General features: G+C 49.6%; 42 protein-coding genes and 1 other annotated feature (1 of these 43 running past the window's edge). Of the genes, 15 read left to right on the forward strand and 27 right to left on the reverse strand.

Going from position 1 to position 57,671, the window contains the following annotated elements; genetic code table 11:
- Positions 1 to 153: 153 nt before the first annotated feature.
- From RN22_RS08300 to rppH, 5 genes are all read right to left on the reverse strand, one after another.
- On the reverse strand, positions 154 to 993 hold the full coding sequence (locus tag RN22_RS08300) for a thymidylate synthase (RefSeq protein WP_046303889.1): 840 nt from the start codon (positions 991 to 993) through the stop codon (positions 154 to 156).
- Positions 994 to 1,085: 92 nt separating this feature from the next.
- Positions 1,086 to 1,886, reverse strand: a complete 801-nt coding sequence (lgt, locus tag RN22_RS08305) for a prolipoprotein diacylglyceryl transferase (RefSeq protein WP_046303890.1) — start codon at positions 1,884 to 1,886, stop codon at positions 1,086 to 1,088.
- 13 nt (positions 1,887 to 1,899) lie between these two features.
- The gene (locus RN22_RS08310) at positions 1,900 to 2,706 is read right to left on the reverse strand and encodes a sulfite exporter TauE/SafE family protein (protein WP_046303891.1); all 807 of its coding nucleotides are present in this window, start codon (positions 2,704 to 2,706) and stop codon (positions 1,900 to 1,902) included.
- 87 nt (positions 2,707 to 2,793) lie between these two features.
- Positions 2,794 to 5,052: a phosphoenolpyruvate--protein phosphotransferase gene (ptsP, locus tag RN22_RS08315; protein ID WP_046303892.1), complete on the reverse strand. Its 2,259-nt coding sequence runs from the start codon at positions 5,050 to 5,052 to the stop codon at positions 2,794 to 2,796.
- Between the two features lie 21 nt (positions 5,053 to 5,073).
- A complete protein-coding gene (gene rppH, locus RN22_RS08320; RefSeq protein ID WP_002540369.1) occupies positions 5,074 to 5,598 on the reverse strand; it encodes an RNA pyrophosphohydrolase in 525 nt (174 codons plus the stop codon).
- 601 nt (positions 5,599 to 6,199) lie between these two features.
- On the opposite strand from rppH, the gene mutH reads away from it, so the two are divergent.
- A complete protein-coding gene (gene mutH, locus RN22_RS08325) occupies positions 6,200 to 6,883 on the forward strand; it encodes a DNA mismatch repair endonuclease MutH (protein ID WP_046303893.1) in 684 nt (227 codons plus the stop codon).
- 18 nt (positions 6,884 to 6,901) lie between these two features.
- Here mutH and RN22_RS08330 read toward each other — a convergent pair whose 3' ends face one another.
- Positions 6,902 to 7,201 (reverse strand): DUF6482 family protein, encoded by a 300-nt coding sequence (locus tag RN22_RS08330; RefSeq protein WP_002540372.1) that lies wholly within the window; start codon positions 7,199 to 7,201, stop codon positions 6,902 to 6,904.
- Positions 7,202 to 7,457: 256 nt separating this feature from the next.
- Here RN22_RS08330 and RN22_RS08335 point away from each other — a divergent pair, with 256 nt between their 5' ends.
- The gene (locus RN22_RS08335) at positions 7,458 to 8,492 is read left to right on the forward strand and encodes an NADP(H)-dependent aldo-keto reductase (RefSeq protein ID WP_046303894.1); all 1,035 of its coding nucleotides are present in this window, start codon (positions 7,458 to 7,460) and stop codon (positions 8,490 to 8,492) included.
- Between the two features lie 107 nt (positions 8,493 to 8,599).
- On the opposite strand, the gene RN22_RS08340 is transcribed toward RN22_RS08335, so the two are convergent.
- Positions 8,600 to 8,851, reverse strand: a complete 252-nt coding sequence (locus RN22_RS08340) for a hypothetical protein (protein ID WP_002540375.1) — start codon at positions 8,849 to 8,851, stop codon at positions 8,600 to 8,602.
- Between the two features lie 574 nt (positions 8,852 to 9,425).
- Between RN22_RS08340 and RN22_RS08345 the strand changes: the two genes are divergently transcribed.
- Positions 9,426 to 9,854, forward strand: coding sequence for a PACE efflux transporter (locus RN22_RS08345; RefSeq protein ID WP_002540377.1), 429 nt, complete (start codon positions 9,426 to 9,428; stop codon positions 9,852 to 9,854).
- 56 nt (positions 9,855 to 9,910) lie between these two features.
- On the opposite strand, the gene RN22_RS08350 is transcribed toward RN22_RS08345, so the two are convergent.
- From RN22_RS08350 to xerD, 7 genes are all read right to left on the reverse strand, one after another.
- Positions 9,911 to 11,245 carry a sigma-54 dependent transcriptional regulator gene (locus RN22_RS08350; RefSeq protein ID WP_002540379.1) on the reverse strand — a complete coding sequence of 445 codons (1,335 nt, stop codon included), beginning with the start codon at positions 11,243 to 11,245 and terminating at the stop codon, positions 9,911 to 9,913.
- A gap of 414 nt (positions 11,246 to 11,659) precedes the next feature.
- Complete coding sequence (locus RN22_RS08355; protein ID WP_046303895.1) at positions 11,660 to 13,066, reverse strand: amidohydrolase; 1,407 nt, start codon at positions 13,064 to 13,066, stop codon at positions 11,660 to 11,662.
- Between the two features lie 199 nt (positions 13,067 to 13,265).
- Positions 13,266 to 14,780 carry a lysine--tRNA ligase gene (gene lysS, locus RN22_RS08360; RefSeq protein ID WP_002540382.1) on the reverse strand — a complete coding sequence of 505 codons (1,515 nt, stop codon included), beginning with the start codon at positions 14,778 to 14,780 and terminating at the stop codon, positions 13,266 to 13,268.
- A gap of 27 nt (positions 14,781 to 14,807) precedes the next feature.
- Positions 14,808 to 15,906 (reverse strand): peptide chain release factor 2 gene (gene prfB, locus RN22_RS08365; RefSeq protein WP_152442392.1). Its coding sequence is split into 2 segments (ribosomal slippage): positions 14,808 to 15,830 and positions 15,832 to 15,906, totalling 1,098 coding nucleotides; the frame shifts between segments, so codons are not numbered across the junction.
- Positions 15,907 to 16,132: 226 nt separating this feature from the next.
- The gene (recJ, locus tag RN22_RS08370) at positions 16,133 to 17,860 is read right to left on the reverse strand and encodes a single-stranded-DNA-specific exonuclease RecJ (RefSeq protein ID WP_046303896.1); all 1,728 of its coding nucleotides are present in this window, start codon (positions 17,858 to 17,860) and stop codon (positions 16,133 to 16,135) included.
- A gap of 165 nt (positions 17,861 to 18,025) precedes the next feature.
- Positions 18,026 to 18,763 (reverse strand): bifunctional protein-disulfide isomerase/oxidoreductase DsbC, encoded by a 738-nt coding sequence (dsbC, locus tag RN22_RS08375; protein WP_046303897.1) that lies wholly within the window; start codon positions 18,761 to 18,763, stop codon positions 18,026 to 18,028.
- Between the two features lie 107 nt (positions 18,764 to 18,870).
- Positions 18,871 to 19,767 (reverse strand): site-specific tyrosine recombinase XerD, encoded by an 897-nt coding sequence (xerD, locus tag RN22_RS08380; RefSeq protein WP_046303898.1) that lies wholly within the window; start codon positions 19,765 to 19,767, stop codon positions 18,871 to 18,873.
- 183 nt (positions 19,768 to 19,950) lie between these two features.
- Here xerD and fldB point away from each other — a divergent pair, with 183 nt between their 5' ends.
- The gene (gene fldB / locus RN22_RS08385) at positions 19,951 to 20,469 is read left to right on the forward strand and encodes a flavodoxin FldB (RefSeq protein WP_046303899.1); all 519 of its coding nucleotides are present in this window, start codon (positions 19,951 to 19,953) and stop codon (positions 20,467 to 20,469) included.
- Positions 20,470 to 20,548: 79 nt separating this feature from the next.
- Here the strand turns inward: fldB and brnQ are convergent, their stop codons facing one another.
- A complete protein-coding gene (gene brnQ / locus RN22_RS08390) occupies positions 20,549 to 21,853 on the reverse strand; it encodes a branched-chain amino acid transport system II carrier protein (RefSeq protein ID WP_082111385.1) in 1,305 nt (434 codons plus the stop codon).
- A 279-nt stretch (positions 21,854 to 22,132) separates the two neighbouring features.
- Between brnQ and RN22_RS08395 the strand changes: the two genes are divergently transcribed.
- The 3 genes from RN22_RS08395 (at position 22,133) to RN22_RS08405 (ending at position 25,958) form a co-directional block, all read left to right on the forward strand.
- On the forward strand, positions 22,133 to 22,867 hold the full coding sequence (locus tag RN22_RS08395) for a tRNA1(Val) (adenine(37)-N6)-methyltransferase (protein ID WP_197076271.1): 735 nt from the start codon (positions 22,133 to 22,135) through the stop codon (positions 22,865 to 22,867).
- 60 nt (positions 22,868 to 22,927) lie between these two features.
- Positions 22,928 to 24,169, forward strand: coding sequence for an ATP-dependent RNA helicase SrmB (srmB, locus tag RN22_RS08400; RefSeq protein WP_046303902.1), 1,242 nt, complete (start codon positions 22,928 to 22,930; stop codon positions 24,167 to 24,169).
- A gap of 247 nt (positions 24,170 to 24,416) precedes the next feature.
- Entirely contained in the window at positions 24,417 to 25,958 is a 1,542-nt protein-coding gene (locus tag RN22_RS08405; RefSeq protein WP_046303903.1) for a sodium:alanine symporter family protein, read from the forward strand.
- Positions 25,959 to 26,028: 70 nt separating this feature from the next.
- Here the strand turns inward: RN22_RS08405 and yaaA are convergent, their stop codons facing one another.
- Positions 26,029 to 26,802: a peroxide stress protein YaaA gene (gene yaaA / locus RN22_RS08410; protein WP_046303904.1), complete on the reverse strand. Its 774-nt coding sequence runs from the start codon at positions 26,800 to 26,802 to the stop codon at positions 26,029 to 26,031.
- Positions 26,803 to 26,915: 113 nt separating this feature from the next.
- Entirely contained in the window at positions 26,916 to 28,373 is a 1,458-nt protein-coding gene (locus RN22_RS08415) for a sodium:alanine symporter family protein (protein WP_046303905.1), read from the reverse strand.
- A gap of 613 nt (positions 28,374 to 28,986) precedes the next feature.
- Here RN22_RS08415 and RN22_RS08420 point away from each other — a divergent pair.
- Entirely contained in the window at positions 28,987 to 29,169 is a 183-nt protein-coding gene (locus tag RN22_RS08420) for a DUF3545 family protein (RefSeq protein ID WP_002540400.1), read from the forward strand.
- Between the two features lie 100 nt (positions 29,170 to 29,269).
- Here RN22_RS08420 and RN22_RS08425 read toward each other — a convergent pair whose 3' ends face one another.
- From RN22_RS08425 to nfo, 3 genes are all read right to left on the reverse strand, one after another.
- Positions 29,270 to 29,806: a hemerythrin domain-containing protein gene (locus RN22_RS08425; RefSeq protein WP_046303906.1), complete on the reverse strand. Its 537-nt coding sequence runs from the start codon at positions 29,804 to 29,806 to the stop codon at positions 29,270 to 29,272.
- A 161-nt stretch (positions 29,807 to 29,967) separates the two neighbouring features.
- Positions 29,968 to 30,648, reverse strand: a complete 681-nt coding sequence (ung, locus tag RN22_RS08430; protein ID WP_046303907.1) for a uracil-DNA glycosylase — start codon at positions 30,646 to 30,648, stop codon at positions 29,968 to 29,970.
- A gap of 39 nt (positions 30,649 to 30,687) precedes the next feature.
- Positions 30,688 to 31,554, reverse strand: coding sequence for a deoxyribonuclease IV (gene nfo, locus RN22_RS08435; protein WP_046303908.1), 867 nt, complete (start codon positions 31,552 to 31,554; stop codon positions 30,688 to 30,690).
- A 404-nt stretch (positions 31,555 to 31,958) separates the two neighbouring features.
- Between nfo and grcA the strand changes: the two genes are divergently transcribed.
- The gene (grcA, locus tag RN22_RS08440) at positions 31,959 to 32,336 is read left to right on the forward strand and encodes an autonomous glycyl radical cofactor GrcA (RefSeq protein WP_002540405.1); all 378 of its coding nucleotides are present in this window, start codon (positions 31,959 to 31,961) and stop codon (positions 32,334 to 32,336) included.
- 72 nt (positions 32,337 to 32,408) lie between these two features.
- Here the strand turns inward: grcA and thrC are convergent, their stop codons facing one another.
- Genes thrC through thrA form a run of 3 tightly spaced genes read right to left on the reverse strand, consistent with a single transcriptional unit; the run spans position 32,409 to position 37,109 of the window.
- The gene (thrC, locus tag RN22_RS08445; RefSeq protein ID WP_046303909.1) at positions 32,409 to 33,692 is read right to left on the reverse strand and encodes a threonine synthase; all 1,284 of its coding nucleotides are present in this window, start codon (positions 33,690 to 33,692) and stop codon (positions 32,409 to 32,411) included.
- A complete protein-coding gene (gene thrB / locus RN22_RS08450) occupies positions 33,689 to 34,648 on the reverse strand; it encodes a homoserine kinase (protein WP_002540407.1) in 960 nt (319 codons plus the stop codon). The genes thrC and thrB overlap by 4 nt, the downstream gene beginning before the upstream one ends.
- 1 nt (position 34,649) lies before the next feature.
- Positions 34,650 to 37,109, reverse strand: coding sequence for a bifunctional aspartate kinase/homoserine dehydrogenase I (gene thrA, locus RN22_RS08455; RefSeq protein ID WP_046303910.1), 2,460 nt, complete (start codon positions 37,107 to 37,109; stop codon positions 34,650 to 34,652).
- Positions 37,110 to 37,158: 49 nt separating this feature from the next.
- Positions 37,159 to 37,276, reverse strand: a sequence feature (Thr leader region).
- 242 nt (positions 37,277 to 37,518) lie between these two features.
- Between thrA and aceK the strand changes: the two genes are divergently transcribed.
- Positions 37,519 to 39,234, forward strand: a complete 1,716-nt coding sequence (aceK, locus tag RN22_RS08460) for a bifunctional isocitrate dehydrogenase kinase/phosphatase (RefSeq protein ID WP_046303911.1) — start codon at positions 37,519 to 37,521, stop codon at positions 39,232 to 39,234.
- Between the two features lie 248 nt (positions 39,235 to 39,482).
- Complete coding sequence (locus RN22_RS08465; protein WP_046303912.1) at positions 39,483 to 39,956, forward strand: hypothetical protein; 474 nt, start codon at positions 39,483 to 39,485, stop codon at positions 39,954 to 39,956.
- A gap of 66 nt (positions 39,957 to 40,022) precedes the next feature.
- On the opposite strand, the gene RN22_RS08470 is transcribed toward RN22_RS08465, so the two are convergent.
- Positions 40,023 to 40,517 (reverse strand): putative 4-hydroxy-4-methyl-2-oxoglutarate aldolase, encoded by a 495-nt coding sequence (locus RN22_RS08470; protein WP_046303913.1) that lies wholly within the window; start codon positions 40,515 to 40,517, stop codon positions 40,023 to 40,025.
- Between the two features lie 745 nt (positions 40,518 to 41,262).
- On the opposite strand from RN22_RS08470, the gene arcA reads away from it, so the two are divergent.
- Complete coding sequence (gene arcA / locus RN22_RS08480) at positions 41,263 to 41,982, forward strand: two-component system response regulator ArcA (RefSeq protein ID WP_002540413.1); 720 nt, start codon at positions 41,263 to 41,265, stop codon at positions 41,980 to 41,982.
- Positions 41,983 to 42,100: 118 nt separating this feature from the next.
- Here the strand turns inward: arcA and arcB are convergent, their stop codons facing one another.
- The 3 genes from arcB to RN22_RS08495 all read right to left on the reverse strand — a co-directional run bounded on the left by arcB (position 42,101) and on the right by RN22_RS08495 (position 47,410).
- A complete protein-coding gene (gene arcB, locus RN22_RS08485) occupies positions 42,101 to 44,452 on the reverse strand; it encodes an aerobic respiration two-component sensor histidine kinase ArcB (RefSeq protein ID WP_046303914.1) in 2,352 nt (783 codons plus the stop codon).
- Positions 44,453 to 44,591: 139 nt separating this feature from the next.
- Complete coding sequence (locus tag RN22_RS08490; RefSeq protein WP_046303915.1) at positions 44,592 to 46,352, reverse strand: GGDEF domain-containing protein; 1,761 nt, start codon at positions 46,350 to 46,352, stop codon at positions 44,592 to 44,594.
- A gap of 131 nt (positions 46,353 to 46,483) precedes the next feature.
- On the reverse strand, positions 46,484 to 47,410 hold the full coding sequence (locus tag RN22_RS08495) for a TIGR01212 family radical SAM protein (RefSeq protein ID WP_046303916.1): 927 nt from the start codon (positions 47,408 to 47,410) through the stop codon (positions 46,484 to 46,486).
- A gap of 573 nt (positions 47,411 to 47,983) precedes the next feature.
- On the opposite strand from RN22_RS08495, the gene gltB (RN22_RS08505) reads away from it, so the two are divergent.
- From gltB (RN22_RS08505) to gltB (RN22_RS08515), 3 genes are all read left to right on the forward strand, one after another.
- Entirely contained in the window at positions 47,984 to 52,531 is a 4,548-nt protein-coding gene (gene gltB, locus RN22_RS08505; protein ID WP_046303918.1) for a glutamate synthase large subunit, read from the forward strand.
- Positions 52,524 to 53,993 (forward strand): glutamate synthase subunit beta, encoded by a 1,470-nt coding sequence (locus RN22_RS08510; protein ID WP_002540420.1) that lies wholly within the window; start codon positions 52,524 to 52,526, stop codon positions 53,991 to 53,993. The genes gltB (RN22_RS08505) and RN22_RS08510 overlap by 8 nt, the downstream gene beginning before the upstream one ends.
- Before the next feature lie 448 nt (positions 53,994 to 54,441).
- Positions 54,442 to 57,671: the 5' portion of a glutamate synthase large subunit gene (gltB, locus tag RN22_RS08515; protein ID WP_046303919.1), read on the forward strand. It continues 1,237 nt past the right edge of the window; only the first 3,230 of its 4,467 coding nucleotides appear in the window; its start codon is at positions 54,442 to 54,444; the stop codon falls past the right edge of the window.

Here is a 57,671-nt window from a genome sequence, read left to right on the forward strand (position 1 = left end):
GTCCTGGGTCCTGGGTCCTGCAGGAATTATTCAAGATCATCGAGACATTAAAAAAGCGGCACTGGTGATCAGTTGCCGCTTTTTCTATTCCTAGGAGCTGATCTTGCTCTTCCTAGGACCTAGGATCTTCTTTTCCTAGAACCCTTAATCCTCTTAAACCGCAATCGGCGCTTTAATCGATGGCTGGGCTTCGTAACCTTCAATCTCAAAGTCTTCTAGTTTGTAGTCGAAGATAGAGTCAGGCTTACGTTTGATTGTCAGGGTTGGTCGATTACCCGGCTCACGCTTTAGCTGCTCGTAAACGATATCATCGGTCAGGTGATTGTGATAAAGGTGAACATCACCGAAGGTATGAACGAAATCACCAACTTCCAAATCGCACTGCTGCGCAATCATATGGGTGAACAGCGCGTAACTCGCAATGTTGAACGGCACACCAAGGAAGTAATCGGCGCTACGCTGATAAAGCTGACAAGATAGCTTGCCATCAGCTACGTAGAACTGAAACAAACAGTGACAAGGAGCCAGTGCCATTTTGCCTTGCTCTGCATTTGCTTGCGGGCTGATAGTCTCGTCAGGCAGGTCAGCAGGGTTCCAAGCCGTAATGATATGGCGGCGTGAATTTGGTTTAGTTTTGATCTGCTCAATCAGCTCGGCAATCTGGTCAACTGTAGAACCATCCGGACATGCCCATGAACGCCACTGAGCACCATAAACCGGGCCTAAATCGCCCTCGCCTGTTGCCCACTCGTCCCAGATTGTCACGTTATTGTCTTGTAGATACTTAATGTTGGTATCGCCATTGAGGAACCACAGCAGCTCATGAATGATGGCACGTGTGTAAAGCTTCTTAGTGGTCAGCAGCGGAAAGCCTTCACTGAGATCGAAACGCATCTGACGTCCAAAAACAGAGCGTGTACCCACTCCAGTACGGTCACCGCGGTCTGTGCCGTTATCAATGATATCCTGCATCAAATCAAGATATTGCTTCATGGTTCTTCCTTTCGTTTACTACCCGCTACAGCGGGGTGACAAATCACAAATATAAAGAAAGCCGCAGGGATCTGCGGCTTAAACTGAAACTGTTACGCTGAGCGCGCTGCGTTTGGGTCTCTGCGATACGCCCAAATCACCATCAACACACCCACAATAATCATCGGAGTGGACAAGATCTGTCCCATGCTGATCCAGTCGCCAAACAAACCTAAGTGCGCGTCCGGCTCACGATAGAATTCAACGATAAACCGGAATGCCCCGTAGCCAATCAGGAACAAACCGGATACTGCACCTGCAGGACGCGGCTTCTTAATAAACCAGTTCAGGATTAAGAACAGCACGAAGCCTTCCAGCAAAAACTCATAAAGCTGCGAAGGGTGACGAGCAATCGGTCCTCCCGTTGGGAAAATCATGCCCCATGGCATGTCTGTCGCACGTCCCCAAAGCTCGCCATTGATAAAGTTGCCCAGACGGCCTGCGCCCAGACCAAATGGCACCAGTGGCGCTATAAAATCAGATACTGCAAAGAACGTTCGCTTGGTCTTGCGGGCATACCAAGCCATGGCTGCAATCACACCCAGCAATCCACCATGGAAAGACATGCCGCCCGTCCAGACTTTGAACAGGAAGAGCGGGTCTGCAAGAAATGCGTCGAATTGATAAAAGAGCACATAGCCAATGCGGCCGCCCAACACCACCCCCAGAAAACCTGCAAAGAGTAGATCACTGACTTCATCCCGCGTCCATCCGCTTCCCGGCTTATCTGCACGGCGGTTTGCCAGCCAAAGTGCAAAGGCAAAACCGGCGAGGTACATCAAGCCATACCAGCGCACTGCCAGCGGCCCGATTTCAATCAAGACAGGATCTATTTGGGGAAATGTCAGTGACATGAATTCGTCTTCCTTAGCTAAAAAACATACTTGCGCCCACCAGGAGCAAGAATACCGCGAATACGCGTTTTATAATGGGTGTCGGTAAACGGGTCGCAAGTCTCGCCCCGTAACGTGTTGTCATTACGGAAGTGACTACAATACCAATCAATGCTGGCAAGTAAACATACCCCACACTATAAGGTGGCAATGTCTCGGGTTGCGTCAGCCCGAAAAAGATAAAGCCTATGACACCGGAAAGCGCCAAAAAGACACCGCACAATGATGCACTGCCAATGGCTTTGCGCATTTCGACGCCATGATAGTTAAGATATGGCACGGTCAATGAGCCGCCACCAATTCCCGCAAGGCTCGCTATCATACCAATCGCAGTCCCACTGGTCATGCTGCCAAGCGAAGAAGGTAGCGGTCTGGCTGATTTTATCCGAAGTGACAGTGCCATTTGCAGAGCAAGCAACAGTACGATAATCCCGAAGACTTTCGGCAAATATTCCGTTGGCATTTTGTCGGCAATCGCACTGCCAAGCAGTCCGCCCAGCAAAATACCCGGTAACAAGGTTTTAATGATGGAAGGCTGAACATTGCCCAGGCGATAGTGTGTATAAGCAGAAGAGGATGACGTGATCACAATGCTTGCTAGCGATGTAGCAAGTGCCATGGGCATCACGAGATTGGCAGAGATCCCCGCCCAGGGCAGAAGCACGCTAAGCGCTGGCACAACAATCAGGCCACCACCGATCCCTAAAAGCCCGGCTAACAGACCAACAACGCCCCCAACGGCAAGACAAACGCCAAACAACCACAATGTGGCTTCTAACATGGAATATTCCTATCGGTGCTGCGCTTTTTAAATAGCCAGATCACCTTATTTATTTGCCCTGAGCTTTACGTCCGAGTATCGCTGTGGCTACTTACCTACCCGGATCAAACCGCCGAGATTGTACTGTTCTAAAAAGGCTTCTGAAGCGTTTCTTATATCACGCGCTAATGACAGTTGTTGGACAGTCGCCGCGTGCGACTCAAGCTGCTTACTTGGAATATGGCGCAAAACGTATTTGATTTTCGCGACACTCCGCGTATTCATACTGAGCTGCCTGTACCCCATTCCCACCAGCAGTGATGCACCAATAGGATCACCGGCAAACTCACCACAAACACTCACCGGCAATTTAAGCCGTTTGCTGTTGTCTAGAATTTGCCTAAGCACCGCCAACACTGAAGGGTGGAATGTATCATAGACGTCTGCCACGCGGGCGTTGTTTCTGTCCACCGCCAGCAAATACTGTGTGAGGTCATTGGTGCCGACAGAGAGAAAGTCGATGTGAGGAGCAATGGCGTCCAATTGGTAGAGCACGGAAGGAACTTCTACCATGATCCCAAGTTTTGGCAGCTTCAAGGTCTCGCCTTGCACACTAGCTATTTCCGTGACTTCCGCAAAGGCTCTCTCTACCAGTGCTTTGGCTTCTAACAGCTCAGACAAACCAGAAATCATCGGCAGCAGGATGGAGAGATTATCGCGCCCGATGCTGGCACGCAGCATCGCTCGAACCTGAATCAGGAAGATATCTGGATGGTCTAGGGTAAAACGGATTCCGCGCCAACCAAGGAAAGGATTATCCTCTTCGATTTTGAGATAAGGCAATGGTTTGTCACCGCCAATATCCAGTGTACGCATGACCACTGGCTGCTTGGGATAGCAATCCAGAATCGCACGGTATTGATTCACCTGATCGTCTTCCGACGGGAAGCTTCGTTGCATCAAAAACGGCACTTCGGTGCGGTAGAGACCAACGCCATCTACCCCACGGTTGATAGCAATGCTGGTATCAGCACTGAGTCCCGCATTCAAATGGACTTCTACCCGCACACCATCAGACGTTTCTGTCTTCTTCGTGAAGGTACTTTCGACTTCCTGTTGAAGCTCCAACTCTTCGTCACGAAGACGCTCATACTCTTCAAGAACCTGAGGTGCTGGCTCAACCAGCAAACGCCCCTTGAAACCATCCAGCACGATTTGCTTGCGGTGAACCAATTGCGGGCTGAATTCCACGCCCATGACAGCAGGAATGCCCAAGGCTCTTGCCAAAATGGCAGCGTGCGCATTCACTGCCCCTTCTTCTGCGACGACACCAGCTAAGCGATCACGAGGGATCGCAGCCAGCATGGCTGCCGTCAATTCGCGGGCAAACAGCACGATAGGTTCGTCAAAGTTCCACTGCTTGATTTCCTGATTCTCAAGAAAGTAAAGCAAGCGTTGACCCAGTTCCTTCACGTCATTGGCTCGTTCGCGAAGATAAGGATCTGACATATTCTGGAAACGCTCAGAAAACGCGTCAATGGTTTGCTTTACCGCCCACTCTGCCAAATCTCCATTCTGAATGCGCTCATTCATCGCCTTTCGCAGCATGGGATCATTCAGAAGGTGGATAAAAAGATCGAAGATCGCCAGCGTGTCCTGATTCAGTTCACTGTCAAAACGCTTTCGCAAACGGCGGAATTCGGTAATGGCTGCGCTGATAGCGCCATCCAATCTGTCGCGTTCTTTTTGTGTATCAAGGCAAGATGCCGGAAAGACCAAATCCAACCGTGGCTGGGATACATCACACCAGGCTTTGGCTATAGCAACCCCAGGTGATGCTGCAGCACCTTCTAAAAGTAAGACGCCCTTTGCGTTGTTGGGCCAAAAGCCTTGCGCTTTGGCGTGAGCAAAAACTACCGCAAGTTGGGCCGCCAACGTGACCAGAAAAGACTCTTCACTTTCATCAAACTGGCGAGAATCGCGCTGCTGGACAACCAAAATTCCCAGCACTTTTCGGCGATAAATAATGGGTGTGCCAAGAAAGGCTTGGAAAATATCTTCGCCGATATCAGGAAAGTGTTTGAAGTCGCTATGCGAACTGGCGAGTGCAAGGTTGATGGGTTCGGCACGACGGCCAACTAACCCCACCAAGCCTTCATCAAAAGAGAGAGAAACACGGCGAGCACGGGCATTAAGTCCCTGGGTCGCCATAAGATCATATTGTTCACGGTCATGATCCGCGATATAAACCGAGCAACACTCGGTTTGCATCGCAGAACAGGTCTCGCGCACTAAGACATTGAGCGCCTGTTTGACGTCGGTGGACGACGCTACATTGTTAACGATATCCCTCAGTTTCGTCAGCATCGGCGCCCTCGACGTTCATCCTTAGTTCTTTGCTGTGCCCCGCTTACCTTTTCGTTTGGTCTTTCTTTCGCGAAAAGGCATCGCCATTGGCGCAAACTCTTTCATCGCGCGTCGGTAAACTTCGCGTTTAAACGACACCACTTGCCTCACAGGATACCAATAACTGACCCAACGCCAGCCATCAAATTCCGGTGTCCCCCCGCGCTGCATGTTCACCTTTGACTCGTCACATTCCAGCTTCAGCAAAAACCACTTTTGCTTCTGACCGATACACACTGGCTTGGAATCCCAGCGAACCAGACGTTTAGGTAATTTATAGCGTAACCAATGACGACTGGTAGCCAGAATTCTTACGTCTTTCTTCGTGAGCCCTACTTCCTCGTATAACTCACGGTACATGGCCTGTTCAGGTGTTTCACCGTCATCAATACCACCTTGTGGAAATTGCCAGGAGTGTTGTCCGTATCGACGAGCCCAGAGAACTTGACCGTGGCTGTTACAAATAACTATCCCCACATTGGGACGGTAGCCATCGCCATCTATCACTGGACGACCTCAAATATAAATCTCTATTACCAGTGATTTTTTCACACTATGTGCACAGTGGTAAACAAACATTGTGTATGAGACGCATTTTTTGGGGGCTTCAACCGCCTTTATGGATAAATCCCCGGTCACCACTAAGTTATAAACAATCCGGTGAGACTAAGCGCACATTTATTCACGCTTTCTGTGGATACATTTGTGCAGAACAGACTTTAAACGGGACAAAAGTGTCTCTTTGAACGACATGAAAAGTGTCCACACAAGCGGAGTTTTTAAATTATATCTTTATATAACATATAGATAATTAAATTCAGCCTCATATTTCTAAGCAAAATCGGAGGACAAAAACAGAACGATCTTAAAGTGGTCAAAGATCCATCAAAGTAAGACTTACCCACACCACTCGCTCACTTTCTCATCAGAATGATCCAAAAGCCGCCTATTTATGTGACCAAAACCACTGTATAAGCATCCATGATCCATTTTTACACCTCCGACACTTAGATCGTTGTGGATAACTCCGTAAGGGTGCAAAAATGAGTGGATCCATTATGGTGAGGCTGATAGCGTTCACTGCAGACAACTAAGACACCGAGGCATGATGATCCCCGCACCCAATTCAGAAGCTGAACTCCTTGAACGCGCCTTTGCTTTGGCGGGCTTTACGCTCGGTGAACTGGCCGAACAACATGGACTGGAATGCCCCGTAGATCTGCGCCGAGAAAAGGGCTGGGTAGGCATGTTGCTTGAGACCTGTCTGGGTGCGACTGCAGGCAGCAAGCCCGAGCAGGATTTTCAGGAATTAGGGATCGAGCTGAAATCCATCCCTATCAGCCATACAGGAAAACCATTGGAAACCACTTTTGTCTGTGTCGCGCCACTGACTGGTGTTCAGGGGTTGACCTGGGAAAACAGTCATATCCGCAACAAGCTATCAAAAGTGCTTTGGATCCCGGTTGAAGGTGAAAGGGAAATTCCGGTTTGCGAGCGTCATGTAGGTATGCCGTTATTATGGAAGCCTTCAGAAGATGAAGAGTCGCAGCTAAAAGCGGATTGGGAAGAATTGATGGAGTTTATCGTGCTGGGAAAAGTGCATGAAATCAGTGCCAGACACGGTGAGTTCTTACAGCTTCGCCCTAAAGCGGCAAACAGCAAAGTCAAAACTGAAGCCTATGGCGCTAAAGGTCAACCCATCAAAACCTTGCCCCGTGGCTTTTATCTTCGCACTCAGTTCACGCGCAAGATACTCGCCCGCCACTTTATGCTGCCGGAAAGCGAAAGTTAGCTCTATGGTCTGTCGACCTTAAAGCGTAATTTCCATGTCCTCATTGCAGGAAGTATCCGCGGGCCCAAACTCATCATAAGGATCCAGCAGACGTAACGTTGCTTTTTTCACTCCCACTTTGCGAAGCTTCTCTGACACCTGTTCCATGTTGTCAAAATGCATCACTTCATCCGTATTGTCGTCTTTCAGTGGCTCCAGCTTGTGCCTGACTTCCACTTCCACCACATACTGTGCACCACCTGCATGTGCAATCACATAGCAATGGGGAACGTTGTCCGGGTGAGCCTGTATCCAGCTCTTCAATTGCTTTAATTTCATTTCGTTACCCGCATTGTTAATCGAATGTTAATTCTAGTATAAGGACTCAGGATAGTGTGTGTGGTTTAAAACTGATAATTCTGATCGCTCCCACGGAATCCATTTGCGACATCTCAAAACCTTCATCCGGATCTACACCCAGTCCCCCACTTTTTCGCTTGTACCGACAAGAAAACTTTTTAAGATGGAAGGTAAACCCCGCACATCTCGAAAACGTGTTTCTCGTCGTCCATGAGATGCAGCCCAAGGAGAAAGGATGCAATACCACACACTTCCCCATACCAATCTAGAAGTCAGTAAGATTTGTCTTGGCACTATGACCTTTGGTCAACAGAACACAGAAGTAGATGCTCATCAGCAGCTGGACTTCGCACTCGACCATGGCGTGAACTTTATTGATACCGCGGAAATGTATGCGGTGCCACCGACCCCAGAAACGCAGGGGCTAACTGAGCAATATATTGGTAACTGGCTGCAAAAATCGGGTAAACGCGACAAGGTGATTATCGCCACCAAAGTCGCAGGTCCTCGCGGCGTGCCTTACATTCGTGAAAACATGTCACTTGATCGCCGTAATGTCCGTCAAGCGGTCAATGACAGTCTCGCGCGTCTGCAGACAGACTACATCGACCTTTATCAGGTGCACTGGCCGCAGCGCCATGTGAACAGTTTTGGACAATTGAACTACGACCATCAAGACGAAAACTCAGGCGTCACCCTGCTGGATACTCTGGATGCGCTCGCCGAACTGGTGCGCGAAGGCAAAATCCGTCACATTGGTGTATCTAACGAAACACCGTGGGGTGTGATGAGCTATCTTCGTTTGGCAGAAAAACACAGCCTGCCGCGTATTGTGTCAATCCAGAACCCGTATAATCTGCTCAACCGCAGCTTCGAAGTGGGTCTGTCAGAGATCAGTCATCAGGAAGGCGTCGAGCTGCTAGCTTACTCACCGCTCGCGTTTGGTGTGTTGAGCGGAAAATACCTCAATGGCGCTAAACCAGAAGGAGCACGCTGCACCCGCTGGGAGCGTTTCGCCCGATACTTCACCGAGCAAGGGCAGGCAGCAACGCAGGCTTATGTTGATCTTGCTAAAGAATTCGCCATTGACCCAACACAGATGGCACTGGCTTACGTCAATACCCGCTCCTTTGTCGCCAGTAATATCATCGGCGCTACCACGCTTGAGCAACTCAAAACCAACATCGATTCCATAGACGTTGAATTGCCGGAAGAATTGCTGAAGCGCATTGAAGAGATTGGCCAGCAGTACTCCAATCCTTGTCCATAGCGCTTATTGACCTTGGGTTTTCAAATAGAAAAAGCGCCGTAAGGCGCTTTTTTATTATGTGATTATAGGGAATTCGGGAGTCACCTAGGATAGTGACTCCCTTCTGATTACGTTGTCAGGTTCAACCTTAACTTTCTGCGCATTCGTGCCACTTCGCGTTGGGCTTTAAATTTAGGTGCAACGGTGTGACCGATAGATAAGCCATCTTTCTCGAAACCAATATCTCGCATTAGATGCTCTGACAAAGGCTCGCCAACATAGCGAATTCGGCGATGGGCTTTTCTCCAGGCTGACTCTTCACGTTTAATATCCATACGGACGAAAAACACGGCCAGGCGCAGGTACATAGATTGGTTCATGACGGACTCCTTGTTGAGTATCAGGAGGCCTTGGATAGATTGCGGGAGAGGGATCTTAACTAGGAAGTGTCGCTCAGAGCCGCAGTCATATCCGCGGCCCATTTGCTAAAATGGTGCGGATTAGTGTACAGGTTTTCGCATATCTGCGCACAGATGGGTGGCGCAAGTCATGACGGATGTAAACAGTTGATTTGTCATCTTATTGCCTCCTTTCTGCGTAAACCTGCGGAGTATTCCGCACTTGTAAATTCACTGTTAATACTAATGATTTAGATCAATATATCAATGCGTTATTTGATATAACAATGAATTCAGTGGCATGTGCTTTATTAAACAATTTGAGTAAAGTTTCACCATATCCTGTTCGAGGTTTTGCCTATTTAAAAGGACATATTGCTTTTCACTAGCCAATTTTAAAATCAATCGCTCCGATAATCGTACTCCCGCAAATCATCAAACTGTTACAAACCCGAATAAAGAACATCCAAAATCCATCCCTTTTACGGATAGTAATTAACTATGTTCAATCTTATTAGTGGATATCATGCTGGCATTGATTGAGAGGTAACACACCATGAGAACTGCAGCAGACCGTATTCGACACGCCATCGCCTTCGAGGTGATAGGCCTTATCCTCATTGTAAGCATTCTGTCCCTGTTTGGTTTTGATGCCGCACACACAGGTGTGTTGGGTGTGGCTTTTTCCATTCTGGCGACAGGTTGGAACTACATTTATAACCTGTGGTTTGACAAAGCTATGGTGAAAATGACCGGCAGGACCGAGAAGAAACAAAAGCATCGTATCCTTCATGCGGTACTGTTTGAGTTGGGACTGCTTTGGGTGACGCTGCCTGCTATTGCATGGTGGCTTAACATCAGCCTGTGGCAAGCTTTCCTGATGGACATTGGTCTTGTGGCCTTCTATCTGGTTTACGCATACGTCTACAATCTGGCGTACGATAAAGTGTTTCCTATTAATGAAGGGAAGCTAGTCACCCAGTAATCTAATAGACGAAAAAAACCGCCTAATAAGGCGGTTTTTTTATTTCAGCTAATTACTTAGCGAAAGCTACGCGGTGCAGGAATCAAGCTGTGCTTGTTCAGCAAACGGTACATAGTTGCACGTGACACACCCAGCTCTTTCGCTGCAGCAGACACCTGACCATTGTTGCTTTCCAGCACAGCGAGCAGTGCATCACGCTCAGACTCTTCACGAATCTTACGCAGGCTTTGTTTGTAATCGCCCTGACGTGGCAGATCCAGATGCTCAGCTTCAATCACCAGATTATCCGCCAGCAGTACTGCACGTTTCACCTGGTTGATCAGCTCACGTACGTTACCTGGCCAGCTATAGTTGGTCAGGATCTTGTTCGCTTCTTCAGAGAAGGTGCGCGCCTGCGTGTTGTACTGACGTGCAAACTTCAACAGGAAGTGCTCAGCCAGCTCAGGAATGTCTGCACTTCGCTCTTTCAGTGAAGGCACAGAAATACGCAAAACATTGAGGCGGTAGAACAGATCTTCACGGAACTGACCTTCAGCAACCGCTTTTTCCAAATCCATGTGCGTCGCCGCAATCACACGAACGTCGATCTCTTTCGAGTATTTGTCGTCGTGCGTTTCTACCGTACCGTCCTGCAAAAGATGCAGAAGGTTTGCCTGAAGATTCAGAGGCAAATCACCAATTTCATCCAGGAACAGAGTGCCTTGGTGCGCTTGCTGCACTTTGCCTTCTGTCGTGCCATCACCAAACAGCTCGTTTTGAATAAGCTTCTCTGGTAGCGCGCTACATTTCACAGAAACGAACGGACCTTTCGCGCGGGTTGAAGCATTATGAATTGCCATACCCACCAGCTCTTTGCCGGTACCGCTTTCACCGTTGATCAGAACTGATACGTCAGTCGGTGCGACACGACGAACCTGATCACGCAGTTTCTTCATCACAGAGGTTTTACCCAGCAGTCCCATGTCACTGTGGTCGCCCAGTTGAGGCCATACGTGACGCTCAAGCTTCAGCATGCCCAGTTGGTGACCGATGGTGCTCATCAGTTGGCTATCTGGAATTGGAGAAGTGAAGTAGTCGATGCAGAAGCTCACAATGAACTGACAAATTGCATCATTGTTGAGTTGATCTTCGCGGATCAGCGCCAGCCAGCGAACCTGCTTGTTGCGGTTTACCAGTGATGCGACACCGTTGAGACTGAAATCATCGTGGCTGATATCCACAATACCAATGCAAGGACCAATGTCCTGAAGGAGAGATTGTGCTGCTCTGAGGTCATAACAGCGGTGACAACGCCAACCTGCTTGTTCCAGTGTTGCCAGCCAAGGTTCGTAAGTTCCGCCTACTACGACGAGTGAACTTGGAACCGCCTCAGATCTGAATTGCATACCCATAACGCCTGCCTTTAGTCATCCATTAACGACACGTGTTCAAAATGTTGTGAGTATCATTATATTTTGTAAGACAAGCAGGTCTGTCTCAATGTAGATACAAGGTAGCTCTCAAATCAGCACAGTTCCCAGATAAGACACTTTTGCTGTTCGATTTGCTGACAACATAGGCATCTAGTAGCTGACATATTTATCAGTATTATTAATAGGATAGACTATTCCATGATGCCCAAAAAAGCCATCAAAATGGCCAACATTTCAAACACTTCTCAATTTTGAGAAATTTAAAATTCTCTTTAAAATTTCTTAGATCATAGACTATGACCCGATTTATTGAGGCTATCTATTGATAGAGAAAGCAAAAAAACCGCGTCCAAGTGAGACGCGGTCTTTCATTTAAGGCAGGGCTTCGAGAAACTATCTCACTTCTTCGCCACTGGCGATGACGGTTTCTCTGACTTTGTCTGCAAACTGCAACGCTTCCTGGCGCACTTTGTCTTCATCCACCGTCAGTATGTCTCTCTCCTGCATCAGGAGCTGGCCATCAACGATGGCATGTTTCACGTTCGATGCATACGCGGAGTAAACCAAGGCTGAATAAGGATTGTACATTGGCACCATATTTGGCGCTTTCGTATCAATTACGATGATGTCTGCCAGCTTACCCGTTTCCAGAGAACCTATTTTGTCTTCCATGTGGAGAGCGCGTGCCGCCCCCATGGTTGCCATTTCGATAACCTTGATCGGAGGCATTGCTGCGCGATCTTTGTTCACCAGCTTGTGCACTTTAGCAACTTGGTTGAATTCATCCACTGTACTGAGTGTGTTACCTGACATTGGCCCGTCAGTGCCGAGACCAATTCGAAGACCATCATCAAACATCTTCAATGCCGGTGACACACCTTTGGCAGACTTGATGTTGGCACTCATGTTATGCGCGATGCCCACATCGTGCTTTTTCAGCAGCGCAATATCATGGTCATCGACATTAATCACGTGCGCGCCAACTAAGTTCGGTGTCAGCGCACCAATATCCGCCATGTATTCCACGGGAGACTTACCACCACTGCGCTCAGCAATCACTTCATTTTCACGTTCTGACTCTGCAAGATGGATCATCACCGGCACATCGTGCTCCAGCGAAAGCTTGGTGATTTTCTGCAGCACTTCGGTGGTATTGGTATAAGGTGCGTGTGGCGCGAAAGCTGGGGTAATACGAGGATGGTATTTATATTCCTGAATAAAGTTCAAGGCGTATTGGATGCCTTCTTCCGCATTTGCGGCATCAGCAACTGGAAACTTAATGACGGTTTCACCCAGAATCGCGCGCATACCAATCTTGTCGACGGTTTTCGCCACTTCATCTTCGAAATAGTACATATCGGCATAAGTGGTCACGCCGCCTTTCAGCATTTCCACATTACCCAGTTGCGCGCCGATACGTACCATATCTCTGCTCACCAACTGACTTTCTAATGGGAAGATATAGCGGTGCAGGCGATCTGGCACATCATCACCCAGTGAACGGAACACTGTCATTGAGGCATGAGTGTGGGTGTTGATCAATCCTGGCATCACAATGTCGCCATCCACATCCAAGACGGTTTTGGCCTGATAGGCTTCCGACAGACTCTCATCACCGACAGCCACAATTTTGTTGCCATCAACAGCCACCACACCATTATCGTAAACCGCTTTATCAGCGTTCATGGTCAATACGGTCGCGTCTTTAATTAACAGGTCGATATGTTCAACAGCAAACGCTGCCGATGAAGCCAACGTTGCCAGGGCAACACTGGCAGAAAGGAAGGATTTTTTTAGCATGGTTATCTTCAATAAAAGCAGCAAGGAATTGCGCGGGCATCATCCCTGCAGATGAATCAAACCGGAACTAAAACGTTAATTACATCGCAATATTTGTGACATTGAGCAAACGTTTGCACACTAACATACGCACATAAAAAAACACTGGCATAAGCCAGTGTTTTTGGTGTCTCAGAGACGTCTCAGAAGTCAGTCAGATTTAGTCTTTCTTCTGGTTCTGTGGACGCATCGCCGGGAACAGAATCACGTCACGGATAGTGTGCGTGTTGGTAAACAGCATTGCCAGACGATCGATACCGATACCCTGACCCGCTGTTGGTGGCAGACCATGTTCCAGTGCAGTGATGTAGTCTGCATCGTAGAACATTGCTTCGTCGTCACCTGCGTCTTTCGCATCAACCTGCGCTTTAAAACGAGCGTCCTGATCTTCTGCGTCGTTCAGCTCCGAGAAGCCGTTCGCCACTTCACGGCCACCGATGAAGAACTCAAAGCGGTCTGTAAAGAACGGATTGTCATCGCTACGGCGCGCCAGCGGAGAGATATCTGCCGGGTAGCCAGTGATGAAGGTTGGCTGGATCAGTTTAGGTTCTGCGGTTTCACCGAAGATTTCTTCCAGAAGCTGACCACAAGTCCAGAATTTCTCAACGTAGATCTCCAGAGACTTCGCGATAGCCACCAGCTTCTCACGATCCTGAACATCTTCCACTGTCAGCGCTTGGATATCAGCATGCTCTGGGTTGTAGTGCTTGATCGCTTCCAGCATGGTCATACGTGCGTATTTACCACCGAATTCCACGGTGTAATCGCCGTAAGGCATAGAGGTTTCACCCAGAACTTCAACGGCCACGGTACGCAGCATGTCTTCAGTCAGGTCGATCAAGTCGTTGTAATCTGCGTACGCCATGTAGAACTCAATCATGGTGAATTCTGGGTTGTGGCGTGGAGACAGACCTTCGTTACGGAAGTTACGGTTGATTTCGAATACGCGCTCGAAACCACCCACAACCAGACGCTTCAGGTACAGCTCAGGCGCGATGCGCAGGAACATTTCCTGATCCAGTGCGTTGTGGTGAGTGATAAACGGACGTGCAGAAGCACCACCCGGGATCACTTGCATCATTGGCGTTTCCACTTCCATGAAGTCTTTTGACTCCATGTAACGGCGGATCGCAGAAATCAGCTTAGAGCGTACCTTGAATGCGTTGCGCGAATCTTCGTTCACGATCAGGTCAACGTAACGCTGACGGTAACGCATTTCCTGATCAGTCAGACCGTGGAATTTTTCTGGCAGAGGACGCAGTGCTTTAGTCAGCAGTTGGTACTCTTCCATGTTCACGTACAGGTCGCCTTTACCAGACTTGTGCAGTGCACCTTTCACACCGATGATGTCACCGATATCCAGACCTTGATATTGCTCTTTCAGCACGTTCTGAACGTCTTTCGCTGCGTACGCCTGAATGCGACCGCTCACGTCCTGAAGTGCCAGGAAAGGACCACGCTTTGCCATCACACGGCCAGCAACGCTGACTTTATGATCCAATGCTTCCAGCTCTTCCTTGCTCTTTTCGCCAAACTCAGCCTGAAGATCAGCCGCTTTGTGCTCACGGCGGAATTCATTTGGGTGGCCGTTTGCATTGCAGCTTTGACGAATGTGGTTCAGTTTTGCACGACGCTCCGCGATCAGCTTGTTTTCGTCTTGTAACTGGTCAGTCATAGTGAACCTTTGAATTAACTTAAAAAATTACAAACCAGATTTCAGGCTGGCTTCAATAAACTTGTCGAGATCACCGTCAAGCACCGCTTGGGTGTTACGGTTTTCGATACCGGTACGCAGGTCTTTAATGCGTGAGTCATCCAGAACGTAAGAACGGATCTGGCTACCCCAACCGATGTCAGACTTCGCTGCTTCATTCGCCTGTTTCTCTGCGTTCTGCTTTTGCAGTTCCAGTTCAAACAGTTTTGCGCGAAGCTGCTTCATCGCCTGATCTTTGTTCTTGTGCTGGCTTCGGTCATTCTGGCACTGCACCACAGTGTTGGTTGGTACGTGTGTAATACGTACCGCTGATTCGGTGGTGTTAACATGCTGACCGCCCGCGCCTGACGCACGGTAAACGTCGATACGCAGATCAGACGGGTTGATATCGATGTCGATATTTTCGTCCACTTCCGGGTAAATAAACGCAGAAGAGAACGACGTGTGACGACGACCGCCTGAATCGAACGGGGACTTACGAACCAGACGGTGAACACCGGTTTCGGTGCGCAGCCAGCCGTAAGCGTATTCGCCGCTGATACGAACGGTTGCTGATTTCAATCCAGCCACATCACCTTCAGACACTTCAATCACTTCGGTCTTGAAGCCTTTTGCGTCAGCCCAGCGCAGGTACATGCGCAGCATCATGGATGTCCAGTCTTGCGCTTCAGTACCGCCTGAACCTGCTTGCAGGTCGATATAACAATCAGAACCGTCGTGATCGCCAGAGAACATGCGGCGGAATTCCAGCTTCGACAGCTTCTCTTCCAAATCGCTCAGCTCCGGCTCGATTTCATCGAACGTATCCTGATCGTTTTCTTCTACTGCCAGTTCGAGCAGTTCGGTGATGTACTCGCCACCCTGATCCAGCTGATCGATAGTTTCTACTACCGCTTCCAGCGACGCGCGTTCACGACCTAACGCTTGAGCGCGCTCAGGTTCGTTCCACACATCAGGTTGTTCGAGTTCGGCATTAACTTCTTCTAGACGCTCTTTCTTGGCGTCATAGTCAAAGATACCCCCTAAGGACATTTGCACGCTCGGCAATGTCCGCTAGGCGGTTTTTGATTGGATTGATTTCAAACATGGTCACTTTTCTATGTTCGGAATGAGTTTTAACCGCCGAATTCTACAGAATTGCGGACGGAATATACAGAGTGTGATGGGGATCAAAGGAGAAATTTTCGGAGAAAAATGAGAGAAAAGCTAAAGGTCCTGGGTCCTACAGTATTTGAACTGTTTAGCAGAGCCTCTGGCTCTTGCTCCTCCTAGGACCTTCTTTTCCTAGGACCCCAGGACCTGCTCTTCCTTACCTAAACCGCCGCCATATGCTCGACCATCAACTGCACTGTGCGATTACCACGGAACTCATTCACATCGAGGCGATAAGCGACCTCGACCATTTGCACAGAGGGATCTGGCCAGCGACGCAAGTCAATGTTGAAGGCGATGGCGTCCACCATTTGTCCGCCCATGACAGGTTCCAGCATCATTTTCAGATGTTTTCCGCCCACCAGTTTTTGATGCAGCAGCTTGAACTTGCCATCAAACAAAGGTTCAGGGAAGCCTTGCCCCCACGGACCACCAGAGCGCAGTGTTTCAGCCACATCCAGACTGATCTCATTGGAAAGGAGTTCACCGTCTGAAAGCAGTACACCTTTCAGCTCTTCTTCGCTGATGGTGTTTTTTACGGCTTCGTCGAACAGTTTCGAGAAACGTTCAAAGTCCGCTTCGGCGATCGTCAGACCCGCCGCCATGGCGTGACCGCCGAATTTCTTAATCAGACCTGGGTTTTGCGTATCAATCACATCCAGGGTGTCACGCATATGCAGCCCCTGAATCGAACGTGCTGAGCCTTTGATAGTGCCTTCACCGCCATCCGCGAAGGCAATCACAGGGCGGTGGAATTTGTCTTTAATGCGTGATGCGAGGATACCAATCACACCCTGATGCCATTCGCGCTGGAACAGTGCAAGGCCGCAAGGCAGACTGCTGCCTTCACCAAATTGAAGACGCTCACAAATCGCCATCGCTTCTTCTTTCATGCCCTGCTCGATTTCCTTACGGCTTTGGTTCAGGGCATCCAGCTCACTTGCCATCTGGCGCGCGGCTTGAAGGTTTTGACACAGTAAAAGCTCAATACCAAATGACATATCATCCAAGCGGCCTGCAGCATTAATGCGTGGCCCCAAGGCAAAGCCGAAATCACTCGCCACCAGCGTCGTCATATTGCGGTTCGCTACTTCAATCAAAGCCTGAATACCCGGACGACATTTCCCCGCGCGGATTCGCATCAAACCCTGATGCACCAAAATGCGGTTGTTGGTGTCCAGCGATACCACATCGGCCACTGTACCCAATGCGACCAAGTCCAACAGTTCCGCCAAGTTCGGTTCAGCGATACCACGCTGGGCAAACCAGCCGTTATCACGAAGATGAGCACGCAGTGCCAACATCAGATAAAACGCCACACCAACACCTGCGAGCGATTTGGACGGAAAGCCACATTCGTTGAGATTCGGGTTCACCATAGCATCAGCATCCGGCAGCACTTCGCCCGGTAAGTGGTGGTCGGTCACGACGACCTGAATATCGCGGGCTTTGGCTGCCGCAACCCCTTCAATCGAGGACACGCCGTTATCCACGGTCATGATAAGTTCCGCGCCTTTGGCCGCAGCTTGCTCTACCACGTCTGGGCTCAAGCCATAACCATCGTCAAAACGGTTTGGCACCAAGTAATCGACGTTAGTGCAGCCCATCATGCGAAATGCCGTCACAGAAAGGGCCGAGCTTGTTGCGCCATCGGCATCGAAGTCGCCCACCACGATAATGCGTCGCCCTTCTGCCATTGCAGCTGCCAGCAGTTCTACGGCGCGTTCAATGCCATGTAGTTCGTTGTAATTCAGCAGCCCGCGAGCGCTTCGCTCCAGTTCACCTTCAGAGGTGATACCTCGGTTAGCGTAAATACGCTGGAGTAATGGCGGAATTGAAGCGGGAAAAGCAGCATCCTGTGCCGCGTGACGACGTTTTATTTCAATCATGGAATGAACCTGTGCCTGGCGGCGTTACCACCAAGTTGATGAATGCGGATTGAAGGGACATTGTAACGGGTGACGGAGAAAGAAAAAGCCCGAGCTCTGTTTTCGGTGAGCCACAAACGCAAAAGGCGCCGACTTTCGTCAGCGCCTTGAGTATCCAAGCAGGGATTAGCTTTCTTTTTGCTTCAGCACTTGCAGCAACTGAGGCGCAGGCAGATAACCGGAAAGCATGGTACCGTCTTCCAGCATGATGGCTGGCGTGCCAGTCACACCCATCGCGCTACCAAGAGACATGTGGCGGCGGATAAGATCCGTACATTCTTTAGTCTCTTCGTCGAAGTTTCGCGCTTTCGCCAGATTCATAGCATTGGCTTTGTCATCTGCACACCAAATAGCACTCATTTGGCCGATGTTTGGTGAGCGCTCACCCGAGCGAGGGAAAGCCAGGTAACGAACGGTAATCCCCAGATCGTTGTATTCCTGCATTTCACGGTGCAGCTTCATGCAGTACCCACAGGTGGTATCCGTGTACACATTCACTACGTATTTCTCGTCTTTCGCCGGATAGACGATCAACTCTTTCTCTACACCTGCCTCATCAAACAACTTCTTGTTGCGTTTGGCCTGAGTGATTTCAGTCAGGTTGATAGATTCCGTCGGTGTCGTGTGGAAAAGCTGGCCATAGATAAAGTAAGAACCGTCTTTATTGGCATAAACCACGCCGCCATTGGTCACGACTTCGTACAGACCTTCAACCGGTGCTTTTTCAATGCTTTCAACATTCAGGCGGTATTTTGTCAGTACATCAGCAATCGCCGCTTTATCTGCGCCTTCCGCAGCTTGTACGCCGAATGACAACATGGCAGAAGCAATCAGAGCGCGCGCCATCAGTTGTTTTAAATTCATAGTGTTCAGATCCTGAAAATGGGTTTGCGGGCAAACTGTCACTCACTCAGACCGGACAGAAACGAAAAAAATCCCAAGTGAGGTAAAAAAACACCCGTTCGGCTGCATTATGCCCGAGGATGGTGCTCCTGATGCAACTGTTTTAGTCGCTCAGTCGCGACGTGAGTATAAATTTGCGTGGTCGACAGGTCACTGTGCCCTAAAAGCATTTGCACCACTCGTAAATCTGCACCGTGGTTCAGCAAGTGCGTTGCAAAAGCATGGCGCAAAACGTGTGGCGAAAGCATGTCACCATCAATGCCTGCGAGCGCCGCATAAAACTTGATACGGTGCCAGAAAGTCTGACGGGTCATCATACGGGCACGTCGGCTAGGGAAAAACACATCCGAACTTTGCTCACCGAGCAATGCCGGGCGGCTGTGCGCCATATATCGCTCCAGCCAGTCGATTGCTGCCTCTCCCATCGGCACCAGACGCTCTTTGCCCCCTTTACCAATAACACGCACCACGCCCTGACGCAGACTGACATTTTCAGTGGTCAGACTGATAAGTTCAGTCACACGAAGACCTGTCGCATACAGCAGCTCCATCATGGCTTTATCGCGAAGCTCGAGAGTGTCTTCTACATCGGGTGCATCAAGCAGCGCTTCCACCTGCTCTTCTGACAAATCTTTTGGCAGGCGCTTTGGCAATTTGGGGCTGATCAATGTGGCCGTTGGGTCGTCTTCACGCTGCTTTTCGCGGTAAAGGTATTGGAAAAGACGACGCATTGCAGAGAGCATACGGGCACGGCTACTTTGCTTGTAATCCTGATCGAATAACCAATGTTGGTAATCCTGCAGTTTGGATGATGTCACTTGCACCAGAGCCACGCTGTCATTATCCAGCCACTGGCAAAGTTTGGTCAGATCGTTTCGGTAAGAGGCCAGAGTATTCTCAGATAACCCCCGCTCCATCCACATAGCATCCAAAAACTGCTCTACCAATGCCGCGTTTTGTTCCACGATTCACTCACTTAAGTTCGATTGTTGCTTCTCTCAAACTACCTCACCCCCGCATGAATGCAAGGTTTACCCTGATTAAGCAAAACGATTGCAGCAAAATGCGCCAAATCCTCGTGGTTTACAGGGTGGAGATACAAGGCCACGAGGAGTAGAATCCCCTCGACGCAACAGCAGGAAAAGCACATGAAAATAGGTTTGTTTTACGGCTCCACCACTTGTTACACCGAAATGGCGGCAGAGAAAATCCGCGATATCCTGGGTGACGACTTGGTGGATATTCACAACATCAAAGAAACGCCGGTTGACCAAATGAATCAGTACGATTTGCTGTTGCTGGGCATTTCCACCTGGGACTTTGGTGAGTTACAGGAAGATTGGGAAGCGGTATGGTCACAACTTAATGGCCTGAACCTACAAGGTAAAGTCGCCGCCCTTTTCGGTCTTGGCGATCAGGAAGGGTATGCCGAATGGTACCTTGATGCCATGGGCATGCTGCATGATGAGCTGTTGCCAACCGGCCTGAAATTTATCGGCTACTGGCCAAATGAAGGTTATACCTTTGAAGCCTCAAAAGCGCTGACCGCAGACGGCAAACAGTTTGTCGGTCTGGCATTGGATGAAGACAGCCAATACGAACTGAGTGATGAGCGCATCGCGACCTGGTGTGAGCAGGTGTTGGTTGAGTTTCAGGAAACGCTATAGCCCCTGAACCTGCAAGCCACCTTTCAGACATAAAAAACCACCGCATCCGGTGGTTTTTTTGTATGCCAATAACTTTGCTTTACGCGTGTGACGTCTCGTCTTTACGCTTACCCACAAAGCTCACTGCAACCAGCGCTATTGCCGTTGGCAGCAGCCACGCCATGCCATAGTTAAACAGTGGCAGCACTTTTAACGCAGACACATCAACGCCCGCGACTTTCGCTGCATCCAAAAGTGCAAACACCAAAGACACACCCAGTACCACGCGATATGCCAGTTGTGGGTTAGGCATAAAGCGGCGCAGGAACGTCAGAGCAATCAGCGCAATCGCAACTGGGTAGAGTGCAAACAGGACAGGAACAGAAATCGCGATCAACTGGTTCAGGCCTACGTTCGCTACCACTGCACAAGCAATAGACAGGATAACAACCCATTGACGGTAAGTGATTTTGGTCAGAGTGCTGAAATAGTCAGAACACGCTGAAACCAGACCGATAACCGTCGTCAGACACGCCAGTACAATGATGGTCGACAGGATGATTTGACCAGCAGGGCCAAACAGCGCCAGCACGTAAGCTGACAGAATCGCACCACCGTTTGCTGCGCCCGGAGCCACACCCGTCGCTGTCGCGCCCAGATAGAACAGAGAAACGTAAACAAATGCCAGACCCGCAGCCGCAATCACACCTGCATAAATCAGGTACTGACAGGTTTTCACCTGATCGGTGACGCCTTTCTTGCGGATAACATCAACAATCAGCATACCGAACATCAGAGCGGCGAAGGTATCCATGGTGTTGTAACCTTCAAGGAAACCTGTCGTGAACGCCTGATCCACATACGCCCCCTGCGCTGCCACGATATCGCCTTGTGGGTTCACCACAACTGCAATCGCCAGCACTGCCAGTGCCGCAAACAAGGCAGGCGTCAGCAGCTTACCAATAGTGTCGATAAGCTTGCCTTGAGACAGGGAGAAGAACATTGCGATGGCAAAGAACACCACCGAGAAAAGCGACAACTCGAACTGACCCGGTGCATTCAGGAAAGGCTTAAAGCCCATCTCATAGGCCACCAAACCAGCACGTGGCGCTGCAAAAGCAGGACCAATAATGATGAAAATCAGCACTGCCATCAGTGTAGCGACTGACGCTGGCAGATCGCGGGTCAGGCCTTTCCAGCCGCCACCCGCCACGGCAACCGCGACGATACCAATAAGAGGAAGGCCTACAGCAGTGGTCAAAAAGCCCAGCATTGCAGAAAAGGTGTGTTCACCTGCCAGAAAGCCCGCCAGAGGAGGAAAGATGATATTTCCGGCCCCGAGGAAAAATGCAAAGGTCATAAACCCTAGCGCGAGTATATCGCTAACCTTTAAACTCTCTTTCACTTCGTAATACCTATGTGTGTTTGCTTAATAATTGTGTAATCAACCGGTTAGCCTTTTGGTTATTTTTACTGCGCAATACCGATTACGCAGAATAATGACGAAGTTTCACCACACAGACAATAGAACATTAAAAAATAGATTATAAATCCATTTTTTAATCATTAATTGGCGTTTATAACCAACCATTAATCTTTAAGCGATAGAAGTTAAAGATCCTGACTGCAATAATCCATAACATAGCAGCAACATAATTATCTATTTTTTAAGCAATTGTCGACAATGGCAACAAGTAGAGTTCAAGAGGGTACCGTGAGTAAAGGCTTCAGATTCAAGCAATTTACTGTCGAAGATAAGGGCTGTGGCATGCCAGTCAGCACGGATGGCGTGCTGCTTGGCGCCTGGGCTGAAGCGGGAGAGTCTGATGAAGTGCTCGACATTGGCACGGGCTCTGGCTTACTGGCACTGATGATGGCGCAGCGGTTTCCCGCAATAAAAATCACCGCGCTGGATATCGATGAGCAGGCCGCCAACACCGCGCAATTCAATTCAGAACAATCTGCTTGGGCAGATCGGATAACTGTGCTGCATCAGGATATTGACGAGTGGGAAAACCCGTTGCAGTTCAATACTATTATCTGCAATCCCCCTTACTTTAACTCTGGCGAGCAAGCGGGCGATTCTCGGCGCGCCACTGCGCGCCACACCGACACCCTTTCTCACGACACCTTATTAAAAGTGATAAAGACTCGACTTTTACCCAACGGACAGGCTCATTTGATCTTACCTTCAGTGGAGGCTGATGCCTTGCTGGCGAAAGCCAAAGAGTATGGACTTTATTGCCAACGGCTGTTGAACGTACAACCAACCGCCAACAAACCAGTGAGTCGAAAGTTGATGTCGCTATCGAATCAGGAAGAACATGGTTTAGATGCCAAAACCTTGGTGATCCAGGCGGCGGGAAGCTATACAAACGACTTTATTTCGCTCACAAGAGATTTTTACCTCAAGATGTGATGATCGTACTTGAATTAGTCTCTATAATTCGCCCCCTAACTTTGAGTGGAGAAACAACGCGTGCGAACTTTTGCTGAACTAGAACTGGATCCTCAACTGCTACAAGCGCTGGATGACATGAGCTTCGAGCGACCAACAGCGATCCAGGCTGGCGTGATCCCTCATGGTATGGATGGCCGTGATATTCTGGCGTCTGCGCCAACGGGAACAGGAAAAACGGCGGCTTTTGTATTGCCATTGCTGCAACACCTTATCGACTTCCCTCGTCAGAAGCCGGGTCCTGCACGCGCCCTGATCCTGACTCCAACCCGTGAACTGGCCATTCAGGTTGCTGATCAAGCCCGCGCGTTGGCGAAATATACCGATTTAAAGATCATCACCATCACAGGTGGTATCTCTTACCAAGAACATGCTGAGATTCTGGGTAAGACACAAGACATTGTGGTTGCAACTCCTGGCCGTCTGATGGAATACATCGAAGCAGAACGCTTTGACTGCCGTGCGATTGAAAGCCTGGTTTTGGACGAAGCAGACCGCATGCTCGACATGGGCTTTGGTCCTGCCGTTGATAAACTCTCTACCGAATGTCGCTGGCGTAAACAAAGTATGCTGTTCTCCGCGACGCTGGAAGGTAAAGGCATTGAAGGCTTCAAAAACACCCTGCTGACCGATCCGGTAGAAGTAGAAGCTGAACCGCCACGTCGCGAGCGCAAAAAGATCACCCAGTGGTACTACCGCTGTGACGACATGGCGCATAAAAACGCCCTATTGAAATCTATCCTGACTGAACAGGCTGAGCGCGCGATCATCTTTGTGAAAACCCGTGAGCGTCTGGCTGCACTGCGTGAATTCCTGACCAAAGAGAAAGTGAATTGTGCATGGCTGCAAGGTGAAATGGCTCAGGCAAAGCGTACTTACGCTATCGAGCGCTTCACAACAGGAGAGATTAATGTTCTGTTAGCGACCGATGTTGCAGCACGTGGTATCGACGTGCCGGATATCGACCACGTCATCAACTTCGACCTGCCACGCAAAGCCGACGTGTACCTGCACCGTATCGGCCGTACCGCCCGTGCGGGTAAGAAAGGTAACGCCATTTCTCTGGTGGAAGCACACGACCAACCCATGATGGATCGTATCTGCCGCTACATGAAAGAAGACGTGAAAGAACGCTATGTTAATGGCATGAAGCCAAAACATAAGAAGCCGGAATTTAAGAAGAAAAAGAAAAAGCTTTCTAACAAAGAAGTAAAAGGAAAAGCCAAGAAAGCGGCGAAAAAAGCAGCGAAAAAATCCGCATAATCAAGCTTTTACTGGATTTTCAATTTAATTAGCGTTAAAAGAGGAGGCGAAAAGCCTCCTTTTTTATTTGTTTGCGATCGGTCGCAGATAAAAATTCTAGTTTGCTAATGGAATGCAGACTAAAGATCGGGCTCACAATCCGTCACATTGACAACACAAAATGTTAACAATTCAAGTAATTTTCGGATTATCCTGCCATTGGATAAAAAATCATCTATCCAATATTTTTTATTAGAGGGATCTTGTAATGCAATCTGTTGTTGATTTTTTAAACAGCATTATCTGGAGTCCAGTGCTTATTTACACCTGTTTGGGTGCTGGCCTGTTCTACTCCATCGTAACGCGCTTTGTTCAGGTTCGTCAGTTCAAAGAAATGACTCGCCTGCTGTTCTCTGGCAAAAGTTCTGAGAAAGGTATTTCATCTTTCCAGGCACTGGCCGTTTCACTTTCTGGCCGTGTTGGTACCGGTAATATCGCAGGTGTCGCCGCCGCGATCGGTTTCGGTGGTCCAGGTGCCGTTTTCTGGATGTGGGTTGTTGCCTTCCTTGGCGCTGCAACGGCTTACACTGAATCTACCCTTGCACAAATCTACAAAGAAGAAGACAAGGGTGAATTCCGTGGTGGTCCGGCTTACTACATTGAGAAAGCGATGGGTCAGAAGTGGTACGCATGGATTTTTGCCATCGCGACTATTTTTGCCTGTGGTGTTCTGCTGCCGGGCGTACAATCAAACAGTATCGGTAACGCCGTTGAAGCCGCATTCGGCTCTGGTGAAATGATTGAAACCGCGATTGGCACCTACAGCCTGGCGAAAATCATCACCGGCACCCTCATCTCCATTTTGCTTGGTTTCATCATTTTTGGTGGCGTGAAGCGAATCGCGAGCTTTACTCAGGTCGTCGTGCCTTTCATGGCGCTGGCTTACATCATCATCGCATTCGTTATCATTGCGCTGAACATTACTGAAATCCCAGGTATCGTTGCGATGATCATTGGCGACGCATTCACACCTATGGCAGGTGTTGGTGCGGCTATCGGCTGGGGTGTTAAGCGTGGTGTTTACTCTAACGAAGCGGGTCAGGGTACAGGCCCACACGCTGCGGCAGCCGCGAACGTTCAGCACCCTGCGCAACAAGGTCTGGTTCAATCCTTCTCTATCTACATTGATACCCTGCTGGTATGTTCTGCCACCGCGTTTATGATCCTTATCACTGGCGCATACAACGTTCACGGTGCGGGCGAAGCCTTCATTATCCAAAACGTTGCTGCAGACATTGCCGCGAATGGTCCAGTCTTCACCCAGATGGCAATTGAAAGCACCATGCCGGGCTGGGGCAAACCGTTCATTGCGATTGCACTGTTCTTCTTCGCGTTCACCACGATTCTGGCTTACTACTACATCGCAGAAACCAATGTGGCCTACCTGCGCCGTACCATCAAACTACCAGGCATGATGTTTGTGCTGAAAGTGATTCTGATGGCAGCGGTATTCTACGGTACCGTGAAAACCGCCAACCTCGCGTGGGCGATGGGTGACGTGGGTGTGGGTCTGATGGCTTGGCTGAATATTGTAGGCCTTGTGATCATCTTCTTCCTGAGCAAGCCTGCCCTTAAAGCGCTGCACGATTACGAGCGTCAGCAGAAAGAAGGGGTGGAAGAATATACCTTCGATCCTGTGAAGCTTGGTATCAAGAACGCTGACTACTGGGAGCGTCGCCTGGCACGTCGTACCCAAGACAGCGAAGCTTCGGATGAAGTCTCCGGTAAGCCGGTCAATCCGACTGCTTAATCGAGATTATTGAGATACAGAAAAGGTTAGCCTCGGCTAACCTTTTCTTTTTTCTGATTTTAAATGGCGATTACTGCTCTTCGCGCTTAAACACCAGTTCCTTGTCGCTCGACTCTTCAGCACAGAACCAGTATCCCGCCGTATCAAACTGCTTCAACGCGTCAACCGAATCAATGCGGTTGTCGATGATGTAACGCGCCATCATGCCGCGTGCTTTCTTGGCGAAGAAGCTGATGACTTTATACTGGCCGTTTTTCTGGTCTTTGAACACTGGCGTGATGATCTGCCCGTCCAATTGCTTCGGTTTGACTGATTTGAAGTACTCGTTCGAGGCGAGGTTCACCAGTACCTTGTCGCCCTGTGCGGCCAGTGCCTGATTTAGCTCATCCGTGATGATGTCACCCCAGAACTGATAAAGGTTAGTGCCGCGTGGGTTCGCCAGTTTAGTGCCCATTTCCAAGCGGTAAGGCTGCATCAAATCCAGAGGACGCAACAGACCGTATAGACCTGACAACATACGCAAGTGATTCTGCGCCCAATCAAAGTCCTCTTCACTGAAAGTTTCTGCTTCAAGGCCGGTGTACACGTCGCCTTTGAATGCCAAAACCGCAGGGCGGGCATTGTCGGTCGTGAACTCCGGCGACCACTCAGCAAAGCGTGCCGCGTTCAAACCTGCAATCTTGTCACTCACCTTCATCAGGCTCGAGATATCCGCCGGTGTCAGTTTACGGCACACATCAATCAAAGCTTCAGAGTGCTCGGTTAGCGTCGGTTGCGTATAACGCTCCGTCGCAAGCGGTGATTGGTAATCCAAGGTTTTTGCCGGAGAAACCACAATCAACATAGTGTCATTCCTTTCAATCTCTTATTAGCGCAAAGAGTAACACTGACCATCAAAAAAGCCACGCGATCAAGCGTGGCTTTTTCCGATAACTGCCATAGATGAAACCGAATGAATCACCGCGTAGGCGAGCGATTTTCCGATTCTGTGACTTGCGGTTTACCCCAAACGCCTGGCTCAATCTGGTTGAGCATATCAGGGTGATTGCGGCTGTTGAACGAAGGCACTTTGCCCTGTTTCACCTGCTGGTTGTAGTCTTTCGCCAGTGTCACCACGGTGCCGGATAGCAGCAGGATTGCAATCATATTGACGATCGCCATCAAGCCCATTGAAGTATCCGCCATGATCCACACCACTGGCAGTTCAGCCATCGCACCAAACATCACCATGCCAAGCACCACGCAACGGAACAGGTTCAAGCCGGCCTTGTGGTTATGCTCGAGGAATATCAGGTTAGTTTCCGCATACGAGTAGTTCGCAATGATCGAGGTAAACGCGAAGAAGAAAATCGCGACTGCCACGAAAATGCCCCCCCAGTCACCCACTTCGTTAGAAAGCGCACGCTGGGTCAGTTCAATGCCAGTGATTTCACTGCCCGGCATGTATTCGCCGGACATCAGGATAATTGCCACGGTAGCAGAACAGATAACGATGGTGTCCACAAACACGCCCAGCATCTGCACATATCCCTGAGACGCAGGGTGTGGCGGGTACGGCGTTGCGCTAGCTGCCGCATTCGGCGCCGATCCCATGCCCGCCTCGTTGGAAAACAGGCCACGCTTAATGCCTTGCACCATGCCCTGTGCCACTGTGTAACCCAACGCGCCCGAAGCCGCCTCTTCCAGACCGAAAGCACTGCGGAAAATCAGCGACAGCACATCAGGCACTTTTTCCAGATTGGTCAGCATGATGTACATGGCAAGCGCCAGATAAAGCAGCGCCATCACCGGCACAATCAACTCAGCCGTGCGGGCAATTTTTCGAATGCCACCAAAAATAACAAAGGCGGCAAGTACCACTAGCACAGCTCCAACATAGAGTGGATCAAAGCCAAAAGCGACGTAAGCTGCCTGAGTAATGGAATTAGCCTGTACCGAGTTGAACACTAAGCCAAAAGCGATAATAAGCAGCACGGAGAAGACCACGCCCATCCAGCGCATGCCGAGGCCTTTTTCCATGTAATACGCTGGGCCACCACGGAAGTTGCCATCGTCATCACGGGTTTTGTAAAGCTGCGCCAGCGTGCTCTCGGCAAAAGCCGTAGCCATTCCCAGCACGGCTATCAACCACATCCAGAAAATCGCACCTGGACCACCAAGAGTTAACGCAACAGCAATGCCCGCCATATTGCCCGTGCCCACGCGCGCCGCCAAGCTGGTACACAATGCCTGAAACGAGGAGATACCCTCTTTGTCTGATTTACGGCTGTTTTTCATCACCTTGAACATGTGCCCAAAGTGACGAATTTGAATAAACCCAAGACGCAGCGTAAAGAAAATGCCCCCACCGATCAGAAGATAGATGAGCACCGATCCCCAGATCAGGTCGTTTAAAAAGTTGATGAGACTTACCACGCCTACCTCTCTGTACGCATAAACTGATTCGCAGTGTCGTTGTTCTCCGATGCGGAGAAAATGCGATTTGATGCGACTGACGCAAGCCTAGCGTCTGCCGATAATGATGCGGGTCTCGTCGGCAAGAAAGCGTCACAAGAACCCCAAAACGTGTCGGTTTTGCGGCAGATCCCGCAAATTGCCGCGAGATGATGCTATCAGCCACGATAAAAATCAATATGAATTAAATTTCATACTTGATGAGCAAAAAATACCCACACATCAAGACCAAGCGTTTGCGTTACTGCTTTTCCATAACAGGAATAGAACATCGTGTTCACCTTGTCTGGCACCCTTTATGCATTTTATTCAATGTGTGACCAAATTCGATATTTCCCCGGTCTTTTGCTGTGACAGGGGCTTGGGGGACACCTCCCCAGATAAATTTGATGTTGTAGCTGTGAGACAACTTAAGGCACTGCAACTGCACACATTTTGCCCAGCGACGGAATAAAGGTGATTGCGTTCTCATAAAAACTTCACTGAGGTGCAACAAATGAGAAACACTTCAATTTTATTTTGTCGGAGGTTTGATACTTAATTAGCGACCGCAACGGTAAAACGAGGTGAATTTATGGATAGCTTTGCCTTTGATGATGTATTCGATCAAGAGCGACCACAACGCGGTGGACGAACCAAACAAGCAAAACGTAAGTGGAGAGAAATTGAGGCGTTAAAAGACAGACAGCGCCTGCGCAAAGAGCTGCAAGATATCGATATGCTCGGTGACTTCAACGACAGCGATTTCGATTTTTAAGTAGCGTACTCACTGGTTTAAATCGTCAATTTACTGACAACATAACATTGGAATTTTAAAGAAAAGGCACCCGACAAGGGGTGCCTTTTTTTGTCTGTCACTATGGGCCTTTGAGAGCAGCAGAAAGCTCTTTGAACCTGTCTGCCACCTGCTCACCAAACAGCGGATCAATATCCTCTTCCTCCCATTGTGTCTGCAGGTACTTCCAATCTTCAGTCGTCAGGGTTTGCTCCAACACAGGCAGGATGGTTTTCTCTTCCAAGTCCAGATGTTCTTTCTGACAGCCTACAAACCGGTTGAGTTTATTGGCAAAGAGATCGAGCGGAATGACAGCGTCCATCAATATCATGTCGACGGTATCCGCAAACTCAGCGGTTAAACCTGCCAGTGCTTCGTGCTCATCATCCAATCTGGCCACCCCCTCTGAATCAGGGTAATGCTGTAAGTAATAGTGGTAGATAAGGTCTTCTTTTGGATGGTGATACTTTTCAGCGTACTCTTGCAGGTAACTAACCGTGTCCTTAATCAGGCTGTAGTTAACGGGCCTTTCCTGCTGAATGGCCGTCAGCTTTTTCGACAACAGTTTAAGCAGCCGGCTGATGTTCCGGTGATCTCTATGAATGCTGGTTACTAACATAGCTCCTCCCTTTCTTCATTCACACCACGAGATCAGTCTATCGAACCGGACTGTTCACAAATTGCGCAAGGTCATTTTTTGTTCAGTTTCACCTTTGCAGTACATACAAACAAAAAGCCCGCGATGAAAATCACGGGCTTTCTAAAATCAATGAAACGAATCTATCCGTCGAGTTCTGGCTGCCAGTTAATCGGCGCTTTACCAGACTGGGTAAGCAGTGTGTTTGTGGTAGAAAAATGTTTGCAGCCCAAAAATCCACGATGCGCGGAAAGTGGAGATGGGTGTGGCGCTTCCAACACATGGTGACGGTTACGATCAATCACACGGCCTTTCTTGCGGGCGTGGGAGCCCCAAAGCAGGAACACGACACCTTCACAATGTTGGTTTACGGCTTCTATTACGCGATCTGTAAAGGTTTCCCATCCTAAGTGGGCATGAGAGTGTGCGTTACCCTGCTCGACCGTCAGAACGGTATTAAGGAGCAACACGCCCTGATCCGCCCAGCTTTTGAGGTATCCATGCTGTGGAATGATGAAACCTGGAATATCCTGAGCCAGCTCTTTATACATGTTCACCAGCGAGGGTGGCGTTTTGATACCGGGCAGGACTGAAAAACAAAGACCATGCGCCTGATTAGGACCGTGGTAAGGGTCCTGCCCCAGAATCACCACTTTCACATCTTCCAGCTCTGTAAAGCGGAAAGCATTAAATACGTCTTCCTTAGGCGGGTAAATCACTGTGCCTTTCTCACGGGCTTCCGCCACATAAGCCATAGTGTGTTTGAAATAGTCCTGTTCCTTTTCCTGGCCAATCACATCGTGCCAAGTCATCGCCTGTGTCATGCTTTCCCCAATCCTCTCTATTCTTCAGCGTCCGCTATTCTACGCAGAAACACGCTCAGATGCTGTGACTTCAAACTGACGTAACAAACGGATTTCATCCGCCCACGCTTCCGGTTTAATGGTCTCCAGAATCAATGGAATGCCATTGAAACGATTGTCTTGCATGATGACCTCAAAACACGGCAAACCAATCTCGCCCTCCCCCAACGCCTGATGACGATCAACCCGGCTACCAAAAGGCGTTTTAGAATCGTTGAGGTGCATACCACGCAGATACTGAAAACCGACTGTGTTATCAAACTCCGTAAAAGTCGCTTCTGCCGCGCTGTGAGTGCTAAGATCATACCCTGCCGCAAAGGCGTGGCAGGTATCAATACAGACACCAACACGGGATTTATCTTCCACTTGCGAGATAATCGCCGCCAGTTGCTCAAACGACCATCCAAGATTGGTCCCCTGACCCGCCGTGTTTTCAATCACGGCAACGACCTCTGGTACGGCTTGATGTGCCTGATTGATAGACTCAGCAATCAGGGAAAGGCAGGCTTCCTCGCTGATTTTCTTCAAATGGCTACCGGGGTGGAAGTTCAGCAAGGGTAATCCAAGGATTCGACAGCGCTCCATCTCATCAATAAATGCCGCGCGGGACTTTTCCAGCTTTTCTTCTTCAGGTGCACCCAAATTGATGAGGTAAGAATCATGTGGCAACACTGCCTCAGGAACAAAGCCATGCTTTTGGCAATTTGCTTTGAATGCCGAGACATTTTTCGCTTCCAGTGGCTTTGCCTGCCACTGTCTTTGGTTCTTGGTAAACAGTGCAAACGCATTGGCACCAATTGCCGCGGCGTTAACCGGGGCATTTTCTACCCCACCGGAAGCGGATACATGTGCTCCGATAAACTTCATCTTCTCTCTCCAGGTCGAAACCGTAACCGACAACATTTTAAGTTACTCATACCGTAAAAGTCCGTTTTGATTTGCATATCGCTCTAGCACCACCAGACTGTGCCATCACATGGACTTGGGGCGATATCCGCATGTATCCCAATGCAATTCACACGCCATAAATGTAGTAATTAAATTACATTTGTAATTTTTAACAGAATATCGTCTTGTTAAAAATTTGTTTTAAACCATATATTTGATCTTTTATTGATTCAAAACAAAAAATCCAAGGCGTAAATTTCGCATATTTTGATTGTATTTTGACTAAAATCAAAATACCCTTACAAAAAATAAGGTATACAAGTACCCAGCTCATCAATTGATGGAAAATTAAAACCACCAAGCCTATCAAAAGGGGAAGGATTATGATCACTGGTATTCAAATCACTAAAGCGGCAAACGACGACCTGCTGAACTCTATCTGGCTGCTGGACAGCGAAACCAACGAAGCACGTTGCGTTGCAGCAAAAGCGGGTTTCGAAGCGGATCAGGTTATCCCTGCAGCAGATCTGGGCGAGTACGAAAGCCGTGAAATCGCTATCGAAGTACCTGCAAAAATCGAAGGTGGTCAGCACCTGAATGTTAACGTTCTGAAGCGTGAAACACTGGAAGACGCTGCTAAGCACCCAGAAAAATACCCACAGCTGACTATCCGCGTATCTGGCTACGCTGTGCGTTTCAACTCTCTGACTGTTGAACAGCAGCGCGACGTTATCGCACGTACTTTCACTAACACTCTGTAATATTCACAGCGTTAGCAGAAGTATAAAAAAACCGGCCAATTGGCCGGTTTTTTTGTTTTCTGTCGCGTGAAATTAGCCAGCGACCTTCATCAGGTATTCACGCAGCTGAGCGAAATCCGCATCCTGCTCAACAGACAGCAGTTCCATCGCCGCGTGTTTTGCCAGAGGGCCTGGCAGCGGAATATCCTGACCCAGGATCTCGTCTACAGACTCTTTGAATTTCGCCGGGTGCGCAGTGCACAGGAACAAGCCGTATTCGCCATCCTGCAGTTGCTCGTCCAGCACACGGTAAGCAATGGCACCGTGTGGCTCACACAGGTAACCGCCATCAAACATCGCTTTCAGCGTTTCTGCCGTTTGCTCGTCAGTGACTGCACCTGCGCCCAGCTCGTTCAAACCCCAGCCTTGACGCTGACAAAGCTCTTCAATGCGCGGCCAGTTGTTTGGCTGGCTCACATCCATCGCATTTGAGAGCGTTGGAATGGTTGGCTCTGGCGTCCACTCACCGGTTTGCAGGTAACGTGGCACGGTATCATTCACGTTGGTTGCAGCGATAAAACGTTTGATTGGCAGGCCAATCGCTTTCGCCAACAAGCCCGCAGTCAGGTTACCGAAGTTACCACTTGGCACTGCAACCACCAGATTTTCGCGTTGTGCTTTGGTCAGTTGCGACGCAGCTTCAAAGTAGTAACAGATTTGCGCCATGAGGCGGCTAATGTTGATCGAGTTTGCTGAATTCAGGCCAATCGCTGCGCGAAGCTCTGCATCATCAAAGGCATTTTTCACCATCGCCTGACAGTCATCGAAAGTACCGTTGATGGCCACGGTGTGGATGTTGCCACCCAGCGTACAGAAGAGTTTTTCCTGCAGTGGGCTGATCTTACCTTTCGGATACAGGATAACCACGTTGATGTTTTCCATGCCGTAGAACGCATGGGCAACAGCGGCACCGGTATCACCAGAAGTAGCAGTCAGGATGGTTACTTTGCCGCTATCAGACACTGCTGCCAGCGATTGCGCCATAAAACGGCCACCAAAGTCTTTAAACGCCAGTGTCGGGCCGTGGAACAGCTCAAGTGCGCTGATTTGGTCTGTCACTTCCTCGACAGGCGCCGGGAATTGGAAGGCATTTTCCACCATGCTGCGCACGGTTTCTGGTGACAGTTCGTCACCGATGAATGCAGAGAGAATGTCGCTGCTGCGGCTGACAAAATCTTTGTCCAGCAGCGCATCAACGTCTTCAAATTTTGGCAGTTCGCTTGGGAAGAACAGACCCTGATTACGGCCAAGACCCTGTTTTACCGCTTGACCGAACGAAACCTGCTCGTCGTTTTCTTTGATGTTGTAAAGCTTCATAGTTCACTTCCTGTCACTGTCGATCCTTTCACATCCAATCGACAGATGTGGACAAATCCTTCTTCGTTCTGAACGTAATTTTCCTCTAGCCACTTCGCTACGCGCTCTGCCACGGCTTTGTCATCCGTGATGCTAAACAGCGTCGGGCCTGAACCTGAGATACCGGTCGCCAGTGCGCCTGCATCCTCTGCGTAATGTCTTGCTTCGGCGAAGCCCGGCAACAATTTCTCGCGGTAAGGTTCAGCGACCACGTCTTTGATCATGCTCGCAGCAAGCTGTGGTTGGCCAGAATAACAGCCATGGATGAAGCCTGCCAGATGGCGACCGTGATTAATCACATCCTGACGACGATATTGTGCAGGCAAAATCGCGCGAGCCTCTGCCGTCGGTACTTTGATACCCGGGTACGCCATCACCCAGTACCACTCGTCAAAACAAGGCACTTCCTGGCTGATGATTCCCATTTGTTCAACCATCAACTGCAGGCCACCAAGATAACATGGCGCCACATTGTCATAGTGGAGGCTGCCGGAAATCGCCGCTTCCATCTCGCCCATCAACGCCAGCAAAGTGGTTTCGTCCAACGCTTCATCATGGTACTTGTTCAGGGCATCAAGTGCGGCAACGATAGAACAGGCACTGGAACCCAAGCCTGAACCGATAGGCATGTTCTTTTCGAGCGTCATGGTGACGTGACGAACAGGCTGTCCCAGCTTTTCCATTTCACGGGAGAAGACCACGAAGCTCTGATAAACGATGTTTTCTTCCTGATCTTTCGGCAACTTATCAACAAAGCTACCAACGCAGTTCAGGGTAAAGGGTACATCGCCGCCATCTTCCACTTTCACGCGATCGCCAAGCAAAGTGCCATCGATGGGCGACACAGCGGCGCCCAATACATCAAAGCCTACACTGACGTTACCGATTGAAGCCGGTGCGTAAACAACAACGCTCATCTTATACCCCCAGTTTCCAGCCAAGTGTACGCATCAAGTCTGCAAACACACCTGCCGCTGTGACGGCAGTACCTGCACCGTAGCCTCGCAGTACCAATGGGATTGGCTGGTAGTAACGGCTGTAGAAAGCCAGCGCGTTCTCACCTTCCTTGATTTTGAACATAGGGTCGTCAGCATCCACCGCCTGGATTTTCACTGAGCACTTGCCGTTCTCGATGCTACCCACATAACGCAGCACTTTACCTTCGGCACGCGCATCGCTCGCCAACTTCTCGAAGTAAGCGTCAGCTTCCGGCAGTTTTGCCATAAAGGCTTCTACATCGCCTGAGGCATCAAAGCCCGGTGGCAATGCTGGTTCAACTTCAACATCTTCCAGCTCAAGGTGCATACCCGCTTCACGGGCAAGGATGAGAAGCTTACGTGCCACATCCATACCAGAGAGGTCATCACGTGGATCCGGTTCAGTGAACCCGCTCTCACGCGCTGCTGTCGTTGCTTCACAGAAGCTCTGACCTTCGTCGAGCTTACCGAAGATGTGAGACAGAGAGCCCGACAGGATGCCGGTGAACTTCTCGAGCTCGTCACCTGCAGCAATCAGGTTTTGGAGGTTTTCGATGACTGGCAGACCAGCGCCCACCGTGGTGTCGTACATGAACTTACGACGGGTCGCACGTGCAGACTTACGTAGCTGCTGGTAGTACGCCATGCCCGCCGTGTTAGCTTTCTTGTTCGGAGTAATAACGTGGAAGCCCGCAGACAGGAAATCTGCGTATTGATCGGCAATCGCCTGATCTGAAGTACAATCGATAAACACAGGGTTGATGATGTGGTTTTGCTGAACCAGACGTACCATGCGAGGCAGGCTGAAAGGCTCATCGGCTTTCGCCAGCTCATCACGCCAACTGTTCAAATCAATCCCTTTGCTGTTCAGCACCATGCCACGGCTGTTTGCCATACCACACACGCGGATAACAATGCCCTGATCAGCCAATTTCGCCTGCTGGCGTTTCACCTGCTCAATCAGTTCACCGCCTACACCACCCACACCCACAATGAAGACATCCAGGTAGTGGTTAGAGTTAAAGAGGTTCTCGTGACACGCTTTTACCGCTTCAGACACGCTGTCATCCGGGATTACCGCAGAGATTGAACGTTCAGACGAGCCTTGGGCAATTGCTACAATATTCACGTTCACTTCTGCCAGTGACGTAAAGAACTGGGATGCTACGCCTTTCGAGGTGCGCATCGCATCACCCACCAGAGACACAATCGCCACGTTATCTACAAATTCAACCGGCTCAAGCAAGCCGTCTTTCAGTTCCAGTTCAAAAGTTTCCTGCAGCACACGCTGTGCCATTGGCTTGTCTTCCGCTTCGATACAGAAGCTGATGCTGTATTCAGAAGAAGATTGGGTGATCAGGACAACGGAAACACCTGCTGCAGACATGGCACCAAAAACGCGGGCAGCCATGCCGACCATGCCTTTCATGCCAGGACCTGACACATTCACCATGCTCAGTTTGCTCAGGGTAGTGATCCCTTTCACTGCCAGGTTGTCTTCACCGCTGTCATTACCGATCAAAGTACCTGCACCCTGTGGGTTGGCGGTATTTTTGATCAGACAAGGAATATGGAAACGTGCGATTGGAAGAATGGTTTTCGGGTGAAGAACTTTTGCACCGAAGTAAGAAAGCTCCATGGCTTCCTGATAGCTCAGAGATTTAAGCAGTGTCGCGTCTGGTACCAAGCGTGGGTCACAGCTGTAAACGCCGTCCACATCCGTCCAGATCTCACAGCATTCAGCGCGAACACACGCCGCCAACACGGCTGCAGAGTAATCAGAACCATTACGGCCAAGGGTAACCAGCTCACCTTTTTCGTTGGATGCAGTAAAGCCAGGCATTAAACCGATATGTCCGGCAGGAATTGGCTCTTTTTTGAAGCGCTCAGAAGACACTTCAATATCAACAATACCTTCTACATAGTCGCCTTTAGACAGCAGGTATTTAACTGGATCGATAACGAAAGTGTTGTAGCCACGGGCTTCAAGCAACGCAGACATGGTTGCAATAGAAAGGCGTTCACCTTTACTGATGATGCGAGAGTATATGTTGTCAGGACAGAGCCCCAACAGTGCAATACCATGGATGTATTGCTTTAACTGGTTCACAGAGCGCTCTAGCTTGTCATAGAGCGAAGCTTTATCGATGCTTGGCTCCATTTCTTCCAGTCCGTCAAACAAAGCAGAAAAGATCTTCCTGATCTCAGCCACCTGGATCTCGGCTTCGCCATGTTTGACTGTGTTATCAATCACATCAACCAACAGGTTAGTGATCTTAGCAGGGGCGGACAGTACCGCCGATACCTCACTTTGGCAGGTATTGCTGGTGATGATCTCTGCTGCGCGGCTGAATCTCTCAGCATTTGCCAGCGAAGTACCACCAAACTTTAATACTCGCATCCTTTCCTCCAATTCCTTCCAGAACTCGCAAATTCAATAATAAAGGGGTTAAAAAAAAGCCCGTACCTTGTTGGGTACGGGCTTCTTTTTAAAATTCTGTGCATGTCAGCCCGCACCCGCACCAATGGTGTTGGTAATAATGGTGATAATGGTTGTAGTGCCGACTGTTTTAAGCATGGCTTTTTAACCTTCCGTGCTGCGTTTTTATAACCTTTACCGAACAAGGGTATCAAGGTCAACAAAAATTTAAGTTATCTCTCAAAAAAACGCTTCATTTCGCAAGTATTTCTAACGAATTTAAAAGATGAGAAACCGCACCATTTACCAGCATCTTCCTTGCTAAGAATGATTAAGGCAGACATAGTTAGTTGAATTGGACAGAAAATCAGCAACCGCGAAGGAGGGAACCATGGCAGTTGCGATGGAGGAATTGGTCGCCCAGACCATATTGCAAGGCTCTGATGCCATGTATGGCCGATTTTTAGATGTCACGGCTGGGGCACAGGAAAGGTTTGAGGCGCGCGACTGGAAAAGCGTGCAAAAAGCCCTGAAAACCCGCATTAACTTTTATGACCACCACGTGGGTCTTGTCAGCCAGCAGTTGAAAACCATGCTGGGAAGACAACACGCGACGCGTTCCTTCCTGATGGCGGTAAAAGCGGAGTACAGTCGCCTTTTGGACGATTACCCCCGCTATGACATCGCAGAAAGTTTCTTTAACTCTGTCTATTGTCGGATGTTCGATCACCGCAACATTCGCCGAGAGAAGTTGTTTGTAAACAGCTCTCAAGGTGGCCGCATTCCCAAATACCCAACGCCATTACTCAAGCGTTACTCTTCCGACAGAAAACTGATCCAAACCATTGAGCGTGTTCTGGATGACACCCCTTTTACTCTGACGTGGGTCAACAAGGCAAGGGACATTCACCGTATTGTCGAAGCCATGCAACGCAGGCTAGGCCCGCAATTAACTGAAGAAGTCACCATCGACATGGTGCGCGAACCTTTTTACCGGAATAAAGCCGCCTACCTAATTGGCCGCATAGATATGGCGAATCAGGTTCGCCCCTTGGTGTTGCCCATTCTGGTGAACTCAAAAGGCGAGTTGTATGTGGATGCCTGTATTACTGACTCTGACGAGCTCAGCGTGATCTTTGGCTTCGCCCGCTCTTACTTTATGGTGTTCGCCCCTGCACCCGCTGCGTTAGTTGATTTTCTTAACCTTCTGATGCCCCATAAGACGCCAGCCCAGCTCTACACGGCGATTGGATGTCAGAAACACGGCAAGACTGAGCTCTACAGGGAGTTCCTTCACCATATCGAATCTTCTGATGATCAGTTCGTTATTGCACCGGGGATCAAAGGGATGGTCATGTCGGTGTTCACGCTGCCTTCTTATGGCTTCGTCTTTAAGATCATCAAAGACAGATTCGCCCCGCAGAAGGACATCACCCACGCTGTCGTCAAAGAGAAATACCGCTTGGTTAAAGAGCATGACCGGGTTGGACGCATGGCCGATACCCTGGATTATCGCAACTTCATTTTCCCGAGAGAACGTTTTAGCGAAGAGTTGATTGAAGAGTTACTTGAGGTTGCACCATCACTGATCAAACTGACCAAAAATGAAGTCCATATTCGCCACCTCTATATGGAACGCAGGATGATCCCGCTTAATATCTACCTTGAGCAGGCAGATGACGATGAGTTGAGAAATGCTGTTCAGGAATATGGCGACGCAATCAAACAGCTGGCTGCGGCCAATATTTTTGCCGGTGACATGCTGTTCAAGAACTTTGGTGTGTCGCGTCACAGCCGGGTGATCTTCTACGATTACGATGAGATTTCTTATCTGACCGAAGTGAATTTCCGCAAAATTCCGCCACCTCGCTTTCCTGAAGACGAAATGGCTGCGGAGCCTTGGTATAGCGTGGGAGAGTTTGACGTTTTCCCGGAAGAATTCCGTACATTCCTGCTCATTAATCCAAAGATCCGAGCTCTGTTCGATGAGCTTCATTCTGATCTCTTTGATGCAAGCTACTGGAAAGACCTGCAAGAGAACATCAAACAAGGTCAATTTAACGACGTATTCCCTTATAGCGATGAGTGTCGTTTCACGAATCAGTAAAAATGAGACGCTGAGCAATCGGCGTCAATTTTCTAACACAATATAGGCATGCCACTTGCTTGATAATTAACCGCCAAACGCATTCGACGAAAAATTGCCGCATGCACAACGCGGTGGCGTAACCGACTGAATATACAGGCAGGGTGAGAGGGGAACCGAAATTTACCGATCTCTCTTTATCAAAAACAAAACAAGTGAACTAGACTGAAAACTCAGTCTAATAAGAACGAATCAGGGAAGGTGGCATAATGAAAAAAATCCTGCTCGCCGTTACCCTGCAATCAGTGGCGTTTTTTGCATTCGCGCAGGGTTCGTTACCGCTGTATGAATACGATGACCGAAACCAGAAAGCCTGGTTTTCGAGCTCCATTACAACTGGCAATCAAAGCTATGACAGTTGGACCATCAGTTCCGGTTATCACTATCCGGTGTTGAAAAACGTGAACGTGTATTTGGGAACTGAAGTCACGACTGAAACTGATCACAGTGCCAGCAGCAAAGGGTTGCTCAGTGGCATCCAATACAACTTTAACGAAAAGCTAAGTATCGGCAGTTCCGTTCAGGCTGAACGCGTCAATGAAGAAACCATCGGTGTGGTGGGAATGAGCAGCCAGTTACGTCTGACAGACAAGCTTAATCTGGAAGCCAAGTTCGATTACAACCTCAACCAGACACCAGCAGCCTCTGCCAATTATCAGCTCGGCGTGGGTTATCGTTTCTAGCCCAACCTGCTGCAAAGAGAAAAACCGCCTGTTGGCGGTTTTTTCGTTTCAGGCTTTAGACAGCTTTTAAGATGGCTCGCCAAACTCTAGCGGGTGCTGACTGATCATCACACCATTAAGATCAGCAAACAGATAATCCCCTGGAGAGATGGGAACCCCTTCAATACGGAGCTGAACATCTTCATCGCCCAGACCACGCTTTTCGGTTTTGATCGGGCAAACGCCCAAGGCTTTTACACCAAGCGCCATCTCACTTAATGCACCAGCATCACGGACAGCACCATAGATCACTATGCCTTCCCAACCATTTTCTACCGCTCGCTCGGCCAGCAAGTCGCCCAGTAATGCTCTATTGAGATTGCCATGTCCATCCACGACCAAAACGCGACCCGCACCGGGCTTACCCAGAATATCACGCACCTTGGAGTTGTCTTCATAGCAACGAAGCGTTTCCACCCGGCCAAAGAAAACGTGCTTTCCACCAAAATCTCGCCACTGAACAGGTACCCATTGCACTTCATCGCCATGTGCATCACTGATATCAGGCAGTAAGTCTTCCATGCTTCCTCCTATCAAGTATCTGTATCAAGCTAGCAAGATCCGCCCGCTTCGCCTTTCCCAACTTCCATAAAGCTGGCATAGCTCACTCAAACTTTGGTGTTAGTGACAAAGTGGGATTGAGTTGTGGTCAATTTCGGAAACTTACACATAATTCCAAGTAACTCTTGGATATAAAGGGAAAAAGCGTGTGTGTAACGGTACGCAATTTTCTCCTTTTTAGACGTGACTGGCAGAGTGCTCTCAACAGGAGATAGTTGACCGGTATGCAACAAAATGGTCTGATAAAAGCGTTTTTACACAATATTCACACCTGTGGTAATAGTACGAAAAAGTTAATTCGAGTTTGTAAAATTCCGCGGAGTTTTTAAACCAGAATTCCACCAAATGCGACCACAGAGGGCGAGATTGACGTATATCAATAAAGATTGAAAAAAGTTGCGTTGATTTATTACTAAATATTGTTAGCACGCTGTTAAATGAATACAATCAGCGCTATCCAAAGGATTAGCTGGTCAAAATGAGTTGACCAGTAGTATGCAGGGCGAAAAATCGCAACTGCAACCAGCTTCTCTAGGGATGGCGTTTGTATCAGGAAAGTATGCTCGTAAAGCGCATCAATCGGTTTGATATACTTTTCCTGTTTGTAAATTTTCTTCACAGGGTCGATAAGACACTGTGGTTGATTGGGGAGACGCCTTTTCGCTGTCCCCAGTACCAGATTCCTTAAAGAAATTAGGTAACGCCAATGCAAACCCCTCACATTCTGATTGTTGAAGACGAACACGTAACTCGTAATACGCTGAAAAGCATCTTCGAAGCAGAAGGTTATACCGTTCTGGAAGCCAACGATGGCGAAGAAATGCATCAAGTGCTTTCTAACAATCAGGTTCACCTGGTTATCATGGACATCAACCTGCCTGGTAAAAACGGTCTTCTGCTCGCTCGTGAACTGCGTGAGCAAGGTGATATGGCGCTGATGTTCCTGACCGGTCGTGACAACGAAGTTGACAAGATCCTGGGTCTGGAAATCGGTGCGGATGACTACATCACCAAACCATTTAACCCACGCGAACTGACTATCCGTGCACGTAACCTGCTGACCCGTGCGATGAGCCAAGGCGCACTGCCAGAAGACAAGCGTTCTGTTGACCGTTATGTGTTCAATGGTTGGACGCTGGACATCAACAGCCGTTCACTGATCAGCCCAGACAGCGAACAGTTCAAACTGCCACGCTCTGAGTTCCGTGCACTGCTGCACTTCTGTGAAAACCCGGGCAAAATCCAAACCCGTGCAGATCTTCTGAAGAAGATGACTGGACGTGAGTTGAAACCACACGACCGTACTGTTGACGTGACTATCCGTCGTATCCGTAAGCACTTTGAGTCTTTCGGTGACACACCGGAAATCATCGCGACGATTCACGGTGAAGGTTACCGCTTCTGTGGTGAGCTGGAAGAAGTCTAATTTCTTCCGGAAAGCTTATAAGAAAGGCCTGCAATGCAGGCCTTTTTGTTATCTGAAAGTCTTTTATTAAAGAAAAGGAACCTCGAAATTTAAGCTCCTTCTCCTAACTTGTTAGCGGCTAAACCTCTTTAGAATAATCCTCAAGCCACTGTTTGAGCACTTCCAGATCCTGAACATAGCCTTCTTTGATTTCATCGACCCAGTCAGCAATGTTCTCCCACCAGGCTGGCAACTCTGGCGATTGCGCTTTCTGCGCCACTTTCTGGATATGTTTCAGACCAATTGACCCTGCTGCACCTTTGATTTTGTGTGCTTCACTGGCAATACCATCCTGATCTTTCGCCGTCATGTTGCTTTCGAGGATCTGGATGTATTCCGGCATCAAATCTTCAAACATCTTGATGCTCTGGAACACAGGCTCAGGACCTACGATATCGACGTAGGAAGTCAGCATTTCCAGATCAAGAAGCTTATCCAACATGTCATTACCCGGCTTCTTACGCTTTTTCACTTCCGCGGCTTCTGTCGCGACAGGACATTGCAGCGCGAGCCGCTCTATCACCTCTGCTACTGCAGAGACACTGATCGGCTTGCTAATCGCATCGTCCATACCATTTCGGATGTATTCGGTTTTGTCTTTAATGACATTCGCGGTCAACGCCACTAAAGGGGGCAATGCATCACCACTGTTTCTCAGCGTCTGGGCAATATCAAAGCCAGTCATGTCAGGCAGTTGGATATCAAGAAGCAGGAGGTCGTACTCAGATTGCGGGTACATGTTCAGTGCTTCCTGACCACTCCTTGCAACATCCACCGAGTGACCCAGACTTTCCAGCAGGTTGGTAGCGACCGTGATGTTAAGCTCAATGTCTTCCACCAGCAGAATGTGCAATGGACTTTGATCTGCATTCACCTTCTCTTTGTTCGACACTGGCGCACACACAGGCACAGACAATGTCACGGTGAAGTTACTGCCTTCCCCAACTTCACTGTCGACAGTAATATCGCCGTTCATCAGTCGGGCTAATTTACGGGAAACTGCCAAACCAATCCCGGTACCCACAGCATGAAGATTATCCTCACCCTGCTTCACCTGGTAATACATGGCGAATATCTTGTCCTGCTCTTCTTGAGGAATCCCGATACCACTGTCTTCCACATCGAACTGCAGATGCGCGATGTCATCCTCAACATCACAGCTGACCGTCACATTCACAGCTCCCTGCTTGGTAAACTTCACCGCATTGCCGACAAGATTCCAAAGGATCTGACGAAGACGTGTGGCATCCACTTTCACCGCAGGTGGCAGATCCGTCAGCCTGTCCAACGTAAAGCGAAGGCCATTTTGCTGTGCCATCAGTGCACTGATGTTTTCAATCTCAGAGACAAAGTCTGGGAAGTCCAAAGGCTGTGGCATCAACTCAAGACGGCTTCGGTCAGACTTATCCATATCAATGATGTCGTTAAAGATATTGCCCAACGTAATCGCACTGACATGAATGGTTCTGAGGTACCCCAACTGTTCTTCAGACAAGCGGGTTTCAAGCAGCATTCGGCTGAGGCCAACAATACCGTTCAGCGGCGTACGAAGTTCGTGACTGATGGTAGAGATAAACGCGGTCTTGTCCCGGCTTGCCTTTTCGAGCGCATCCTGATAACGCTTACGTTCAGTGATCTCACGACCAAAACCAACCAGACCAAGGCGTCTGCCATCGCGTGAGTAGAAAGGTAGTTTGCGCAGTTCAAAGTAAGCTTTGCGGCCGTCTTTGTATTCCAGCCACTGCTCGTAAGTCAGTGACACATTGTTATCAAACACTTGTTGGTCAGTTTCCACCACCTTGCTGGCGATGTCTTCACGGTAAACATCCCAAGGCGTCAGACCCACCAGATCTTTTTCTTTCTTACCGGTTAAATCTTCCATCGCGCGGTTACAACCGGAGAACTGGCCTTTTTCATTTCGGTAGTAAATCAAATCCGGCGAAGCATCAATGAACGAGCGCAGCAGTGCAGTTTGCTCTGCCAATTCCACCTGCGCCTTTTCGCGCTGATAGACCTCGTTTTCCAAATCTTGCATCGCTTCTTCGCGTGCTTCCTCTGCGCGTTTGCGCTCCTCTATTTCCAAGTTTAGCTGGGTGATATTTTCGGTTAGCTGGCGGTTGAGCTCCATATCACGGGCACGCATTTCTTCTAGCTTGGAAACCAGTTTAGATAATCGCTGCCGGGATTCTTCTAGCTGATCGACGACAACAGAAAGGAAATACACCGCCCAAGGGGTAATAAGCAAGCCAAAGAAAACGGAGCGAACGATATCTGTGTCATGCACCGTGCCGTTCAAAACAAGGGTAATACCGACTTGCACAATCACCGCAAGAGCCACAAGAGCCAGCGCAAGCAACATACTGAACCTGACCAGCCCAAGCTTGACCAGCAGATCCACGTAGTACTGTGCTAAGAGTTTAATTTGCTTCATTGAACATCCAGATCAACAGAAATAAGAAGTGGCTGAATCGGCCTTGAATCAGCTTGGGAAAATAATAACGCTGGGGACGGAGAAGCTAAAGAAAAAGGGGCAGATTACTCCGCCCCTTCGACAAATTTAGTATTAAGAATTATGCATTGGCCGATAACGGCGCTTCTTGCAGTGACTGGCTGGATGCCACTTGGTTTCTTCCGGCATTTTTCGCACTGTACAGTGCTCGGTCGGCCAAAGAGACTAAGTCGCCATAGTCCTGCCCGGCAACCGGATATAGCGTCGCAATCCCCTGGCTGAGGGTGATCTTGTCAGCCACTTTGGAAAACTCGTGAGGAAGTCCTGCAGTTTTCAGTTCGTCGGCTATATTTTGAGCCACCACCAGCGCGCCATGCTCAGTGGTGTTGGGGAGAAGAATCGCGAATTCTTCCCCACCATACCTGGCCACCGCATCCAATGGACGACGGATAACACGCTGGAAAACATCAGCCACCCGTCGTAGCGCTTCATCCCCCTGCTGATGACCATAGTTATCGTTGTACGGCTTAAAGTAGTCGATATCACAGAGGATCAGCGAAAGCGGCTCTTGTTCACGGATGTGCGAGTGCCACATCTTCACCAGTTGCTCGTCAAAGCTGCGTCGGTTTGCCACCTTGGTCAGGCCATCGACAAAGCTCAGCTCTTCCAGCTCCATGATGGCGTCCGCCAGCTGCTGCTGGGTGGCTTTACGCTCTGTGACGTCACGGGCAATCACCAGCACACCAATGGTGTCATCCGTCGGGTCGCAGAACTGGGTTTTGGTGAGTTCATACCACACCATGGTGCCATCACGCTTCATCACCAAATCTTCGTATTTCACTGTGTCGCCGTTTTCGAGCACAGGAACGTCAATCTTACGATGTTGCGCAAGCACCTCCGGTTCCATCAGATCTTCAGCATTCTCGCCTTCAAGATCATCATGCGGGGCACTCATTGCTTCTGCAAAGGCCGCATTTCCTCCCAGGAACTCATAGTTTTTGTTGTAGATGCCAATCGGATCCAGACTGGCCTTAAAGATGGAGGTCAGCACATTACTGTGTTTTTTGAGCTGCTGCTCAACTTCCTGACGAGCTTCAATCTCTTGCTCCAGCGACTGTCGCATCATGTGCCAGTTGGTCACATCATGGCTGATGCTCAGCGTACCGAATATGCTGTTTTCGTCATCAAGCAGTACAGTCTGATTAGATTCCAGCAGACAACTGTCACCATTAGGATTCGTCGTCCAGCTTTGCTGTGTACGTCTTCCTCGAGTGCTACCGTCAGCGGAGAAAATCAGGCCTTCCTGTTCCCGCCCTTTCCAGAACCTGTCGTAAGCCAGGTTTGAGCCCACAATGCGCCCTTCTTTATCCTGAAAACAGATCAATTCAGACAGAGAGTTAATAACACTCCGGAATATCTGGCTGTCGTTTTCAGCAAACGGCTCGCTATACACAGCTTCAGATTTGGGTTCCAGCGAGACAATCCATATCCGTTGTCCGCCACACCAAACGGGCAGGCCGGAGAAACGGGCATGACGGGGAGTACGATGATCAGAAACGGCGCGAAAATCTGCCGTCATTTCAACAAAAGGATGGGGCCAGCGGCGCGATGCCAATAGCGCGTTAATGGTTTCTTGTTCGCGCTCCCCACGAATGCGGAACTTGTGTCCACGCGATTCGACATTAAACAGACGCACAAAACTGCGGTTCGCATACAAGATGCTTCCGTCTTTATGGTTGATAATTGCTTTTGGAGAATGGAGATTGGCTAGATAGAGTTGCCAGGTTTTCATCGACATCACTCGGCGATGGGAAACCCAGACCATTCCCAATAAAAAACCTACCAATAGCAATAACGAGGCTACCGGTAACCAATCAATCATCCTTCCACCTCTTGCCCGTCATCCCTGAAGAAGCATTTTTTGAATAAAAATCACGCTTCATCTTGCCACACGGTTATGAAAGAAAACGAATAGCCCTCATTGATTTTGCGAGGTATCAAACGTTGGTCACATTATTGAGGAAAATGAAATGGCCGACTCGTCAAGCTACCCTGAACGCCTTTCACATTCAGCGCTCGAGCTATGCCTGTCATCGCGAGCCAGCGGTTTTCACACCATTCAGGCGCCAGCAAGGTAGGCTTGCGAGCATTAGCAGAAACACGGTGATAAACCACCTCTGCCGGTGTACGCAAGATCATTTCAGATGCACTCTCGACATAATCGTCAAGTGAAATTGCATCAAGTCGCCCTGCCCGCCAAGCCTTTGCCATCACCGACCCCTCTACTATATGTAGTGGGTGAAGTTTAATGCCATCGGTTCCCGTCTTAATCACCTTATCAATCGTATTGATGTGATCGGCTTTGGTATCTCCGGGCAAACCGACGATCAGATGCGTACAAACGTTTAGCCCTAAAGAACGCGCCTTTCGGGTTACCGCATCGTAACAGGCAAAATCATGACCTCTATTGATGCGTTTTAACGTGTTGTCGTTGGCTGTTTGCAGACCAAGTTCCAACCAAATCTCGAATCCCTGTTCTTTATATTGGGCAAGAAGATCAAGCACGGCATCTGGCACACAGTCAGGTCGGGTTCCTACACAAAGGCCAACGATGTCTGCGCTTTTCAACGCCTCCTCATACATGGCTTTGAGCTTTTCCACTTCCGCATAAGTACTGGTGTAAGCCTGAAAGTAAGCCAGATAACGCTTAGCTCTGTTTACTTCCGTTGCTCGCTGAGCAAGCTGCGTGGTGACAGACAACTGTTGCGCCGTTTCATCGGCAAACGAGGCCACATTACAGAAGGTACATCCGCCCCTTCCTAACGTACCGTCCCGATTAGGACAACTGAAACCGCCATGCAGAGTGAGTTTGTGAACTTTTTCGCCATACCTGCGTTGTAAATCCTGACCAAAGGTATTCACCAGTTGATGAAGTTCCATCGTCGACCGCCCGAAAAGTTGGATAGAGGTAAAAAGCGCGCGATCCTAACATCCGACAAAAAGAGAAAACCTCGATCAAATCAATATTGGATTAAGTTTTCATCAACAAACTGAAAGTTTATTACATTTCTTTTACACATTGAAAAGTCACACTTCTCACCCACTTCCTACATATTCATTGAATTACCCTTATGGCGAATTTTTATTCATTTGAAATAAAAATTCAGTCTAACGGAACCGTTTGCATAGCAATCAAAGTGCAACTTTTTATGGTAATTAATTTTCCGAAAATGTAGGATAGCTACAGCTGCGTCCAAATTGTGAGCAATAAAATTCGCCAAATAGCGCCATGCTTTAGTGTGTTATATGGGTAATTACAAAAAACGCAGCATTTCTGCATAGAATTGCAAAAGGAGATGGTTACTGCTTTTAGGCAGTGATCGGGCTTGGTTGCCGCGAATAAACACATTTTGTGGATTCAAACTTGGCGACCGCTCAGCTGTGCCCGCAACAGGTACAGCAAGGGAAGACAAATGCTCCCCCTGCATTTGTGTCAACTGGAAGGACGTAAACATGACTGATTCAGTGCTACGCACCGAGGGACTTTATGTGCCCGAAATGGAACACGACGCCTGTGGTATCGGCTTCGTTGCCCACCTGAAGAACAGAAAGTCTCATGCGATTGTTACTCAGGCACTTGATATGCTGGCGCGCATGGAACACCGTGGCGGCCAGGGCTGTGACCCATGTAGTGGTGACGGTGCAGGTATTCTTTTACAAAAACCCCATGAATTCTTACTCGAAGAAACCCGTAAGCTAGGTATTCAACTGCCGGCAGCTGACAAATACGGTGTTGGTGTAATGCTGTTCCCGAAAGACGAGAACAAACGCCAGCAGTGCCGTGAAATCTTCGAGCGTAATGCCAAACGCCTCGATCTCGAAGTGATTGGCTACCGTGTTCTGCCAACCGACAACTCTATGATCGGTGCAGATCCTCTGAGCACAGAACCTCAGTTCGAGCATGCTTTTGTCACAGGCGGTGTCGGCCTGTCTCTTGATGAGCTCGAACGTAAACTGTTTGTACTGCGTAACTACACAGTGCGCGTGTGCCTGGAAAGCGTCTCAAACATTGGCGACGACTTCTATATCAACTCTTTCTCTGCAAAGACACTGGTTTACAAAGGCCAGCTGACCACCGAGCAAGTACCTCAGTACTTCCTCGACCTGCAGAACCCGTCAATGGTAACGGCGCTGGCGCTGGTTCACTCGCGCTTCTCGACCAACACCTTCCCTCGCTGGCGTTTGGCACAACCTTTCCGTTACATCGCACACAACGGTGAAATCAACACCGTTCGCGGTAACCTGAACTGGATGAAAGCGCGTGAAGCCCTGCTGGAATCAGACCTGTTCACAGACCAGGAGCTGAAAATGCTGCTGCCAGTGTGTCAGGAAGGCGCATCGGATTCTGCAAACTTCGATATGGCGCTGGAACTGCTGGTTCTAAGTGGTCGAAGCCTGCCACACGTGCTGATGATGATGGTACCGGAAGCGTGGCAAGAGAATGCGAACCTGGATCCAAAGCTGCGTGCTTTCTATCAGTACCACGCAAACATCATGGAACCGTGGGATGGCCCGGCGTCTGTTTGTTTCACTGATGGTGTGAAAGTAGGTGCGACTCTCGACCGTAACGGTCTGCGTCCAAGCCGCTATACAGTCACTAAAGACGATTACCTCATCATGGCATCTGAGTCAGGTGTGGTAGAGATTGAGCCGGAAAACATTCACTTCCGTGGTCGCCTGCAGCCTGGCCGTATCTTCGTAGCGGACCTTGAGCAAGGCCGCATCATTTCTGATGAAGAAGTGAAGAACGAAATCGCTTCTGCACAGCCATATCAGGAGTGGGTTGAGAAGAACCTGCTGCACATTGATAAGCTGCCAGAAGCAGATACTAAACATCATCAGCCGTCTCCTGAGCGTCTTCTGCATCATCAACAAGCATTCGGTGTGACCTCTGAAGAAGTGAACGAAATCATCGTTCCTATGGCAAAAGACGGCAAAGAAGCACTAGGCGCTATGGGTGCTGACTGGCCACTGGCGGTGCTTTCGCACCAATCCCAGCACCTGTCTAACTACTTCAAGCAACTGTTTGCGCAGGTTACCAACCCGCCAATCGACCCAATCCGTGAGCGCATGGTAATGTCGCTGAAAACGTATCTGGGTAAAGATCAGAACCTGCTGACCGAATCGCCTATTCACTGCCGCAAAGTTGAGCTGGAATCGCCAGTACTGAGCAATGCTGAATTGGAAAAACTGCGTGCGGTTGACAACGATCACCTGCAAGCAAAAACACTGGATATCGTATTCCGTGCCAGCGGTGAGCCAGGCAAGCTTGAGCGTGCGTTGAAGCGCATCTGTCAATACGCGGAAGATGCCGTGGTTGATGGCTACTCCATCATCCTGTTGACTGACCGTGCAGTCAACTCTAACCACGCTGCTATCCCAGCGATGCTGGCTGTAGGTGCGGTTCACCACCACCTGATCCGCAAAGGTCTGCGTGCGAAAGCCGACATCGTGATTGAAACCGGTGACGCGCGTGAAACCCATCACTTCGCCACACTCGTTGGCTACGGTGCGAATGCTGTTAACCCGTACCTCGTCTACGAAACGCTGGTGGATTTGCAGCGTAAGAAGAAGCTGGATCCGGAAGCGGATGTGGATGTGCTGTTTGAACAGTACCGCAAAGCGATCAACGCTGGCCTTTTGAAAATCTTCTCGAAGATGGGTATCTCAACCCTGCAGTCTTACCATGGTGCGCAAATTTTTGAAGCGCTGGGTATCAGCAAAGCAGTGGTCGACAAATACTTCACCGGCACCGTCTCCCGAATTCAGGGTCTGTCGATTGACGATATCGCGAAAGAAGTATTGGTTCGTCACCGTCTGGGCTACCCAACGCGTGAAATCCCTGTCCAAATGCTGGACGTAGGTGGTGTTTATCAGTGGAAACAACGTGGTGAGAAGCACCTGTTCAACCCTGAGACTATCCACTTGCTGCAAAACTCCACCCGCAACAAGGACAAAAAGCAGTTTAAAGAATACTGCCATGCAGTAGACAGCCAAGGCGATGATGCTGCAACTCTGCGTAGCCAGTTTGATTTCGTGAAGAACCCTGCTGGCAGCATTCCTCTGGACGAAGTTGAGCCAGTTGAGAACATCCTGAAGCGTTTCGCGACAGGTGCAATGAGCTTTGGTTCTATCTCTCATGAGGCGCACTCTACGCTGGCGATTGCCATGAACCGTATCGGCGCTAAGTCTAACTCCGGTGAAGGCGGTGAAGACCCAGTCCGTTTTGACAAGAAAGAAAATGGTGATTGGGAACGTTCTGCTATCAAACAGGTAGCTTCTGGCCGCTTCGGTGTTACTTCTTACTACCTTGCCAATGCTGATGAAATTCAGATCAAGATGGCGCAAGGCGCGAAGCCAGGTGAAGGTGGTCAACTTCCAGGTCACAAAGTTGATGACTGGATTGGTCGCACCCGTCACTCCACCCCAGGGGTTGGTCTGATTTCGCCACCGCCACACCACGATATCTACTCTATCGAGGACTTGGCACAGCTGATTTATGACCTGAAGAATGCAAACCGTAAAGCACGTGTGAACGTGAAGCTGGTTTCTGAAGCGGGTGTCGGCACCATCGCTTCAGGCGTAGCCAAAGCAAAAGCAGACGTGGTTCTGATTGCTGGCTTCGACGGCGGTACCGGTGCATCACCACTGTCTTCAATCAAGCACGCAGGTCTGCCATGGGAACTGGGTCTGGCTGAAACACACCAGACACTGCTGAAAAATGGTCTGCGTAACCGCATCGTGGTTCAGTCTGACGGCCAGATGAAAACCCCTCGTGACCTTGCAGTAGCAACTCTGCTGGGTGCTGAAGAGTGGGGTGTAGCAACGGCAGCACTGGTTGTTGAAGGCTGTATCATGATGCGTAAGTGTCACCTCAACACCTGTCCTGTTGGTATCGCTACCCAGAACAAGACACTACGTGAGCGCTTCGATGGCCGCGTAGAAGACATCGTCACCTTCTTCACCTATATGGCTGAAGGTCTGCGTGAAATCATGGCTGAGCTGGGTTACCGCTCTATCAACGAGATGGTGGGTCAGTCACAGCACCTGAAAGTTCGCTCTGATGTTGGTCACTGGAAATACCAGAATCTGGATCTCAACGTTGTTCTTTACAAAGAAGAGCCACGTGAAGGCGATGCAATGTACTGCCAGCGCGAGCAAAACCATGGTCTGGAAACCGTGCTTGACCGCCGCCTGATTGAAGCCGCATCCAGCGCACTGAAAGAAGGTCGTAAAGTCGATGCTGAGTTCGCGATTGTAAACACCGACCGTAGCGCCGGTACCATGCTGTCGAATGAAATTTCGAAAGTGTACAAGGACCAGGGTCTGCCAGAAGCAATGAGCGTGAAGTTCAAAGGTTCTGCCGGTCAAAGCTTCGGTGCCTTCCTTGCAAAAGGCGTGAACTTCACCGTTGAAGGTGATGCGAACGACTACTGGGGTAAAGGTCTGTCTGGCGGTACGTTGGTACTTTACCCAGACGCGAAGAGCGACATCATTGCTGAAGACAACATCGTTGTCGGTAACGTCTGTTTCTACGGTGCAACCTCGGGCGAATCCTTCATCCGCGGTGTAGCCGGTGAGCGTTTCTGTGTACGTAACTCAGGTGCGAAAGTGGTTGTCGAAGGTATCGGTGACCACGGCTGTGAATACATGACCGGCGGTATTGCCATTGTTCTGGGTCAAACTGGCCGTAACTTCGCTGCGGGTATGAGTGGTGGCGTGGCTTACGTTTGGGATCAGTTCAATGACTTCGAATCCAAACTCAACCCTGAGCTGGTGGATCTGGATCCGCTGGATGAAGAAGACATCGCACTGCTGAAAGAAATGATCAGCAAGCACCATGCTCTGACAGGCAGTACGGTTGCTGAAACGTTCCTTGCGAATGTTGAAGAGAACCTCAAGTCTATCGTCAAAGTCATGCCACGCGACTACAAAGCTGTGTTGCAAAAACGCAAAGAAGAAGCCGCTAACAAGGAAGAAGTGGAGGCTGTAAATGGGTAAGCCAACCGGATTTCTAGAATTTGGCCGTGAACTGCCGGCCAAAAAAGACCCTGCCGTTCGTATTCAGGACAATAAGGAATTTGTACTGAACGACGAGTTTGGCGAAAAAATTAACGAGCAATCTTCCCGCTGTATGGACTGTGGTGTGCCTTTCTGTCACAACGGTTGTCCTATCGGGAACATTATTCCAGAGTTTAACGACGCGGTTTACCGCGACAGCTGGGAAGAAGCTTGGAACATTCTGAGTTCAACGAACAACTTCCCAGAGTTCACTGGCCGGGTTTGCCCGGCTCCATGTGAAAGCTCTTGTGTCCTGGGTATTAACCAGGATCCAATCACCATCTGTAACATTGAAAAAACCATCGTGGAAACAGCATACCGCGAAGGTTATGCCAAGCCAAAAACCCCGACGGCCCGCACAGGTAAGAAAGTGGCGATCATCGGTTCAGGTCCTGCAGGTCTTGCAGCGGCTGAGCAGCTCAACAGCGCTGGTCACTCTGTGACTGTGTTTGAGCGTGATGAAAAAGTCGGTGGCCTACTGCGTTTTGGTATCCCAGATTTCAAGCTGGGTATGGACGTGATTGACCGTAAAATCAGCCTGATGGCTGAAGCGGGCATCGAGTTTAAAGTCAACGCCCATGTTGGCGTTGATGTTAACGCTCAGCAAATCCGTCAGGACTACGATGTAGTACTCCTGACAGGTGGTTCTACTGTGCCACGCAACCTGCCAATCCCGGGCCGTGAGCTCAAAGGCGTGCACTTTGCAATGGAATTTCTGGGTCAGAACAACCGCCGTGCAAACGGAATGGATCTAAAAACTGAGGAAATCCACGCCAAAGGCAAACACGTTGTGGTTATCGGCGGTGGTGATACAGGCTCTGACTGTGTGGGCACATCAAACCGTCATGGTGCAGCAAGCATTACGCAGGTGGAAATCATGCCGATCCCACCAGAGAAGCGCCCTGCGAATATGCCTTGGCCTCAGTATCCAATGATCCTGCGCACGTCGACTTCTCACGAAGAAGGCTGTGAACGTCACTGGAACATTCTGACCAAAGAGTTTATCAGCGACGAAAACGGCAACGTGAAAGCACTGCGCATGGCTGACATCGTATGGAAAGACGCAGCACCTGGTGAGCGTCCAACCTTCGAAGAAGTTGCAGGCTCTGAGCGTGAAATCCCTTGTGATCTGGCATTCCTGGCGATGGGCTTCTTGCACCCAGAACCACACGGTGTGCTGGCACAACTTGATGTGGCACTGGATGACCGCGGCAATGTTGCAACACAGGACTTCCAGACCAACCAGAAAGGTGTATTCGCTGCAGGCGATATGCGTACAGGCCAGTCATTGGTCGTACGTTGTATCAATGAAGGCCGTGAATGTGCCCGCTCTATCGATGCATATCTGATGGGCGGCACCAACCTCGAGGCCAAAGCGGACTCACTGATGCTCTCCGCATAAAAATAACGAGTGTTATCTTCCAGTTTTGCCAGCCCTCTGCGGCTGGCTTTTTTCGTTTTGAGCCCACATAAAAGCTTCACCGACCAAAAATTGAAAGCTTTTCATAAATAAGCCCCCAGATAGACCAAGTTAATCTCTGCGACAGACTTAAAAAAACCGCCATAAAATGCTGCATGTAGGCAGTGCTTTCGACATATATAGCTGTTAATCGCCAAAGTTAATGTAATGTGACGAAATTTGACCTCTTCATCATTAACGGATAAGTTGATTGGCTCGCATACCCATGTGACCTGACGCAACAAAGTTCAGGCCATATGGGTATACGTAAAATCGAAACTGATTTTTCGGTAAAACACACTCCCAGGAAGGGAGGCCACTGAAAATCAGATGCCAGGACGGCATGAAAAACTGCAGTCGCTGCGTAACGCAGTCGCAAGGGAGAATTGCAATGTCGCTGTATGACCCAATGCTGGAGAAAGACAACTGCGGCTTTGGCCTGATCGCTCATACCGAGGGTGAAGCCAGCCACAAACTTGTCCGAACCGCAATTTCCGCACTGGACCGGATGACCCACCGAGGCGCAATTAACGCTGATGGGAAAACCGGTGACGGTTGCGGCTTATTACTTCAAAAGCCCGATAACTTTTTCCGAATCATCGCTGAAGAGAACAACTGGACCCTCAGTAAGCTCTACGGTGTAGGTATGATTTTCCTGAGTAAAGATCCCACTAAAGCGAAACGCGCTAAGGAGATCTTCGAACAGGAAATCGCAGCCGAAACCCTTTCTATCGTGGGCTGGCGTGAAGTGCCAACCAACGAAGATGTACTGGGTGAAATCGCCGCCAGCTCTGTACCGAACATTGAGCAAGTGTTCATCAATGGTCCCGCAGGTTGGCGTGCCCGCGATTTGGAGCGTCGTCTCTATATCGCCCGTCGTCGCGCTGAGAAAGCGCTCGCGGACGACCCGGATTTCTACATCACCAGCCTGTCAACGCGCACCATTGTTTACAAAGGCCTGTGCATGCCAGCAGACCTGCCAAGATTCTATTTAGACTTGGCAGACTTACGTCTTGAGGCATCTATCTGTCTGTTCCACCAGCGATTTTCAACCAACACCACCCCAAGGTGGCCGCTGGCACAGCCTTTCCGTTATCTCGCCCACAACGGCGAAATCAATACCATTGAAGGTAACCGCCAATGGGCGCGCGCCCGTGCATACAAGTTCAATTCACCATTGCTGCCTGATCTGAAACAGGCCGCCCCATTTGTGAATGAAACCGGCTCTGACAGCTCCAGCCTCGACAACATGTTGGAAGTTTTCCTCGCCGGCGGTATGGATCTCTTCCGCGCGATGCGAATGCTGGTGCCACCTGCATGGCAGAACCACCCAGACATGGACCCGGATCTGCGCGCATTTTACGATTTTAATTCCATGCACATGGAGCCGTGGGATGGCCCTGCTGGCATCGTAATGTCCGACGGACGTTATGCCGCTTGTAACCTCGATCGTAATGGTCTTCGCCCTGCCCGCTATGTGGTGACAAAAGACAAACTCATTACGCTGGCATCCGAAGTCGGTATCTGGGATTACGCCCCGGATGAAGTAGCGGAAAAAGGTCGTGTTGGACCGGGCGAACTGCTGGTTATTGACACCTTCGAAGGTGAGATCTGGCATTCTGCCGATATCGATAACGATCTGAAAAGCCGCCACCCTTACAAAGAATGGCTGGACAAAAATGTTAAGCGCCTGACACCGTTTGAAGAACTGCAAGCAGAAGACTCTTCCGGCCAGCGCGGCATGGATGACGATGAGCTGCATGTATTCCAGAAACTGTTTGGCGTTTCGAGTGAGGAGCAGGATCAGGTACTTCGCGTACTAGGTGACATCGGTCAGGAAGCCACAGGTTCCATGGGTGACGATACCCCAATGGCAGTGCTTTCTTCGAAAGAACGCCATGTCGCTGACTACTTCCGTCAGAAGTTCGCTCAGGTCACCAACCCACCAATCGATCCACTACGCGAAAATCACGTGATGTCGCTGGCGACCTGTATCGGCCGTGAAATGAACGTGTTCTCAGAAACCGATGGCCACGCCCAACGTGTTGCGTTCAAGAGCCCGGTGCTTCTGTATTCCGATATGGTTCAGCTGTTGGAGCTGGATGATGAGCATTATCGCAACAGCATCATCGACATCAACTTCGACCCAAATGAGAAAGATCTCAAGCAAGCGATTGTCGATCTGTGCGATCAGGTTGAGCGCGTAGTACGCGACGGCACTGTACTTGTTGTTCTGTCCGACCGCGGTATTTCGAAAGACAAATTGCCGATTCCTGCGGCAATGGCAGTGGGCGCAGCTCAGAAACGTCTGGTGGACGCGCAGCTTCGCTGTGATGCCAACATCGTGATTGAAACCGCCTCTGCCCGCGACCCACACCAGTTTGCAGTGCTGCTTGGTTTCGGTGCGACAGCGGTATATCCGTACCTCGCTTACGAATCCATTGGCAAGATGGTCGAGAAAGGTGTCATCCAGAAATCCATGGGTGATGCGATGCTGAACTTCAGAAACGGCATCAACAAAGGCCTGTTCAAGATCATGTCAAAGATGGGTATTTCGACCATGGCCTCTTACCGCTGTGCACAGTTGTTTGAAGCTGTTGGCCTGAACAACAATGTGGTTGAGCTTTGCTTTAAAGGCGTCGCCAGCCGCATCCAAGGCGCAGATTTTTCTGACTTCCAGCAGGACTTACACAACCTTGCGCGCAGAGCATGGCTGAAACGTAAGCCCGTCGAGCACGGCGGTTTGCTGAAGTATGTCCACGGCGGTGAATACCACGCCTATAACCCGGACGTGGTCAACACGCTTCAATCTGCGGTTCGCTCCGGCGAAGCGATGGATTACAAAACCTACGCAGAAACTGTCAACAGCCGTCCAGTCTCGTCACTGCGCGACTTGATGACGTTGAAAGCTGCCGACAAACCAATTTCTCTTGAGAAAGTGGAAGCAGCAACAGAGCTCTTCAAACGTTTTGACTCGGCTGCCATGTCAATTGGTGCATTGAGTCCAGAAGCGCACGAAGCCCTGGCGATTGCGATGAACCGTCTGGGTGGTAACTCCAACTCAGGTGAAGGTGGTGAAGACCCACGTCGCTTTAACTCAGAGCGCAACTCACGCATCAAACAAATCGCTTCGGGTCGTTTCGGTGTGACACCACACTACCTGACTAACGCTGATGTGCTGCAAATTAAAGTGGCACAAGGTGCGAAGCCGGGTGAAGGTGGACAGCTACCTGGCCATAAAGTCACGGCTGAAATCGCGCGTCTTCGCCACTCGGTGCAAGGTGTGACCCTGATTTCACCACCGCCGCACCATGACATCTATTCGATTGAAGACTTGGCGCAGCTGATTTTCGATTTGAAGCAGGTAAACCCTGACGCACTGGTTTCCGTCAAGCTGGTTTCTGAACCTGGCGTGGGCACCATCGCAGTCGGTGTTGCGAAAGCGTATGCGGACCTTATCACTATCTCTGGTTACGACGGTGGTACCGGCGCAAGCCCACTAACTTCCGTGAAATACGCGGGTAGCCCTTGGGAGCTTGGCCTTGCTGAAACCCAGCAGGCATTGGTCACCAATGGCCTTCGCCACAAGATCCGCCTTCAGGTTGATGGCGGTCTGAAAAC

It is taken from the genome of Grimontia sp. AD028 (assembly GCF_000973155.1).
GTDB classification, from domain to species: domain Bacteria; phylum Pseudomonadota; class Gammaproteobacteria; order Enterobacterales; family Vibrionaceae; genus Enterovibrio; species Enterovibrio indicus.

Bases quoted from the DNA above. Each gene is read 5' to 3' on its own strand.
- RN22_RS08300 (WP_046303889.1), bottom strand. From the start codon at position 993: ATGAAGCAATATCTTGATTTGATGCAGGATATCATTGATAACGGCACA.
- lgt (WP_046303890.1), bottom strand. From the start codon at position 1,886: ATGTCACTGACATTTCCCCAAATAGATCCTGTCTTGATTGAAATCGGG.
- RN22_RS08310 (WP_046303891.1), bottom strand. From the start codon at position 2,706: ATGTTAGAAGCCACATTGTGGTTGTTTGGCGTTTGTCTTGCCGTTGGG.
- ptsP (WP_046303892.1), bottom strand. From the start codon at position 5,052: ATGCTGACGAAACTGAGGGATATCGTTAACAATGTAGCGTCGTCCACC.
- mutH (WP_046303893.1), top strand. From the start codon at position 6,200: ATGATCCCCGCACCCAATTCAGAAGCTGAACTCCTTGAACGCGCCTTT.
- RN22_RS08330 (WP_002540372.1), bottom strand. From the start codon at position 7,201: ATGAAATTAAAGCAATTGAAGAGCTGGATACAGGCTCACCCGGACAAC.
- RN22_RS08335 (WP_046303894.1), top strand. From the start codon at position 7,458: ATGCAATACCACACACTTCCCCATACCAATCTAGAAGTCAGTAAGATT.
- RN22_RS08340 (WP_002540375.1), bottom strand. From the start codon at position 8,851: ATGAACCAATCTATGTACCTGCGCCTGGCCGTGTTTTTCGTCCGTATG.
- RN22_RS08345 (WP_002540377.1), top strand. From the start codon at position 9,426: ATGAGAACTGCAGCAGACCGTATTCGACACGCCATCGCCTTCGAGGTG.
- RN22_RS08350 (WP_002540379.1), bottom strand. From the start codon at position 11,245: ATGGGTATGCAATTCAGATCTGAGGCGGTTCCAAGTTCACTCGTCGTA.
- RN22_RS08355 (WP_046303895.1), bottom strand. From the start codon at position 13,066: ATGCTAAAAAAATCCTTCCTTTCTGCCAGTGTTGCCCTGGCAACGTTG.
- lysS (WP_002540382.1), bottom strand. From the start codon at position 14,780: ATGACTGACCAGTTACAAGACGAAAACAAGCTGATCGCGGAGCGTCGT.
- recJ (WP_046303896.1), bottom strand. From the start codon at position 17,860: ATGATTGAAATAAAACGTCGTCACGCGGCACAGGATGCTGCTTTTCCC.
- dsbC (WP_046303897.1), bottom strand. From the start codon at position 18,763: ATGAATTTAAAACAACTGATGGCGCGCGCTCTGATTGCTTCTGCCATG.
- fldB (WP_046303899.1), top strand. From the start codon at position 19,951: ATGAAAATAGGTTTGTTTTACGGCTCCACCACTTGTTACACCGAAATG.
- RN22_RS08395 (WP_197076271.1), top strand. From the start codon at position 22,133: ATGGCAACAAGTAGAGTTCAAGAGGGTACCGTGAGTAAAGGCTTCAGA.
- RN22_RS08405 (WP_046303903.1), top strand. From the start codon at position 24,417: ATGCAATCTGTTGTTGATTTTTTAAACAGCATTATCTGGAGTCCAGTG.
- yaaA (WP_046303904.1), bottom strand. From the start codon at position 26,802: ATGTTGATTGTGGTTTCTCCGGCAAAAACCTTGGATTACCAATCACCG.
- RN22_RS08420 (WP_002540400.1), top strand. From the start codon at position 28,987: ATGGATAGCTTTGCCTTTGATGATGTATTCGATCAAGAGCGACCACAA.
- RN22_RS08425 (WP_046303906.1), bottom strand. From the start codon at position 29,806: ATGTTAGTAACCAGCATTCATAGAGATCACCGGAACATCAGCCGGCTG.
- ung (WP_046303907.1), bottom strand. From the start codon at position 30,648: ATGACACAGGCGATGACTTGGCACGATGTGATTGGCCAGGAAAAGGAA.
- nfo (WP_046303908.1), bottom strand. From the start codon at position 31,554: ATGAAGTTTATCGGAGCACATGTATCCGCTTCCGGTGGGGTAGAAAAT.
- grcA (WP_002540405.1), top strand. From the start codon at position 31,959: ATGATCACTGGTATTCAAATCACTAAAGCGGCAAACGACGACCTGCTG.
- thrC (WP_046303909.1), bottom strand. From the start codon at position 33,692: ATGAAGCTTTACAACATCAAAGAAAACGACGAGCAGGTTTCGTTCGGT.
- thrB (WP_002540407.1), bottom strand. From the start codon at position 34,648: ATGAGCGTTGTTGTTTACGCACCGGCTTCAATCGGTAACGTCAGTGTA.
- thrA (WP_046303910.1), bottom strand. From the start codon at position 37,109: ATGCGAGTATTAAAGTTTGGTGGTACTTCGCTGGCAAATGCTGAGAGA.
- aceK (WP_046303911.1), top strand. From the start codon at position 37,519: ATGGCAGTTGCGATGGAGGAATTGGTCGCCCAGACCATATTGCAAGGC.
- RN22_RS08465 (WP_046303912.1), top strand. From the start codon at position 39,483: ATGAAAAAAATCCTGCTCGCCGTTACCCTGCAATCAGTGGCGTTTTTT.
- RN22_RS08470 (WP_046303913.1), bottom strand. From the start codon at position 40,517: ATGGAAGACTTACTGCCTGATATCAGTGATGCACATGGCGATGAAGTG.
- arcA (WP_002540413.1), top strand. From the start codon at position 41,263: ATGCAAACCCCTCACATTCTGATTGTTGAAGACGAACACGTAACTCGT.
- arcB (WP_046303914.1), bottom strand. From the start codon at position 44,452: ATGAAGCAAATTAAACTCTTAGCACAGTACTACGTGGATCTGCTGGTC.
- RN22_RS08490 (WP_046303915.1), bottom strand. From the start codon at position 46,352: ATGATTGATTGGTTACCGGTAGCCTCGTTATTGCTATTGGTAGGTTTT.
- RN22_RS08495 (WP_046303916.1), bottom strand. From the start codon at position 47,410: ATGGAACTTCATCAACTGGTGAATACCTTTGGTCAGGATTTACAACGC.
- gltB (WP_046303918.1), top strand. From the start codon at position 47,984: ATGACTGATTCAGTGCTACGCACCGAGGGACTTTATGTGCCCGAAATG.
- RN22_RS08510 (WP_002540420.1), top strand. From the start codon at position 52,524: ATGGGTAAGCCAACCGGATTTCTAGAATTTGGCCGTGAACTGCCGGCC.